Raw genomic sequence first — 56,940 nt, 5'->3', positions numbered from 1 at the left:
GCGGTCATCGACATCCGTCGTCACAACGCCAACTTCTGCGCCGAGCACTTCCTGCGCCTGTGCCGCGACCAGGTCGAGAAGGCCGTCTCCCGCTTCGCCATGCTGCAGCGGGGCGACCGTGTGCTCGTGGCCGTGTCGGGCGGCAAGGACTCCCTGGCCCTGTGGGACCTGCTCACCGAGATGGGCTACGAGGTCGACGGCCTCTACCTCGGCCTCGGCATCGGCGACTACAGCGACTCGTCAGGCACCTACGTCCGGGCCTTCGCCGAGGCGAGGGGCCTGCACCTGATCGAGGTCGACCTCCGTGCCGATGAGGGCTTCGACGTCCCGACCGCGGCGGCCGCCACCCGCCGGGTGCCGTGCTCGGCCTGCGGGCTGTCCAAGCGCCACCTCTTCGACCGGGCCGCCCTCGAAGGCGGCTACGACGCTCTGGCCACCGGTCACAACCTCGACGACGAGGCGGCGGTGCTGCTCGGCAACGTCGTGAAGTGGCAGACCGACTACCTGGGCCGCCAGCGCCCGGTCCTGCCCGCCGGCGACGGGTTCCCCCGGAAGATCAAGCCCCTCGTTCGCCTGACCGAGCGGGAGATGGCCGCGTACTGCGTGCTGCGGGGCATCGACTACCAGGTCGAGGAGTGCCCGATGGCCGCCGGCAACCGGCACCTCGGCCACAAGGAGACGCTCAACGACATGGAGGTGCGCTCTCCGGGGGCCAAGCACGACCTCTACTTCGGGTTCCTGGACCGGGCCGTCGACCGCTTCGGCTCGGCGACCGACGACGAGGACCCCGTCGCCCTTGCGCCGTGCGCCGAGTGCGGCGCGCCGACCACCGGTGACACCTGTGCGTTCTGCCGACTGGCCGGCCAGGCCCGCGCCGCCGAGCCGGTGACGTTGCGCCCCCGGCGGAGGTCCCGTTGAGCGACGAGCCCGCCGCGGATCTCGGCCCCGAACCCGACGCGACGCGGGCTCCGGAGCCCGCCACTGGACCCGACACCGCGGGTGCTCCCGGGCCCGCCCCTCGGCCCGAGGCGCCGCGGGCGCCCGTCCGGCCCCTGCAGGAGGGGGAGATGGTGCTGCTCGTCGACGCCAAGCACCGGCGCTACCTCGTCACCCTCATCGCCGGCGGGGAGTTCCACTCCCACGCCGGCTTCATCGCCCACGATCACCTCATCGGCACCGACGCCGGTCGGGAGGTGCGCTCCACCCGCAGCTCGCGCTACGTGGTGCTACGCCCCACGCTCAGCGACTTCGTGCTCAAGATGCCCCGCGGTGCCCAGGTCATCTACCCCAAGGACATCGGCCCGCTGCTGATGATCGCGGACGTCCACCCCGGGGTCCGGGTGCTCGAGTCGGGGGTGGGCTCCGGCGCGCTGTCCATGGGCCTGCTGCGCAGCGGCGCCGACATCGTCGGCTACGAGATCCGGGAGGACTTCGCGCTCCGGGCTCAGCGCAACGTGCACGGCTTCCTCGGCGCCGAGGTGGCCGACCGGTACCGGGTCGAGGTGCGTGACTGCTACGAGGGCATCGACGAGCGCGAGCTCGACCGGGTCGTGCTCGACCTGCCCGAGCCGTGGCGCGTGGTGGAGCCGGCCACCGAGGCGCTGCTGCCGGGCGGGATCCTCGTGGCCTACACCCCGCAGATCACCCAGGCCGTCCAGCTGCGCCAGGAGCTCGACCGCCACGGCTTCACGATGGCCGACACCGTCGAGGTCATGAACAGGGGTTGGCACATCGAGGGTCAGGCGGTGCGGCCCAACCACCGGATGGTGGGCCACACCGGCTTCCTGACCAGCGCCCGGCTGCTCGGCCGATAGCGGTCCCCGGTGCTCGACCTGTTCCTCATCGTCGCCCTGGTCCTCGCGGCCGTCGGCGGGTACCGGCTGGGCTTCGTGGCCCGCGCCGCGTCGTGGGCCGGGATGCTGCTCGGCGTCGTGGTCGCCGCCCGGTTGCTGCCCCGGGTCATCGAGTCGGTCGGTGATCCGGGCAACCGCCCGCAGCTGCTGCTCGTCGCCGTCGGGCTGCTCCTCGGCGGAGCCGCGCTGGGCCAGGCGCTCGGGGTGTTCGTCGGCAACCGGGCTCAGCTGGGCATCACCAGCCCGGCCGGCAAGCGGGCCGATTCCGTCGGTGGGGCCGCCGCCGGCGTCGTGGGCCTCCTCGTCCTCGTGTGGCTGCTCGTCCCTGCGCTGGCCGACGTGTCGGGGTGGCAGGCACGGGAGGTCCGGCGGTCGCGGGTCGTGGCGACGCTCACCGACACCCTGCCCGCGGCGCCGGACGCGACCCGCACCCTGCGGCGGCTCCTCGGAGAGGGCTACCCGCAGGCGTTCGAGGGCGTCGACCGCAGCCCTGACGTGGGCCCGGTACCGGCCGGGACCGGCTTCGACGAGGCCCGAGCCACCGAGGTCGCCCGGTCGATCGTCAAGGTCGAAGGGGAGGCATGCGGCCGCATCCAGGAGGGCACCGGTTTCGTCGTGGGCCCCGACCTGGTCGTGACGAACGCCCACGTGGTGGCGGGCGAGCCGGCCACGACGCTCCAACGCCAGGACGGCAACCGGGTGGAGGCCACCTTGGTGGCCTTCGACCCCGAGCGCGACCTCGCTGTGCTGCGGGCGCCGGGGCTGAACGCACCCGCATTGGCGGTCGTGGACTCCGCCGTCGACCAGCGCGGCGCCACCTTCGGGCACCCCGGCGGCGGTGGGCTCGAGCTGTCGCCGTTCGTGGTGCGCCAGCGGCTGAACGCGGTCGGCACCGACATCTACGGCCAGCCGGGGACCTCGCGCGACGTGCTCATCCTGGCCGCGGAGCTGGCCCCCGGCGACTCGGGGTCGCCGCTGGTCGACACCTCCGGCCAGGTCGTGGGCGTGGCCTTCGCCATCGCCCCCGACCGCGGTGGGGTCGCCTACGCGGTATCGACCGACGAGCTGCGTGCCGTGCTCGAACAGGTCGCCGCCGACCCCGTCTCCGCCGGCCGCTGCGCCGCCTGAGCCGCGCCGCCGTCCCCTGGGTTGTCTGAGCCGTCTCAGCCGGGCGGCCGGGCCTGCGCCGTCTGTCCTCCTCGCCGGCCTCTGCGCGTCAGTTCTTGGTACAGGATCCCGTGGATGTCACCGGATCTCGTACCGAGGACGGACGTCGCCTGGCCGTGTCGGTCGCCGGCGCGGGCTCGCGCCGAGCCGCTCGCGCCCACAGCCCGGCAACGGTGACCCATCCAGACCCGCTCGCCTCGGCCTGCCGCAGGACGCGAGTCGGAGGGCCCGCATCGGGCCCTCGGTCGGCGTCGTTGGGTCGGGGGGCGGCGTCAGCGACGCCGCGGCATCACTCCGGCGGCTCGATGTAGATGCACTCGCCGGGGCACTCCTCGGCGGATTCGATGGTCGCCTCGAGCTGGCCGTCGGGGATGACGGCGAGGCCCTCGGCGCCGCCCGGATCGGAGAAGACCTTGTCGCCTTCCTTGACGTAGGCCAAGCCGTCGTCGAGGAGCGTGAAGACATCGGGGGCGATCTCCTCGCAGAGGCCGTCACCGGTGCACAGATCCTGGTCGATCCAGACCTTCATCGTTCCCTTCGCCTCCTGAGCAGAGCGCTCGTCGTCCGTGGCCGGGAGCGTCCCGGCGGGTCTGCGTCCCAGGGTAGCCGACGGCCCAATAAACCCGGCACCATCCGCGCAAAGGTCATGGGGCACAGGGTCGCCACCGACGGTCCGGTGCTCGTGTCGGGGTCGTGGGTACCCGGCGTTGCCGCCCGTCGGATCGCCCGGAGGCCGGTATAGGGTGCCGCCGAGGCCCCAAAGCCGCAGGCGAGGGGGCGACGACGAACGGCCCGGGAGGTGGTTCCCGTCGAGGAGCACCGAGACAGCGACGCTGAGGACGCAGCGAGCCTGGAGGAGCTGCGCGACCAGGCCGCCGCCCTCGAAGAGGAGGTCTTGGTCCTCCGGCGCCGCCTCCAGGACGCGCCCAAGCGGGTCCGCACCCTCGAGGAGCGCCTGCTCGAGACCAAGGGCCAGCTGGCCCACGCCGTCAGCCAGAACGAGAAGCTCGCCTACACCCTGCGCGAGGCGCGCGACCAGATCGCCGCGCTGCGAGACGAGGTCGACAAGCTCACCCAGCCTCCCTCGGCCTACGGCTCGGTGGCGGGCGTCAACGACGACGGCACCGTCGACGTGTTCTCCGGCGGCCGCAAGATGCGCGTGGCGGTGCTGCCCGAGGTCGGCGACGACCTCGAGCGCGGGGCCGAGGTGGTGCTCAACGAGTCGTTCACCATCGTGTTGTCCCGGGCCCCCGACGGCACCGGTGAGCTGGTCACGCTGAAGGAGGTCATCGACGGCGGCACCCGAGCAATCGTCGTCGGCCGCGCCGATGACGAGCGGGTCTGTGAGGTCGCGCCGTCGCTGCGGGACGAGCCGCTGCGCTCGGGCGACGCCATCCGCATGGATCCCCGCTCCGGGCTGCTCCTCGAGCGACTGCCCCGGGCCGAGGTCGAGCAGCTCGTGCTCGAAGAGGTGCCCGACATCTCCTACTCCGACGTCGGTGGGCTCGACTCCCAGATCGAGGCCATCGCCGACGCCGTCGAGCTGCCGTTCCTCCACGCCGGCCTCTTCGCCGAGCACAAGCTCCCGGCCCCCAAGGGCATCTTGCTCTACGGGCCCCCGGGCTGCGGCAAGACCCTCATCGCCAAGGCGGTCGCCAACTCCCTCGCCAAGAAGGTGGCCGACGTCGCCGGCGACGCCGAGGCCAAGAGCTACTTCCTCAACATCAAGGGCCCCGAGCTGCTCAACAAGTACGTGGGCGAGACCGAGCGCCAGATCCGACTGGTGTTCCAGCGGGCGCGGGAGAAGTCCGAGGAGGGCTGGCCCGTCATCGTCTTCTTCGACGAGATGGACTCGATGTTCCGCACCCGGGGCACCGGCATCAGCTCGGACATGGAGTCGACTATCGTCCCCCAGCTCCTCGCCGAGATCGACGGCGTCGAGACCCTGCGCAACGTCATCGTGATCGGCGCGTCCAACCGCGAGGACCTCATCGACCCGGCCATCTTGCGCCCCGGCCGCCTCGACGTGAAGATCAAGATCGAGCGTCCCGATGAGGCCGCTGCGACCCAGATCTACGGCCGCTACCTGACCACCGACCTCCCCCTCGACGAGGGCGAGGTCGAGAGCCTGGGCGGCGGCGACCGCCACAAGTGCACCCAGGCGATGATCGAGACCACGGTGGCCGAGATGTACCGGGTCGACGAGGCCAACCAGTTCCTCGAGATCACCTACCAGAACGGCGACAAGGAGGTCATGTACTTCAAGGACTTCTCGTCGGGAGCCATGATCGAGAACATCGTCCGGCGGGCCAAGAAGCTGGCCATCAAGCGCCACCTGGCCGGGTCGCCCAAGGGCATCCGCACCGACGACCTCCTCGCCTCCATCCACCAGGAGTACAAGGAGCACGAGGACCTGCCCAACACGACCAACCCCGACGACTGGGCCAAGATCTCGGGCAAGAAGGGTGAGCGCATCGTCTACGTGCGCACCATCGTCACCCACGACGACACCGACGGCGAGGGCGAGGTGGCCGGCGGTCGCTCCATCGAGCGGGTCGCGACGGGCCAGTACCTCTAGCCCCCGGGCACCACCACCATGGCCATCACCAAGATCTGCGGCATCGAGACCGAGTACGGCATCGTCCACCGTGGCGTGGCCGAGTCGAACCCGGTCTCGGCCTCGAGCTTGCTGATCAACGCATACGTGTCGGAGCTGGCGGTCACCGCGGCCGCCAGCAGCCCATCGGTGGGCTGGGACTTCGAGGATGAGTCGCCCGGGCGCGATGCACGGGGCAGTGCGCCGGCCGACGCCGCTCCGCCAGAGGTGGAGACCCACCTCGTGAACGCGGTGCTCACCAACGGCGCTCGCTTCTACGTCGATCACGCCCACCCCGAGATCTCCAGCCCCGAGTGCGCCGATGCCCGTTCAGTGGTGATCTTCGACCGGGCCGCCGAGGTCATCATCGGTCGGGCCATGGCCGCCGCCGGCCGGATGCTGCCGTCGGGCCAGGAGCTCGTCGTCCACAAGAACAACTCCGACGGCAAGGGCAACTCCTACGGCTGCCACGAGAACTACCTGATGGACCGGGCGGTGCCCTTCGGGCGCATCGTCACCGCCGCGACCACCCACTTCGTGACCCGCCAGATCTTCACCGGGGCCGGCAAGGTCGGGGTCGAGGCATCGGGCCAGGGTGGCGACGACGACGTCACCTACCAGCTGAGCCAGCGAGCCGACTTCTTCGAGGCCGAGGTGGGGCTGGAGACGACCCTCAAGCGGCCCATCGTCAACACCCGCGACGAGCCCCACGCCGATGCCCAGCGCTACCGGCGACTCCACGTCATCGCCGGCGACGCCAACCTGGCCGAGGTGGCCACCTTCTTGAAGGTCGGCACCACCGCGATCATCCTGGCCATGGTCGAAGACGAGGTGCTCGATCGCACCCTGGCCATCCGCAACCCGGTCGCTGCGATCCGCGCCGTGTCCCACGACCCGGGCCTGGCCCGGACCATCGAGACCGTCGACGGCGTCGCCATGACCGCCCTCGAGGTGCAGTTCGAGCTGCTCGATCGGGCCAAGAAGTGGGCCGAGGACCGGGGCATGGAGTCCGTCGGCCCCGACGTCGGGGCCGAGGTCCTGCGCCGCTGGGAACAGGTGCTCACCGGCCTCGAGACCGACCCTGACTCCGTCGCCGGTCAGGTCGACTGGGTCGCCAAGCGGCGCCTCATCGACGGGTGGACCGAGCGCCACGACACCAGCTGGTCCGACCACCGGGTCGCAGCCCTGGCCCTGCAGTACCACGATCTGCGCCCCGAGCGGAGCCTCGCCGGGCGCCTCGGGCTCGAGCGCATCACCACCGACGCGGAGGTCGCTCGAGGCGTCACCGAGCCGCCCACCGACACGCGGGCCTACTTCCGCGGCCGCTGCCTGGCGAAGTTCGCCTCGAGCATCGTCGCCGCCAACTGGGATTCCCTGGTCTTCGACGTGGGGTCCGAGCCCCTGCGCCGGGTGCCGATGATGGAACCCTCCCGTGGGACCGAGGCCCACGTCGGTAGGTTGTTGGATGAGTGCTCCACCCCGGCCGAGCTGGTCGCCCGGCTCTCGTCATGACCGAGGTGGGCCGACCAGACGGAGAACGACATGGCTGAACGGGAGCAGAAGAGGCGCACCGCACCTGAGCGGAAGACCGACGAGGTCGCGGAGGAGGCGCCGCAGACCAGCGAGCGCGGCGAGGAGATCAAGGCCGACATCGACGACCTCCTCGACGAGATCGACGACGTGCTCGAGACCAACGCCGAGGACTTCGTGCGCTCCTACGTGCAGAAGGGCGGCCAGTAGGGCTGACATCGGCGACGTCCCATGGGGAGCGGTGTGGGCGGTCGGCCGTGCGGTCCGAGACTCGGGACCTCCTGCGACGTGCCGTCGCGGCGACGGCGTTCTTGGTCGGGTGCGTGGTCGTGGCCTATGTCGCCTTCTTCGTCCTCCTCCCGCAGGGCGGTGACGGCCCGGGGTGACGTCACAGCCCGCCATCGCGCACCGCTGGCAAGGTTCGACCAGGCATCCCCGCCGACCTCGGGGCACCGGTGGCCCCGCCGATGACGGGGAACGTGTCGAGGCAGACCGTCGCGTGGGGTGGGGGCCCGACGGCATTGGGGCGCTGTGCTTGCTCGTTCGTTCTGGTTCAGGGCGCCGGTGGGGCTCGTGATCCGTCAGGGGTCGCGGCGTCGGTCCGGCCGGTGGTGCGGCAGTGGGTGTGGCGGTGTCGGCCGGGTGGGCCGCCCTCGGAGGTGGGCCCCACGTCGGCTGCGGCGTCGTCGGCTGGGGTCGGGGTGCGGTTGAAGTGGACGGCGGAGCGGTCGAGGCGTTCGCCGGTGGGGCACTTGTAGGCGCCCACGGTCGGCATGTCGGTGACCTTGGGGGGTCGGGCCCGGGTGGCGCCGTTGAGGTGGTTGCCGTACCGGTCGGTGAAGGTGACCCCGTTCGGGTCATCGGCGTGACCGACGATGCCCAACAGCCCTTGGTGGTGCATCCGGTGATGCGCCGAGCAGAGGCAGATGAGGTTGGCGGTGATGGTCTCACCGTCGTCCTCCCAGTGGACGATGTGATGGACCTGCAACCAGTAGGACTGGTCACAGCCCGGGACCCGGCAGCCGCGGTCGCGGTGCTCGATGAGGCGGCGGATGCGGCGGGGCACGATGCGATGGGCACGGCCCACGTTCACCGGGGTGCCGTTGGTGTGCCAGATGATCTGGGCGTCGCCGTCGCAGGACAGGTACCGGCGCAGCTCATCAGGCAACACACCCCCCAGGTGCAGCGACCCCATCCACCGCCCGCGGCCCCGCTCACCCTCGGGGGTCTCGAGGTGCAACAGGATCCGACTGCGGGCGGCCATCTCCGCGCCGCCGGCGCCGCCGGCGAGGATCGAGTGGGCCACCCCGACCGCGGCATCGGCCCACGACGGGGGCCGCACGTCGAGATCCTTCGTCGACCGGCCCTCCGCCCGGGCGGCGGCCTTGGCCGCCGCACGGGCCTCGGAGTGCAGCCGCTCCCGCGCCGCGGTCAGCGCTCCCTCCATGGCCAGGCCCTCATCAGCAGGGAGGCGCATCCGGGCCCACCACAGCCCCGACTCCTCGGTCCCGAACGCCACCTCGCGGTCGACCTCGGGCTCGGGCGGTGGGAGGACCGGCTCGTCAGGGGTCGGCTCGGGGGCATCAGCGGGTCGGGCTTCGGTGTCAAAACCGTAGGACCGGGTTGCGGTGGTGATCTGGGCCACGGTGGCGAACTGGGCCATCTCAGCCACCGACGCCTCGAACTCTCCCGGGGTGAACCTCGCCACGGTGGCGGCCTGATCGAACGACAACCGCCCCCCGGTGAACATGGTCATCGTCACCGGCAACACCGGAGCCCGCCGAGCCAGAGCCACCACTCGCCGGGCCACCGTCCGCGACACCCCGGCCCGCCACATCAGCCACTGCACCGGGGTGTGGATCCGGTGCCCCTGCCACAGACCCTCGGCGAGGGCCCGCACCACCAGATCCACGAGGCGGGCGTCAGCCGCGTTGCGCACCCCGGCCACCCCGGCGAGCTCGTCGTCGAAGGCGCGCCGGACCCGGTCGGTCTCCTGTGCCGCTTCGAGTGACAGGTCCGTCGTCATGGGAACAACTGTACCCTGAGGGTACGACAGTGAGATCAGCCGACGGAAGGAACCCACGGGGACCCATCCGCCGCCGTGCGCGCTGTCCCATCCAGAGACGGAAGGTGAACGCCGCCCATCTCTGGGGGCAGGACGACCACAGCACCGTGGATGGTCACCCGGGCGTGGTCGTGGCCGACCTCCGGCAGACAGCGTGGCGGTGGTCGGTTCAGTCGGCGGACCCGCTCCGGATGACCCAGTCGTCGCGCTGGCCGGTCACGTGGGCGATGCGCTCGAGGACCCGGTCATGGTGCCGCACTGACAGACCGGCCCGCTCGGCTGCGGCGGCCATCAATCCGTCGACGAGAACTCGACGCGCGACATCTATGCGTCTCCGCCCCACGCCTGCTCGGCGGCGGCGAAGTCGAACCGGCCCTCCTGGCGGAGGACCTCGATCAGCTCGACGCGGCGTCGTGCATCGACGACGTCACGCAACGCGGCATCGACCGTCTCCCGCAGGTTCTTCGTCCCCAAGACGGCCTGTGCGGTCCTGGCCAGCTCACGGTCGATGACGACCGACGTCTTCGTCATGGGTATCTCGGTACAGAGAGGAGAAAGCGGTGAACCCCGGCGGCGCGCCACTGTACCGACCGGGGGTGCAGCCCCGTTAGGGTCGCCACCGTGACGCTGCCCCTGTTCAGCACCCATGATGACCCGGGCCCCGACTTCGCGGGACTGGTCCGTCGGGTCGGCCATGCCCCCGACACTCCCGGTGCGACCCTCGCCGAGGACCTTCGGGTGCCCCACGGCACCACGGTGGTGGCGGTCCGTTACGCCGGGGGCGTGCTCATGGCCGGTGACCGGCGGGCCACCTCGGGGCACCTCATCAGCCACCGCTCGATCAAGAAGGTGTTCCCCGCCGACCGGTTCTCCGGCGTCGCCATCGCCGGGGCAGCGGGGCCCGCAGTCGAGATGGTGACCCTCTTCCAGCTGCAACTCGAGCACTACGAGAAGGTCGAGGGCTCGCACCTGTCGATCGAGGGCAAGGCCAACCAGCTCAGCCAGATGGTCCGCAACCACCTCCCGGCCGCCATGCAGGGGCTCGCCGTGGTGCCGGTGTTCGCGGGCTACGACCTGACCCGCCGGGTCGGGCGCTTGTTCCAGTACGACGTCACCGGCGGCCGCTACGAGGAGCAGGACTTCGCCACCTCGGGCTCGGGCATGCTCCACGCCGGCACGGTCGTCAAGCTCGGGTACCGCCCCGACCTGGATCGTGGTGCGGTGGTCGACCTGGCGCTCAAGGCCCTGTGGACCGCGTCCGACGAGGACAGCGCGACCGGTGGGCCCGACGTGCTGCGCAACATCTGGCCGGTGGTCGCCACGATCAGCGACGAGGGCTACCAGCGGGTGCCCGACGCGGAGATGGCGGAGCGCTTCGAGGTGCTGCTCGAGACCGAACGGGTCAACCGGGGCACCGCCGCCCCCGCCGGAGGCCAGATCTGATGGGAATGCCGTTCTACGTCGCGCCTGAGCAGGTCATGAAGGACCGGGCCGACTACGCCCGCAAGGGCATCGCCCGGGGCCGCAGCCTGATCGCCGCGATCTGCGCGGATGGCATCCTGCTCTGCGCCGAGAACCCCTCGGCCACCCTCCGCAAGATCAGCGAGATCTACGACCGCATCGCCTTCGCCGGCGTCGGCCGCTACAACGAGTTCGACCAGCTGCGCGTGGCTGGCGTCCGCCACGCGGACCTGAAGGGCTACTCCTACAGCCGCGAGGACGTCGATGCCCGGAGTCTGGCCAACGCCTACGCCCAGGCCCTCGGCCAGGTGTTCACCCACGAGATGAAGCCGCTCGAGGTGGAGATCCTGGTGGCCGAGGTCGCCGAGGACGGTGGTCGCGACCAGCTGTTCCACATCCTCTACGACGGCACCGTCATCGACGAACCGGACCGGGCCGTGCTGGGAGGCGACGCCGAGGTGATCGCCCACCGCTTCGAGGCGACCCACTCACCCGACGCGCCCGTGGCCGATGCCTTGGCGGCAGCCGTCGCCGCGCTGGCCGGACCGGAGCGTGCCCTCACGGCCGGCGAGCTCGAGGCCGCGGTGCTCGACCGGGCCAACGGCCGCCGCACCTTCCGCCGCCTCACCGACGCCGAGATCACCGCGGTCCTCGGCGGCGGGACCGGTGCCGCCGAGGACATCGGTGCGTCCGAGGGTGCCGCAGGCTCCGAAAGCAGTGACGGCTCCGCGGGCGACGATGGCGACGAGCCCGAGACCCACGACCGCGATGGGGCCGCCCCGGCCGGCGGCGCGCCGGGCCCGGACGCGGCCGGGGCTCCCGCCGACGAGCCCTCCTCGGAGGCCGACGGCACCGCCGACCCCTGACCACCGACGAGCGCCGGGCGGTGCTGCGGGCGGCGGCCGGCATCGGCGCGGTGACCGGGGCCTATGGCGTCTCGTTCGGCGCGGTGGCGGTGGCCGCCGGGTTGGGCCCGCTGCAGGCCTGTGCCCTCAGCCTCCTCATGTTCACCGGGGGCTCCCAGTTCGCCATGGTCGGCGCCATCGCCGGGGGAGCCCAACCCCTCGCCGGGGCGGCCACCGCAGTCCTGCTGGGGGTGCGCAACGCCTTCTACGGGCTCCGCCTGTCGCCGGTCCTGGGGGTCCGGGGTGGACGCCGACTGGCCGCCGCGCACCTGGTCATCGACGAGAGCGCGGCCATGGGCGGGGCCCAGTCCACCGTTGCGGCGGGCCGTCTGGCCTTCTGGGCGACCGGCAGCGCGGTGTTCGTGGGCTGGAACGCCATGACCCTGGTCGGGGCCCTCGGGGCGGCCGCGTTGTCCGATCCCGCCGTCCTCGGCCTCGACGTGGCCGGCCCGGCCGCCTTCGTCGCCCTGTTGGCCCCGCGCCTGCGCGACGTCGGGACGTGGGCCGTGGCCCTGACCGCCGCAACGGTGGGCGTCGCCGCGGCCCCGCTGGTGCCGAGCGGCGTGCCGGTGCTGCTGGCCGCCGGGGTGGCCGTGGCGGCCGGCCTCATCCGGCGGGGGCCGGTGGCCGGCGACGACCTCGACCCTCACCCGGTCGGCGACGACCCCGACCCCGGGCGGGGGCCGCGCTGATGTGGACCGCCGTGCTCGTCGGCTCGGCCGCCTGCTACGGCCTCAAGCTGGTCGGGCTCTCGGTACCCGAACGGGTGCTGGCCGACCGTCGGGTGCAACGCGTCGCCGGGCTGCTCCCGGTCGCCCTGCTCGCCGCCCTGATCGGCCTCCAGGGCCTGACGACCGGCGACCGGATCGTGCCCGACGCCCGCCTGGTCGGCCTGGCCGTGGCCGTGGTGGCTCAGTGGCGTCGCGCTCCGTTCCTCGTCGTGGTGGCATCCGCCTGCGCGACCACGGCCCTCGTCCGGGTGCTGGCGTGAGCCTCGCTGGCGCCACACCGTCGTGGGCGGGGTTTGGCTCTTGCCGCGCGCAGGGTAGCGCGGGCTGGTGGCGCGTGACATTGATCGGTTCGCCCGGTTCGGGTCATTGGGCGTTGCGATCCTGGGTGCGGTCGTCGGGAGCGCGGTGGCCCAGGTCGCCTTCGACGGTTCGACCCTGGCGGTCGCCGTCTGCACCGGGGTGGCTGTCGCCATTGCCCTGTTCGTCTTCTTCGTGTGGTCGGCCCGTCAGCCCGAGCGTCGGTAGGCCCCTCATGGTCACCTCCACGTTCCCGTCCCGGGCGGGCCGGTCCCTCGCCGTCGCCGCCGTGCTCGTCGTCTGCGCCCCGTGGGTCGCCTGCGGGGGTGATGACGGCCTGGGCTCGCTCGGGCCGTCCGGAGCAGACCCGGGTTCGGTCCAGGCGTTCGTGGCCCGCGCCGCACATGACCCCGACGGCCCGCCCTTCGCCTCCTACTTCAGCCTGGACCGCTACCGGGCGAGGGCCGACCTGCCCGAGGACGTGGCGGAGGAGGACCTCCTCGCGGCGGTGTTCGTCGACGGGGAGGCCGATCCCACCATTGCCTCACCCTTCGTCGAGATGCTCCGCCTGTTCCAGTTCGAGCCCGTGGTCCTCCCCCTGAGCACCTTCCACGCCAGCTACGCCGATGAGAGCGTCCCCGGCGACCTGCTCCTGGCCGACGTGGAACCCGACGCCCTGGTCGCGGCCCTGGAGGACGACGTCGGTCCCGTCGAGGAGTCCGAGGTGGGCGACGTGACCGTCTACCGCGCCGCTCAAGAACGCGAGCCGGGCGGTGACGACCCCGTGGCGGCGAATGTGTTCGCGGGGACTGCCATCGCCGTCGACGGAGACGCCGGCGAGGTGGTCTTCGGGGCCGACGGTGACGGCACCGAGGCCGTGGCCGATGACGAAGACGACACGGCGCGGGTTCGGCCGGGGGTCACCGAGGTCGCCCGGGCCCTCGACCAGGCCGGCGTCTACGCCGCGTCCCTCCTGTTCGACGCAGCCGACGCCGGTGGCGGCGACGGTCCCCTCGAGTCAGCCTGGGCGCGCGGGGCGGCCGGCACCGCCCTCGACGAGGACGGCCGGAACGTCGCCGTCACGGTGCTGTGGCACGACGCGGAGGGCGATGCCGCGGACAACGCCGGGCCGCTCGCCGAGATCATGGACGAGAGCCCCCGGTGCACCGGTGGCGCAGAGGTCGAGACCGACGGCGGCCTGCTCGTGGCGTCGTGCCCCTACGACGGTCAGTGGGCGAGCGACGTTCTGACCCGGTACCCACTCGGACCCCTGTTTGCCTGACGCCGCGGAATGCCACGGCGGAGCCGTGGCGCTCCGCCCGGCGGGCGCGCCGGTAGGGTGCGCGGCGTGGAGAAGCGCATCTACGGACTCGAGAACGAGTACGGGGTCACGTGCGTCTCTCGCGGCCAGCGCCGGCTCAGCCCCGACGAGGTGGCCCGCTACCTGTTTCGTCGGGTGGTGTCGTGGGGGCGCTCGTCGAACGTGTTCCTGGCCAACGGGGCCCGCCTCTACCTCGATGTGGGCAGCCACCCCGAGTACGCGACGCCCGAGTGCGACTCGGTCCACGAGGTCGTCGTCCACGACAAGGCGGGGGAGCGGATCCTCGAGCAGCTGCTCTCCAGCGCCGAGGCCCGGCTCCGCGACGAGGGCATCCGGGGCGACATCTACTTGTTCAAGAACAACACCGACTCGGCCGGCAACTCCTACGGCTGCCACGAGAACTACCTGACGAGCCGGCGCGACGACCTCGGGCACTACGCCGAGGTGCTCATCCCGTTCCTCGTCTCCCGCCAGATCTACGCCGGCGCCGGCAAGGTGATGCACACCTCGCGCGGGGCGCAGTACTCGATCAGCCAACGAGCCGAGCACATCTGGGAGGGCGTCTCCTCGGCGACCACCCGCAGCCGCCCGATCATCAACACCCGCGACGAGCCCCACGCCGATGCCGAGCGCTACCGGCGCCTGCACGTCATCGTGGGCGACTCCAACATGAGCGAGTACACCACCTTCTTGAAGGTCGGCACCACGAGCATCATGCTGCGGATGCTCGAGGACCCGAGCGTGGTCCTGCGCGACATGACCCTCGAGAACCCGATCCGGGCCATCCGGGAGATCAGCCACGACCTGACCTGCCGGGCCCTGGTCAAGCTGGCCAACGGCCGGGAGGTGAGCGCCCTCGAGATCCAGTCGGAGTACCTCGACCGGGCGCTCCGCTACGCCCAGACCAACTCGCTGCAGCCCAACGAGGCCAAGGCCCTCGAGATGTGGGAGCACTGCCTCAAGGGCATCGAGTCGGACCCCTTCGGCCTCGACCGCGAGTGTGACTGGGTGATCAAGCACCGTCTGATCGAGGCCTACCGCGCCCGCCACGACTTGGCGCTCTCGAGCCCCCGGGTGGCGCTCCTCGACCTTTCGTACCACGACATCAGCCGCGACCGCGGCCTCTTCTACCGCATGGAGAACAAGGGACTCGTCGAGCGGACGTGCACCGATGAGGAGATCGCCGAGGCCATCGACGTGCCGCCGCAGACCACCCGGGCCCGCCTACGGGGCGAGTTCATCCGCACGGCCAAGGAGAAGCGTCGGGACTACACGGTCGACTGGGTGCACCTGAAGCTGAACGACCAGGCCCAGCGCACCGTTCTGTGCAAGGACCCGTTCAAGGCCCACGACGATCGCGTCGAGCGCCTCATAGCGTCGCTCTGAGCCGACCGCCCCCGCCGTTCCGATGCCCGCCTACCAGACCGCGACGGTCACCGAGACGCTCTCTGAGCGCGCCGGGCTCCAGCGTGTTCGGGTGCGCGCCGCAACGGACACCGAGGTCGAGCAGGCCTATGTCCTCACCGACCTCACCGGCTCGGTCGCGGTGGGCGACGACGTGGTGATCAACACCACCGCGGTCGACCACGGGCTCGGGACCGGTGGCTGGCACGTCGTGCACTGGAACCTGAGCCGGCGGGACTGGTCGGGCGGCTCCGGGGGCCACGTCATGAAGGTCCGCTACACCAGCCTCCAGGCCGACGTCGGGGTGAGCGAGGAGCACGAGCCCGACGCCCCGACCGGCCTGCCGGCCACGCCGGTGGTGGCCTGCAGCGTCCACAGCCAGCTGGGCGTGGTCGCCGCGATCGTGGCCGCAGTCCGCCCCGGCACCCGGGTGGCCTACGTGATGACCGACGGCGGCGCTCTGCCCCTGGCGTTGTCGGACCTCGTGCACCGGCTCATCGAGACCGGCCTGCTCGTCGGCACCGTGACCACCGGCCACGCCTTCGGCGGTGACCGGGAGGCGGTCGGAATCCCGTCAGGGCTGGCGGTGGCCCGCCACGCCTTCGCCGCGGAGGTGATAGTGGCCGGGATGGGCCTCGGTGGCGTCGGCACCGGTTCACGGCTCGGCTTCAGCGGCCTCGACCAGGCCACGGTCCTCGACTCCGCGGCCTGGCTGGGGGGCCGGGCCGTGGCGTGCCTGCGGGCGTCGTCGGCCGACCTCCGCCCCCGACACCGGGGCGTGAGCCACCACAGCACGACCGTGCTCGACGCCACCCGGTCGGGGGTCGACGTCCCCGTGCCGGTCGGTCTCGAGCTCGATGGGCCTCCGGCCCGGCACCGGGTGATCCCCGTCGCGCCGCCCGATGTCGCCGCGGTCCTCGCCGCCATCGGGGTGCCGGTCACGACCATGGGACGGGGACCGGCCGATGACCCGCTCTTCTTCGCGGCCGCGGCGGCGGCCGGGGTCCACTCGGCATCGCTGCTCGATGGCCCCGGCCATCCCTAGCATCGCCGCCGTGTCGAGCCAGAAGGTCGAGCGACTGCTGACCCTGCTGCAGGTCCTCCTCGACGCGCCCACGCCGCTCACCGCCCAGGAGATCCGCGCCCGGGTGCCGGGCTACAGCGGTGACGCCGTGGCCTTCCGCCGGGCCTTCGAGCGCGACAAGGTCGAGCTGGCCGACATCCTCGGTCACCCCGTGCGGCCCGAGCCGATCCCCGGCGTCGACCCACCGGTCGACGGGTACCGGGTGCGGCCCGAGGAGGCCTACCTGCGCGACCTGGGCCTCTCCACCGAGGAGCGGCGGGCGTTGGCCGTGGCCGCCTCGGCCGTGCGCCTCGCCGGCATCGACCCCGGCCGGGGCGTGGCCAAGCTGGGGGTGGGCACTGGAGGCCAGCCGGTGGCCGCGGCGCCGACCGAGCTGCCTGCGGGGGAGGCGGTGGTCGCTCTGTTCCAGGCCGTGGCCGAGCGTCGCACCGCCGAGTTCACCTACCGCGCCGTGCCCCGCACCGTTCACCCTCTGCGGCTGCGCTTCACCAAGGGGCGCTGGTACCTGACCGCGTTCGACACCGGGCGCGGCGCCGAGCGCCAGTTCCGGCTCGATCGCTTCGAGAGCGCGGTGCGGACCGGGCCCCGCGAGGGGTTCGCCCCCCGGCCGGTCGTCGCCGACGACGTCCTCGACGAGCCCTGGGCGATGGGCGACGGTCCGATGCGCGAGGTGCGGGTGCGCGTCGACGCCGATCGGGCCGAAGCGGCTCAGCGAGCTGCGCCCCGTGCCGGGGCCACGGAGGCCGACGACGGCACGGTTGTGCTCACGATGGGGGTGCGCAACGTCGCCGCTCTGGGCAGCTTCGTGCTCGGCTACGTCGAGGCCGCCGAGGTGCTCTCGCCTGCGGATGTGCGCGACGAGGTGGTGGAGCGGCTCACCGCGCTGGTGGGTCGGCCCCCGACGGGGGATGGTGGCGCCCGATGAACGAGCGCCGCGGGCCCGGCTCGGCACCGAGGGAGACCGCCGTCGGGCGGATGCAGCGCGTCCTGGCGGCGATCCTCTGGATCGCCGAGCACGACGGGCCGCTGGTCAGCGAGGCGGCCGAGCACTTCGGGGTGACCGACGCCGTGCTGCTGGCCGATCTCGAGCTGGCCTGCATGATCGGCGCCGACAGCGACGACTTCCTCGAGATGCCGGTCGAGATGTACCTCGAGGGCGACCGCGTGTTCGTCCACCTCCACGCCTTCGACCGGCCGTTGCAGCTCACGCCCCCCGAGGCGCTGTCGCTCGTCGTGGCCGGCTCCGCGCTGAGCGGCATCGGCACCGCCGAGGAGAACGGCCACGACCGGGCTCCGGCCCTGCAACGGGCGCTGGAGAAGGTGGCGGCCGCCCTCGGCATCGAGGTCGGCGAGCAGGTCGACATCGACCTCGGCGTGCGCGACGCCGCGGTGTTCGCCACGGTGCAGTCCGCGGTCGACGAGCACCGGGCCGTTCAGATCGTCCACCTGAACGTCGAGCGCGACACCCGTACCCAACGGGTCGTCGAGCCGTGGAGCCTTTTCCGCGAGCGCGGGTCGTGGTATCTCCTGGGCCACTGCCGTCGGGCGGTCGGCGAACGGCAGTTCCGCGTCGATCGCATCGTGGCGGCCGATCTGCTCGCAGAGACCACGACCGTGCCCGCCGACCTCCCGCCGCCGTCGGCCCTGCGGGTCGACGCCGATGCTCCGCGCATGGTGGTCGACCTGGGGCCCGACGCCTACTGGGTGGTGGAGAGCTACCCGGTCGAGTCGGTCGACCCGCAGCCCGACGGGACGTTCCGGACCACCCTGGTGGTGGTGTCGCGCCACTGGGCCGAACGCCTGCTGCTCCGCCTCGGGCTCTCGGCGCGCCTCGTCCACCTCGATCCCGCCCTCGGGCCCGGCGACCCCGGCGTGGAGGCCGCCCGGCGGGTGCTCGCCCGCTACGGAACTGAGCCCGCCCAGCACTAGCGTCGCCCCGGTGAGCCTCGATGACGACCCGGCCGTCCCCGTTCGGCCCGAGGACGTTGGCCGTGGCCCCTCGGCCGTCGGCGCCGCCCGCGGCGATGGGGCCGAGGACGAAGCTCACGTTCCCGCCGCCGACCAGTCTCACGACTCCGGTGACGACCGGCGGGATGACTCGGTCGGCGAGTCGATGGACGGCAGGCCGGGCGACGGTTCCGGCGACGGCGACGGTTCCGACGACGAGCGGCCCCCGACCGCCGAGGAGCGACGTCACCAGCGGGTGCGATCGACCGTCGAGTGGATCGCCGTGCTCGCCGGCGCGGTCGTCGTCGCCCTCGTGGTGCGGACCTTCCTGTTCACGACGTTCTGGATCCCGTCAGGCTCGATGGAGCCGACCCTGATGGGCGCCAGCCGCCGTGATCGGGTCATCGTCAACCGGCTCAGCTACAAGCTCCACGACGTCAACCGGGGCGACATCATCGTGTTCAAGGTGCCCCCGGGCGAGCCCACCATGGAGGTCGACGGCCAGGCGGTGGAGGACCTGATCAAGCGTGTCGTCGGGTTGCCGGGCGAGACCGTGTCGCTCCGCGACGGCGACGTCTACATCGACGGCGAGCTCCGCGACGAGCCCTACCTCCCCGAGGGGGTGGCGACCGAGGCCATCTGCGGCGGCGAGCCGCGGTGGGTCGTCCCCGACGACGCCGTCTTCGTGATGGGCGACAACCGGCCCATGTCCCAGGACGCCCGCTGCTGGACCTCGCACTCCGTCGAGGAGTCGGACATCGTGGGTCGGGCCTTCGTCCGGATCTGGCCCCTCACCGAGTTCTCCGGGCTCTGACCGACCGACGGTGACCAGTCCGCCCTGACCGTCTAGGCGACGGGAGGCGAGCGGGTGTCCGGTCGGGGCGCCCGGGCGCGCCCCAGGGCGTCGACCATGCGGTCGACGTGGTCGCAGAACAGCCCGTCGATGCCGATGTCGAAGAGACCGTCGAGGATCCGCGGGTGCTGGGCGTCCCAGCCCCAGGTCCGCACGCCGAAGCGGTGGTAGAGCGTCACCAGGCCCGCGGTCCAGTCCGAGTGGTGCAGGTTGACCACGTCGATCCCCCGGGCCCGCAGCTGGGCGGCGTGACGTTCGGGGCCCTGGCCCAGGGCCCGCAGGCGCGTCGAGTCGACGAGGCGGACCTGGGGGGCGAGCTCCCGCCACGACACCAGCAGGTCGTGGTCGTCGTGGCACAGCCAGACCCGGCTGAGCCGGGTGGGGTCATCGGCCCCCAGGGCGCCCAGCAGGGGAGCAGCGGCGGCCGGGTCCTTGACGTCGACCGACAGATCGACCTCGTCGGTCAGGAGGGGGGCCAGCTCGGCGGCGGAGGGGATGTGCGCCGGGAGGTCGGATCGTGCCTCGCCGGCGATGGGGCGTCGCCGGGGCCGGCGGCCGACCACGCCGTCGTGGTCGAGGACGGCCACGCCGTCGGCGGTCACCCAGGCGTCGGTCTCGAGACCCGTGGCCCCCAGCCGCAGGGCCAGCTCGAAGGCCTCCAGGGTGTTCTCGGGGGCGTGGGCCCGGGCGCCGCGATGGGCGAATGCAAGGGGGGGCCGTTGGAGCGACGGGTGACGGGTCGGCACCGGTCCATCCTCGCGCCCGGCGCCCGGCGCCCGGCGCAGGCCCGGATCCGATCGCCGCCGGCTCTCAAGTGGGCGACGGGGCGGCCGATCAGTGACAGGTCAGACGAGACGGGGATCGCCCTGTCCTCGAAGGAGACGAATGGCCACCATCCGTGCGACGTGCAGCGACTGCGGCGATGTGGAGATGACCAGTGAGGACGTCGAGGTGCGCGTGTGCGCCGACAACGGCGTCGGCTCCTACACCTTTCGGTGCCCACGGTGCGCGATGGCGGTGGCCAAGGCGGCCGAGCCGCGCATCGTGGAGCTGCTGATCGCCTCGGGCGTCCGCCTGCACCGCTGGCGGCTGCCCGCCGAGCTCGACGAGCGGCGCGTCGGCGAGCCCATCGACCACGACGACCTGCTCGACTTCCACCGTCTCCTCGGTGACGACGGTCGCCTCAGCACTGAGCTGGGCCGGCTCGTCGACGGGTGAGGGGCTGATATCCCGATGACCTACGCTCACGCCGTGTTCTGGCTGTGGTGCATCGCCCTGCTGGCCACCCTGGTGGCCTTCGCCCTGGCCGGGCGAGCCCTGTTCCGCGTCGATGCCGCCGTGGTCGCCCTGCGTTCGGCCACCGACGGGCTGAACGAGCTCGGCACCGCCACCGAGATGTTGCGGGAGGCATCTCGGGACACGGAGCGCCGACGCTCGACCCTCCACGCCCGGGCGGCCGACGTCTCGGTGTGAACCCGACGCCGACCGCGCCGGGGTGCCGACGGAGCGGTTCGGTAGGGTTGGATCATGTTCAACATCGGCGGTGGCGAGATGTTCGCCATCTTGCTGCTGGCCCTTCTCGTGCTCGGTCCCGAGCGGCTGCCCAAGGCCATGGGCCAGGTGGGCCACTACGTCGCCCAGCTGCGGCGCATGTCATCGGGCTTCCAGGAGGAGATCAAGAGGGCCATGGACCCCGGTGACGCCCCGTTCCGACCCGGTGAGGAGCGCCTCAGCGGTCCACCGGGCGCGATCGACGACGAGGTGCGCGTGGTCGGTGGCGAGCCCGCCGAGGACGGCATCATCGACACGTCGGCCACCGACGACCACCGGATCGACGCCTCCTCGGACCCCGGCACCGACTCCGTCGATGGCGCGCCCGACGACCCCGCCACCGACCCCGACCGCCCGGCCCCGGATCCCGTGGACGAGGCGGCCTCTGACCCCGGGGGTGACGGCGCCAACGTGACCCCGTTGCGGCCTCGGGACGACGACGGCGACGCGCGGGCCACCGGATGAGCCCCGTCGGGCTCGAGCCCCGATGAGCGCCGAGACCACCACCCGGATGGACTCCGGCCCCGGGCACATGTCGCTCGTCGAGCACCTCGGCGAGCTGCGCACCCGGATCATGCGGTCGGTCTACGCCGTGGCCCTCGGCGCGTTGGTCGCCTGGTTCCTCTACCAGCCGATCTTCGACCTGCTGCTGGGCCCGCTGCGCGAGACCGCTCCCAACGAGCAGCTCCGCCAGACGCTGCTGGCCACCGATCCGCTCACCGGCTTCCAGATCCGGATCCGGCTCACCACCTACACCGGGATCATGTTCGCGATGCCGATGATCCTGTGGCAGATCTGGAAGTTCGTGGCCCCGGGCCTCTACGACAACGAGAAGCGCTACGGGGTCGTGTTCATCACCATCGGCACCGCCCTGTTCGCCGCCGGGGCCGCCATTGCGTTCTGGACGATGCCGGCGGCCCTCACGTTCCTCCAGGAGATCGGGGGCGAGGGCAACTTCACGGAGTTCTACACACCCGAGAAGTACCTGCGGCTCATCGTCTACATGATGTTGGCCTTCGGCCTCGGCTTCGAGTTCCCTCTCATCGTCACCACCTTGAACTTCGTCGGTGCGGTGTCCACCGACACCCTGCGCCGCATCCGCCGCTACGTCATCGTCATCGTGGCCGTGTTCGTGGCCGTGGCCACCCCCTCCGGCGACCCGATCAGCATGCTCGCCCTCACGGTGCCGATGATCGGGCTCTACGAGGTGGCCATCGTCATCGGGCGGGTGCGCGACAAACGCAAGAGGAAGGCCGAGAAGGAGGACGTGTGACCCCTCGGGCCCGGGGCGGTCGTTCAGACCTCGGCTTCGTGCTCGACCGCTTCCAGGTCGAGGCCCTGGCCGCCGTGGACGAGGACGTCTCGGTGCTGGTGGCGGCCCCGACCGGCTCGGGCAAGACGGTCGTCGCCGACCACGGCGTCGACCGGGTCCTGGCCCGGGGTCTGAAGGCGTTCTACACGACGCCGATCAAGGCGCTGTCGAACCAGAAGTTCGCCGACCTCCGGGCCCGCCTCGGGGCCGAGCGGGTGGGCCTGCTCACCGGCGACACGGCGGTCAACAGCGGGGCCCAGGCGGTGGTCATGACCACCGAGGTGCTCCGCAACATGCTCTATGCCCGCTCCCCGGCGCTGGAGGGTCTGGGGCTGGTCGTCCTCGACGAGGTCCACTACCTGCAGGACCGCTACCGCGGCCCGGTGTGGGAGGAGGTCATCATCCACCTGCCACGGTCGGTGCAGATCGTCGCCCTCTCGGCGACGGTGTCCAACGCCGAGGAGCTCGCCGGGTGGATGGACGCCGTGCGGGGGCGCACGGTGACGGTGGTCGAACACGAGCGGCCCGTCGAGCTGATCAGCCTCTACGCCGCCCGCGACCGCTCGACCCACGATCTGGTCGTGATGCCGGTCGTGGTCGACGGCGAGCCCAACCCCGTCGGTGAGCGCCTCGACGCTCCGCCCCTCACGCCCCGCCACGACCGCCGGGGCAGGTCTCGTCCCCGGTACGCCACGCCCCGTCGCCTCGAGGTGGTCGAGCACCTCGCCGACGAGGACCTCCTGCCCGCCATCTGCTTCGTGTTCAGCCGCAAGGGCTGCGACGAGGCGGCCCGCAGCCTGCTCGAGGCGGGCGTGCGGCTGACCGACCCGGCCGAGCGGGCCCGCATCCGCGCCGTCGCCGAGGCCCACACCTCGGCCCTCTCCGACAGCGACCTCGACGTCCTCGACTACGACCTGTGGTTGGCGGCCCTCGAGCAGGGCGTGGCCGCGCACCACGCCGGCATGGTCCCGCCGTTCAAGGAGGCGGTCGAGGCCTGCTTCGTCCAGGGCCTGGTCAAGGTGGTCTTCGCCACCGAGACCCTGGCCCTCGGCATCAACATGCCGGCCCGGTCGGTGGTCATCGAGGCGCTCTCCAAGTTCACCGGTGAGCAGCACGAGGCGCTCAAGCCCGGCGAGTACACCCAGCTCACCGGGCGCGCCGGGCGGCGGGGCATCGACGAGGTCGGGCGGGCGGTGGTGCTGTGGAGTCCCTTCACCCCCTTCCAGCAGGTCGCCGACCTGGTGCTCAGCCGCCGCTTCGAGCTGCGATCGGCCTTCCGGCCCACCTACAACATGGCCGCCAACCTCGTCCGGCGCCACGACCGCGACGAGGCCCGCCGCCTGCTCGACCGCTCCTTCGCCCAGTTCCAGGCCGATCAGGGCATCGTGCGCCTGCGGTCACGGCGCGACGCACGCGGCGAGACCCTCGAACGGCTCATCACCGAGGCCCACTGCGACCGGGGGGACACCGAGGAGTACCGGCTGCTGCTGCGCCACGACGAGGAGGCCCGTCGGGGCTCGAGCACCCGCCACGACGTGCTGACCGCCCTGGCTCGACTCCGACCGGGCGACGTGGTGTGGCTGGGGGGCGTGCGCATGGGCGTGCTCTCGATCGGGTGGCGGGGTCCGGAGCGGGGACGCCTTCACGTCATCGACGAGCGGGGTCGGGCCCGCACCATCAGCAGCACCGACATCGACGAGGTGCTGGTCCGCGCCGGGGAGATCGACATGCCCCGGCCCTACGCCCCCAACAACCGGGCCTTCCAGCACGAGGTGGCGCGCAGCCTGGCTCGCGTGCGAGGGGCCCGGCGCCGTCGCTCGGGGGCGAGTCCGGCCCCGACCTCGACCGCCGCCGAGCACCCGGTGGACGGATGCCCCGACGCCGCCCGCCACGTCCGCTCCGCCGTGCAGGCGGACCGGGTGCGGCGCGAGCTGGCCGACATCGACCGCCGGATCGACGGCACCACGGGCTCGGTGGCCCGCGAGCTCGACGCCGTGCTGGGGGTGCTGCGGGCCCGCGACATGATCGGCGACTGGGAGCTCACCGCTCGCGGCGCGCTGCTGGTCCGGGTCTTCCACGAGTGCGACCTGCTGATCGCCGACTGCCTGGCGGCGGGGCTCCTCGACGGCCTCGACGCGGCGTCGCTCGCCGCGCTCGTCTCGTGCTTCACCTACGAGCATCGCAGCAAGACACCTCCGCCCCCGCCGTGGTTCCCCGACCGCCGCACCCGCCAGCGCTTCGAGGCCGTCTCCCAGCGCTCCGATCGGCTCCGCGCCGAGGAGGACGCGGCCCGCCTGCCGACCACCCGGGCCCCGGACCCGACCTTCGTGCCCATCGCCCACGCCTGGGCGTCGGGACGCGACCTCACCTCGGTGCTGGGTCGCGAGGAGATGACCGGCGGCGACTTCGTGCGCAACGTGCGCCAGCTCGTCGACCTGCTCCGCCAGATCGGCGAGGCCGCCGTCGACCCCACCACCGCCCACGCCGCCCGCTCGGCGGCCGAGGCGCTGCACCGGGGCGTCGTCGCGGCATCGTCGCTGGCCACCACCGGGGGCGGCAGCTCGTCGGCGACTGCTGCGGCCGTCCCTGCGGCCGAGGTCCGGTGACCGTCGAGAAGGGACGGGACTGGGGCGAGGTGGGTCCTGCGCCGCCGGACACCGTGTTCGTCCGCTCCGACGCCGAGGCCCGCGACGTGATCGAGACGTCTCGGCGCGGCGATGGTCCGCCGCCCGTGCTGGGGCTTCTCGGCGGCGACCTGTGCCGCACGCTCGGAGGGCGGGGTGGCGAGGCCCGGGTGCGCGAGGCCGCCTCGCGGGCCACCGTCGACCTCGGCGTCGCCCTGCTCGATGGTCGCCGGCACCTCTTCGTCGCCCACCTCGTGGCCCGTGGCTCGTGGTGGCGAGGACGGGTCGTAGCGGTGATGAACGCCCAGTTCCTCGGTCGGTGGGATGTCGCGCCGCGCGCCCACCCCGGCGACGGTCGTCTCGACGTGCTCGACGGCGACCTCGGCCTAGGGGACCGGTGGAAGGCGCGTCGCCGGCTGGTTGCCGGCACCCACGTGCCGCACCCCGGCATCGCCCAGCTCCGCACCGCGGCCTGGACCGTCGAGCTCGAGCGGGCCACCCCGGTGTGGCTCGACGGTGGGCGGATGACCGAAGCCCGCACGCTGGCGATCCGCCTCGAGCCCGACGCGGTGCGCGTCGTGGTGTAGGGATCGCAGTTCTTGCGCCCGATCGGGGCGCCCACACACCGTCAACTCGGCGCAAGAAGCGCTGATGGGCCGAGGGCGACGCCGACCGGGTCGTCGGGCTCTATCCGGGTCATCGAGCGTGTCGGGGGCCCGTCGACTGGTCGGGCGACCGGGAGGTGGGCTCCGGGGCGATCGCTACGGTCGGTGCATGGACGCGTGGCTGCTCGACGACGCCCCCGGCGGCTACCGCTTCGGCGCCGTGGCCGACCCCGAGCCGGAGGTGGGCGAGGTGCGGGTGCGCGTCGTGGCCAGCGCCCTCAACCACATGGACCACTGGCTGACGCAGGGCCGTCCTCGACCCCCGGCGTTCCCGCACGTTCCGGGCTGCGACGCGGCCGGCGTGGTCGACGCCACCGGTGGGGGTGTGGAGGGCTGGTCGGAGGGCGACGAGGTGGTGGTCAACCCGACGGTGACCTCAGTCGAGGCACTGGCCCGCCACGGCGTGGATGCCCCGGCGGCGCCGGGGATGCGCCTGGTGGGGGAGAACCGGTGGGGGGCCCACGGCACCTACGTCGTGGTCCCGGCCCGGAACCTGGTGGCGCGGCCGGCGGGTCGGTCGTGGGCCGAGAGCGCGGCCTACCCGGTGGCGTTCTCGACCGCCTGGCGGATGCTGCGCCGGGCCCGGCTGCGGGCGGGGGAGACCCTGTTGGTGGTGGGAATCGGCGGGGGCGTCGCGAATGCCCTGCTGACCCTCGGGCTCGCCGCTGGCGCTCGGGTCGTCGTCACCTCCCGGGATCCCGACAAGCGCGAGGCCGCCCTGGCCCTGGGGGCGTCGGAGGCTCTCGACTCGGCGGCCGAGCGCTGGGACGTGGACGCGGAGGTGGTGGCCGAGAGCGTGGGCGCCGCCACCTGGGACCGCTCGATGGCGGCGCTGGTTCCCGCCGGGCGCCTCGTGGTCTGCGGCGCCACGTCGGGCGGAAAGGTGGAGCTGACCTTGCCCCGCCTATGGTTCAAGCAGATCGAGGTCATCGGCTCGACGATGGCATCGTACGAGGAGTTCGCCGAGGTCACCCGCCTGGTGGCCGCCGGCCTCCCCGTGGCGGTCGACGGTGAGCACGACCTCGACGACTACCCGGCCGCGCTCGAGCGCCTGCGGGCCGGGGCCGTGGTGGGCAAGATCGTCCTCCGCCACTGACGCCCGCCCGGAGCCAGGGCCAATCTGGGGCGCGGGGGCACGGATCGGCTGCCCTCACGGCCATCTCGTGCCCCAGTTCGCCGGAACACTGGCCCGGGGCCGGACCATGACGAGCATCGAGGTCGGCGACCGGGGGCTCGCCCTACCCCGCTCCACCGCCGTTCGACGGACCCTTCCGGTGGTCCTTCGGCACCTCGTTAGCCTCGTACCATGAGCGACGCCCACGACTTGGTCAAGGAGCGCATCGAAGCCGAGGTCGAGCGGCTCGCGCCCGTGCTGCTCGACGTGTCACATCGCATCCACGAGCGGCCTGAGCTGGCCTTCGAGGAGCACCACGCCCACGACGTGCTCACCGAGGTGCTCGAGGCCGAGGGCCTCACCGTCGAGCGCTCCGCCTACGGCCTGGCCACCGCCTTTTCGTCACGGGGGGGCCGCGACGGGCCCACCGTCGTCGTGTGCTGCGAGTACGACGCCCTGCCCGGCCTCGGCCACGCCTGTGGCCACAACGTCATCGCCGCTGCCGGGCTGGGGGCCGGGCTGGCCGCCGCGTCGGTGGCGGCCGAGGCCGGCGGCCGGGTGTTGATCCTCGGCACGCCGGGGGAGGAGGGCGGGGGCGGCAAGCAGCTGATGATCGACGCCGGTGCCCTGGACGGGGTCGACGCCGCGGTGATGGTGCACCCGGCCGGGCTCGACCTGCGCACCATGGACTCTCTCGCCATCCAGCGGGTCACCGTCACCTATCAGGGGCACGCCGCCCACGCCGCCGCGGCCCCGGAGAAGGGCCGCAACGCCCTCGACGCCGCCGTGCTCGGCTACGTGAACGTCGCGGCCCTGCGCCAGCACATCCGCCCCGACGAGCGGGTGCACGGCATCTTCCTGCAGGCCGGTGACGCGGCCAACATCGTGCCGGCGCTGACCCAGGCGCAGTGGTACGTCCGGTCACCGTCGGCCGCCGGGCTGGCCGCGCTGCGGGCCCGGGTCGAGAGCTGCCTCGCGGCCGGCGCCGACGCCGCGGGCTGCACCATGGAGCTCGACTGGTACCAGCCCGCCTACGACGAGCTGATGGCCCTCGACTCCTTCGACGACCTCTACGCCGCCAACGCGGCGCGGGTCGGGCGCACCCCGCTCCGACCCGGCTCCGACGGTGTGGCCGGCGTCGTCGGCTCGACCGACATGGGCAACGTCAGCCAGCACGTCCCCTCCATCCACCCCATGATCAAGGTGGCCCCCGACGACGTCGCCATCCACACCGAGGCGTTCGTCGGCTACGCCCGGGGCCCCGAGGGCGACGCCGCCGTCCTCGACGGAGCCACGGCCCTCGCCTGCACCGTCGCCGACCTGTGGCTCGACCCCGATGCCCTGACCCGGGTCCGCGACGAGTTCGCCGCCCGCCGAGCCTGAGGGCGGGCGGTCGCCGCCGTGGCCTCACGGGGGTGCGGCCGGGGCGCAGCTCCCCCGGTCACCGACGAGTGGTCGATCCTCGACCGTCGGGGTGGTGGATCGACCTTTCGGCGGCGGCGCGGGTTGGGGTGGTCCGGAATCACCGATCCTCGCGTACGGTCGTCATCGTGTTCGACGTGCCGCCTGTCCGGTACCGCTCCACGGAGGAGGACAGCGCCCGGTGGCTGGGCTTCGCCTTCCGGCCGGGTGACATCGTCATCAGCACCCGATCCAAGAGCGGCACGACCTGGGTGCAGATGATCTGCGCCCTGCTCGTCTTCCAGACCACCGAGCTCCCAGCCCCGCTGGCCCAGCTGTCGCCGTGGCTGGACTGGTTGGTGACGCCCCGCGACGAGGTGTGGGCGCAGTTGGCGGCCCAGGAGCACCGGCGGTTCATCAAGACCCACACGCCGCTCGACGGGATCCCCCGGGACCGGCGCGTCACCTACGTCGTGGTGGCCCGGCACCCGCTCGACATGGCGGTGTCGCTCTACCACCAGGGTGACAACCTCGACCGCGCCCGGATCGGCGAGCTCACCGGCCAGGCTCGCCCCGCCGGGCCCCCGGCGCCCCGTCCGCGCCTCCACGAGTGGCTGCTCGCCTGGATCGACAGCGACGCCAGCTTGCGGGAGGAGCTCGACTCGCTGCCGGGCGTGTTGTGGCACCTCTCCGACGCGTGGGACCGTCGGGCCGAGCCCAACGTCGTGATCGTGCACTACGACGACCTCGTGGCCGACCTCGAGGGGGAGATGCGCCGCCTCGCCGCAGAGCTCGGGATCACCGTCGCCGAGGCGACCTGGGCGGAGCTCGTGGGTGCGGCGCGCTTCGACCGGATGCGGGCCAACGCGGATGAGCTCGCCCCCGATCCGGCGGGGGTGCTGACCGATCGCGCCCGGTTCTTCCGCCGAGGGACCTCCGGCGCGGGACGGGAGCTGCTGTCGAACGACGAGCTCGCCCGGTACCGCGACCGCGCGCCGCGGCTGGCGCCTCCGGATCTCCTGACCTGGCTCCACCGCGACGACCGACAGCCCTGACCCCCACCTCCGGCGCCGCCCGACCACGACGGCTATCCAAGTCGCCCCGATGGGATATCCTTCCGGTCGTGACGAAGCGACTGATCGACGTCGACGACGAGAAGCTCGATGCCGTCCGCGCCCTGCTCGGCACTCGCACCCTCAAGGCGACCGTCGATGGTGCCCTCGACGAGGTCATCGCCCTGGATCAGCGGCGTCGTGCCCTCCTCGCCGAGCGAGGCGCCGACGTCGCGATGCTGGGTGATCCCGATGCCCGTGGGGCTGCGTGGGGCTGAGGCCCTACTACCTGGGCGATACGTCCGCGCTCGCTCGGATCGGGCAGCCCGTGATCGCCGAGCGGCTCGGTCCGCTCCTCGAGGGTGGGTTGGTGGCCCGTTGCACGCCGACGGATCTGGAGGCCGGCTTCTCCTCCACCGGTCCGGCCTCGCACGTCACGATGCGGCGGCAGCGGTCCGCGTGGCCGCGGGTGGCGATGGACCAGGTCGTGCTCGACCGAGCGGTCGATGTGCAGGACGACCTCGCGTCGCGAAGTCAACAACGGGGAGCGAAGATCGCTGACCTGTTGATCGCGGCCGCCGCGGAAGCTGCGGGCCTCGTGGTGCTCCACTACGACCACGACTTCGCTCTGATCGCCGAGGTCACCGGGCAGCCGGCGGAGTGGATCGTCCCCGCCGGCACCGTGTCCTGACGATCACCCGGGTCGAAGACCGACGGGCATCGTGACCTTTGGACCGACGTCCACCGTGGTGGCGGACATGAGGTCCAAAGCTGCGGGGGAGGGGCACTCTCTGCGGTCCCCGGCGGGCTGAGCGGCACCCCCTAAGGTCGGCAGCCGTGTCGGTGTACGTCCCCGAGGAGTTCACACCCGATGAGGGTGACGTGCTCCGGCGCTACTTCACGAACCTCGACGGGCCGGTCTTCGCCCTGGTGAACCTGCCCGAGGTCGTGAAGGGAGCGCTCTTCGCCCGGTACTCGCGGTCGTCGAAGAGCCTGCGCCGGCTCTTCCTCGACGAGTTCGTGGGCGACCTCGACATCAGCGGCGACCACACCATCGACGCCACCGTCGGCCTGCGTCGGGCCGAGGAGCTCTACGACCGGGTCTTCTTCGAGTACGGCGACGACTCGGTCGCCCAGCTGGGCGGGGTGCACCTGGCCTGCGAGCAGGCCTCGAACCTGCTGACCAAGGTGCTCGAGTGGGGCCGGCTGATGTCGTACCTCGAGCAGTCGACCCGCTACATCGCGTACGACAGCCGCCTCGGCGGCCGCTTCCGCTACCTGCGCGACCCCGGCATCCTCGGCTCACCGCTCGGCACCCGCTACGTGGGCGACATGGACCGCCTCTTCGACACCTACGCCGGGCTCGTGCCCCGCCTGCAGGACTTCTTCCGCGAGCGCTTCCCCAAGGAGGCCGGGGACTCGGACATCGTCTACCGCCAGGCCGTGCGGGCCAAGGCGTTCGACGCGCTCCGCGGAATCCTTCCGGCGGCCTCGCTGTCGAACGTGGGCATCTACGGCACCGGGCAGGGCTACGAGCAGCTGCTGCTGCGCATGCGCGCCCACCCGCTGCCCGAGGCCCGCAGCTACGCGGATCTCATGCTCACCGAGCTGCGCAAGGTGATTCCCTCGTTCCTGAAGCGCGTCGACCTCGACGACCGTGGCGTGGCGTGGAGCACCTACCTGGCGAGCACCCGCACCGCCACCGAGGAGATGGCCGCCCGCTTCTTCCCGGCCGACGAGCCCGCCGATGTGGTCCCGGGGGTCACGCTCACCAGCTTCGACCCCGACGCCGAGGTCAAGCTGGTGACCGCGATCCTCTACCCCTCGACCCACGTGCCCGAGGCTCAGGTCGAGCGGCGGGTGCAGGCCATGACGACCGACGAGCGCCTGGCGGTCGTGCGGGCCTACGTCGGTGACCGCACCAACCGGCGCCACAAGCCCGGCCGCGGCCTCGAGCGGCTGTTCTACCGCTTCGACGTGCTGGCCGACTACGGCGCGTTCCGCGACCTCCAGCGCCACCGCATGCTCACCGTGGAGTGGCAGGACCTCAGCCCCCGCCACGGGTACACCCGGCCCGAGGCGGTCGACCGGGCCGGCCATGCCCCCGAGTTCGACGAGGCCATGGGCCGCTCGGCCGAGCTGCACGACGCGCTGGTCGACCGGTTCCCGGCCCAGGCGCCCTACGCGGTGTGCCTGGCCTACAAGGTCCGCTTCGCCATGGGTCTCAACGCCCGGGAGGCGACCCACATGCTCGAGCTGCGCTCCACTCCCCAGGGCCACCCTGCGTATCGGGAGGTCGCCCAGTCGATGCACCGGCTCATCGCCGAGGAGGCTGGCCACACCGCGGTGGCTGAGCTCATGCGCTACGTCGATCACACCCCCGAGCCGGCCCTGGAGCGCCTCGACGCCGAACGTCGGGCCGAGGTTCGGCGCCAGTCCCGCTGACGGCGCGCGGGTGTTCTGACCAGGGCCGTTACCTCCCGTAGGGCAGATCGCGCGGTGCGTGACGGCATCTCGTCGCCTGTGGTTGAACCCAGTGGCTTCACACGGCGCGCGCGGCCGTGTATCCTCTCCGCCCTCTTCGGGGGGGATGACCCGGAGGTGCCCCTGTGACCCACCCATCGACGCGCCGAGTCCGACCGAACCCACCATCGACGACCACGCAGAGCGAGGCGCCCCCCGGGCGGTCCCGGCGGCGACCGCTCGTCGCCCTGATCGCCCTGGGCACGGCCGCCGCCGCCCTGACCGTCGTCGTGGCGGTCGGACCCGCACCGGCGATCGCGAACCGGGGGGCCACCCCGCCCCTCGCCGCCCCCTCGGCACCAGTCGAGGCTCGTGGCACGGGAGGCCTCCGCGACCACCCGGTCGCGACGCAGGGGTCCTACACCGTCCGGCCCGGTGAGACCCTCTCGGGCATCGCCCTGCAGCACGGCACCTCCGTCGCCGCCCTCGCTGCCGCCAACGGCCTGGCCGACCCCGACCGGGTGCGGCACGGAACCACGCTCACCATCCCCGCCGCCGGCACCGCCACGGCTGGGGGAGTGACGGCCGACCTGCCGGCCCGCCTGCGCGAGTCGCCGGCCCGCCAGGCCCACATCGCCACCTTCGACCGGTGGGCGGCCGCCAACGGCGTGCCCGCCGACCTGCTGAAGGCCATGACCTGGTTGGAGTCGGGCTGGCAGAACGACGTCGTCTCGTCCACCGGAGCGGTCGGCATCGGTCAGCTCATGCCCGACACGGTCGACTTCATGGAGCTGCTGATCGGCGCCGACCTCGACCCCGATGTCGTCGAGGACAACATCCGCATGTCGGCGCGCTACCTCCGCTGGCTGCTGGACCGCTTCAGCACTACTTCTGACGCCCTCGCCGGGTACTACCAGGGCCCGACCTCGGTCGAGCGCCAGGGTCTCCTGGCCGAGACCGAGACCTACGTCGCCGACGTGCTCGCGCTCCGCCGCCGCTTCTGACCGACCGGCCCGGGGACGCCGCCGCCGATGTGCCGTCCTCGCGCCTCGCGAGCCCGGCCTCGAGCTCTTCACCAGCACGGCTCCGACCCCCGTGACCAGCACTCCGACGCGGGAGACCAATGGCACACTCCAGGCCCTCGCCGCTGCGTTGCATCCCGCGGGACGGCGCCTATGCTCCGCCGCGACCGCCGAAGCACGACGGCTCCTGAAGGATCTCATGGCTGACGAAGATACAATCGCCTCCGACGACGTCACGGACGACGCCGCCGACCTCGACGAGGAGTTCGAGGACGACGACGCCGACATCGAGGAGGACGAGGTTGACGTCGTCGATGACGCGGTCGGCGACGATGTCGTGGCCGTGGTCCACGACGATGACGTCGTCGCCCCGGCTGACGTGGACGGCGCCACCGCAGCAGCCGAGGATGACGAGGACGAGGCTCCGGTCAAGGACAAGGCCAAGGCCGGCGACGACGAGGAGGGCGGGGACGACGACGACGAGCCCGACCCCGACGACGTCGAAGAGGACCTCGACACCATCCTCAAGGACCGCATCGCGGCCAACGACGACGAGGAGGAAGAGGACGAGGACACCCCTCCGGTCGAGACCACCACGGCCGAGAGCGGCGGACGGGTCCAGCCCAAGCGTCCTGGTGAGTTCACGTGCCAGTCCTGCTTCCTCGTGAAGCACCCGAGCCAGCTCGCGGATGACGACGCGATGCTCTGTGCGGACTGCGTGTGAGCGGCATCATCGAGATTTCCGGGCTCGGCGCCAGGTGGGCAACCATGGGTCGGGTGAAGGTGCACCGATGACCGACCGAGAGCACAAGCCGTCCGCCGAGGCCGCCCTCGAGGTCCTGCTCTACGCCCCTCTCGGGTTCGCCCTCGAGGCCCGCGCCCTGCTCCCGACGTTCGTGGAGCGGGGTCGCAACCAGGTCACCATGGCCAAGATGATCGGGCGCTTCGCCGTCCAGCAGGGCCAGGTCGAGGCCAACAAGCGCTTCGGTCCCGTCCAGGAACAGGTCGAGACCGTCCTGGCCGACCTGGGCCTCGCCACCCGGCCCGGCTCCGGGCCATCGGCTTCGCCCACCGCGGCGTCCACGCCGGCCACGCCCGCTTCGCCGCCGGCACCGGCGGTGGCCGTCGTGCCCGACCTCGAGACCCTCGACCCCGATGAGCTGGCCATCCCCGACTACGACAGCCTCGCCGCCTCGCAGGTCGTGCCCCGGCTCCGGGCCCTGTCGGAACCCGACCTGGAGGCCGTGCGCGCCTATGAGACCGCCGGTCGGGCCCGCAAGACGATCCTGAACCGGATCGCCCAGCTGCAGAGCGCCTGACCCCCGTGGAGGGGGTGCGGGTCGCCACCGACGCCGACCTCGACGAGCTGGTGCGCCTGGCCGAGATCGCCCGCCGCGAGCTCGGCGGGGAGCGGGGGGGACCGATGTGGCAGCTGCTCCACGGCCGCCCCGATCCGCTTCCGGCGACCCTCCTGGCCGATCTCTCCGAGGTCGAGAGCGACCACGGCGTGGTCCTCCTCGGCACCTTCGCCGCCGTTGCCGGCGGCTATGCCGCGGCCCACCGGGAGACCCTGGGCGACGGCACGTCGATCGCGGTGGTGAGCGACGTGTTCGTCGAGGCCGGGTTCCGGGGCATCGGCCTCGGGGGCGCGTTGATGGACGAGCTCATCGCCTGGGCCCGGACCCACGACTGTCGCGGCATCGACGCCCTGGCCCTGCCGGGCATGCGCCACAGCAAGAACTTCTTCGAGCGCTTCGGGCTCACCGCCCGCGCCATCCTCGTCCACAAGGACCTTCGGCCCGCCGAGCCGATCTCGGACGAGCGGTGATCTTGGAGGACCTCGAGGACGAGCGGTCCCGGGACCGTCCCACCGTGGCCGTCGGAGCCATCGTGATCGAGGGCGATGACCTGCTGGTGGTGCGACGGGCCCGGCCGCCGGCGGTCGGCACGTGGTCGATCCCCGGCGGACGCGTCGAGCGGGGCGAGACCCTGGCCGAGGCGATCGTGCGGGAGCTTCACGAGGAGACGGGCCTGGAGGGCGCCTGCGGTGAGATGGTCGGCTGGAGCGAGGTGATCGACCGCGGGCACCACGCCGTGATCCTCGACTTCCGGGTCCACCTGTTCGAGCGAGTCGAGCCGATCGCCGGCGACGACGCCTCGGCCGCCCGCTGGGTGCCCCTCGGCGACGTGACCGAGCTCCACCTGGCCCCCGGGCTGGCCGAGTTCCTTCACGACCACGGCATCATCCCCACCATCACCTGACGGTGCGGTGGGAGCCGGTCAGCGACCCTTCCACACCGGGGAACGCTTCTCGGCGAAGGCGGTGAGGCCCTCGGAGAAGTCCTCGGTGCCGAACATCTTGACGATGCCCTCACCGGACATCCTCCAGCCGACCTCGTCGGGCTGGTCGGTGGCCTCGATGACGATCTTGCGGCTCTCGGCGACGGCCAGGGGCGCCGCCGTGCAGATCTGTTCAGCCAGCTCCTGGGCCCGATCGAGGGCCTGGCCCTCCTCGGCGAGGTGGTTGACCAGGCCGAAGTGGTGGGCCTGCTCGGCCGGGAAGTCGAGACGGCCGGTGAGGGCCAGCTCCATGGCGATGTTGCGGGGGATCTTGCGGGGCAGGCGGAACAAGCCACCCCCGGCGGCGACCAGGTTGCGCTTCACCTCGGGGATGCCGAACACCGCCGTGCGCGAGGCCACGACCATGTCGCAGGCCAGCACGATCTCGGTGCCGCCGGCGAGGGCGGGACCGTCGACCGCGGCGATGACGGGCTTGGTCCGCTCGCGCTGGACGAAGCCACCGAAGCCGCCCCGAGCGGTGGACATGCCGCCGGGGTCGGTGGCCATCTGCTTGAGGTCGGCCCCCGCGCAGAAGATCCAGCCCTTCTCGGTCTGGCCGCCCGTGATGATGCCGACCCAGGCCTCGGGGTCGTCCTCGAGGCGGTCGATCGCCGCTTCCATGCCCTCGGCGACGGCGGTGTTGACCGCGTTGCGGGCCTCGGGGCGTTGGATCGTGATGACGGCGACGTGGCCGCTCAGCTCATAGGTAACCATCGCCCGACCCTAGGCGACCGGCGGCCGCCCACCTGACCGACCGGTCAAGAGCGTCCGACGCACCTCGACCTCGCGGTGGCGTCCTGCGGTCCTCGCCCTCAGGGCTCGGGCGCAGCCGACCGATCGTCTGGAGCCTCTTCAGCATCGGTGGCATCCTCAGCATCGGTGGCCTCGGCCGAGAGGCCCTCGGAGGTCAGAGCGACCTCGGCGGAGGCGGCGGTGATCGGCGCGTCTGCCTCACCGGCGGGCGCCGGTGGTGCTTCGGGGGCGTCTGACGAGGGCGTCGTCGTCTCCGCTGCGGCCGACGTCTGAGCGACCTCGGCGGAGGCGGCGGTGACGAGGGTCTCTTCCTCGCCGGCGGGCGCTTCGGGAGCGTTCGACGAGGGCGTCGTCGTCTCCGCTGTAGCCGACGTCACAGCGACCTCCGGGGCCGCGGCGGTGATCGGGGTGTCCGTCTCGCCGGAGGGCGCGGGTGGTGCTTCGGGGGCGTCTGACGACGGCGTCGTCGTCTCCGCTGCGGCCGAGGTCACAGCGACCTCGGGGGATGCCGCGCTCACCGGAGCGTCGCCCGCCGCGGGAGGGGACGGGGTCTCCGCCGTCGGGGTGGCCGCCTGGGGGTCGGCCGGCGGGGGAGGGGGCACAGGGCGGCTGTCGCTACCGCCGCTGCCGGGCCCGCCCCGGCCGGGACCCCGGCGCGGGGGACGGCGAGCCTTGCCCGAGGCGGGCTCCACGCCCATGGCCTGGGCGACCAGCGGCACGCGCGAACCGGCCGCGGCGACGGCCGCCTTCAGCTCGTCGGACGGCTCGGCCGGGATCGACTGGGGGACGACCCGGGCGTGGACGGGTGACAGGGAGAGGGCGTCGAGCACGGTGGCCCAGCGGTCGGTGGGCGTCTCGGCGGTGAGCGACGCGTTGGCACCGTCGGTCAACCGGGTGGCCAGGTCGGTCGGCAACGGCGACCCCGCCTTGGGGGGGCGGGAGCTGACCCGCAGGGCGCGGACCACCCGTCCGTCGCCGAGGAGCTGGGCCAGCTCGGCCAGCCAGGCGGCCTGATCGGCCTCGATCCGGCGGTCGAGCCCGGCGCGCAGCTGGGTGGCCAGCGCACGGGTCTCGGCGTCCTTGGCGCCGCTGTCGGCCGCGACGACGACGGTGCGCAGGTCGCGCAGGTCGAGCTCGTCGATGTCGGCGAGGGCCGCGTCGGCCCGATCGCGCCACTCAGCGGTGCGGAGGCGGGGGAGCAGGCGCTCGGCCAGCGCTTCGAGCTGGGCCGGGTCGACCTCGGGCCGACCCTCGGCGCGGGCCTGGGCGTTCTGCTTCTCGACGGCCTGGCGGACAGCGGGGATGCCGCCCTTGAGGACCTCATCGGCGATGGGTCGCTCGTGGACCTCGAGGGAGTCGAGGACGGCCCGGCGGTGGGTGCGCTGGGGTCGCAACCGCTTGGGTTTGGGACGGTCATCGGTCGGCGGGCGGCGCCGAGCCCGGTCCCCGCCGCCAGGACGGCCGCGCGACGACTCGTCGCGCCGGGCGTCGTCGTGAGACCCGCGCGCCTCGCCGGGTCGGCTGCGGGTCTCGCCGCCGGGGCGCCCGTCTCGGCTTCCCCGTCCCGGACCTCCGGGCCCTCCGGGCCCGCTGCCCCCCCGGCCCCCGCCCGGCCCTCCCGCCCCGCCGGGTCCGCCCCGTCCGCCGCCGCGTCGACCGCCACCGTCGCGATCGCCGCCACCGTCGCGGGCACGGCCGCCGCGGCGGCCCGCCAGCTTGCTGGTGACCAGCTCGTCGTCGGTGAGCTCGCGGGCGTTCAGCTCGATGCGGGCGGGTTCGACCCGCTCGACCTTCCTCGCAGGCAACACGGCGGTGATCTCGGTGCCGTCGAGACCGATCTCGACCTCGACCCGAAGCGTGTCGCCCACCGAGGACGATCCGGGCAACACCGTCGCCGGGACCACCCCCTTCGGTTCGCGCGCGCCCGCGGCCCGCCACGTCCAGGACCCGTCGTCGCGGGCACTCGTCAGCTCGATGTCGATCCGGCGGGCCATAGGCCGGCCACCGTACTCGGCCCCTGTGTCGCCACCCCTAGTTCATCGGTGAGAGGTCGGACCCGGTCAGCCGGACGCCGCCCATAATCGTAGTTCTGTAAAGTTACCGTAGGACCGAGGAAGAGGGGTCGGGGGCCGGGCGCGGCTCGACCCACAGGGCCGCCAAAGGTCGGGCGTTGTCGAGCAACCAGCTGAGGGCCCGTGCCACCTCGACCGGGTCCTCCCCGGCCTCGGCCAGGTCCGCGTCGACGTCCTCGATGGCGGCCTGCAGGCAGTACACCGCACCCTGGAGCTCCTCGAGCGTGGATCGGGAGACGATCACATCCGCGTCACCCAGCCCGTGGGCCGCCGCCAGCTTGCGAGCCAGGTGGGCCTGCTGGCGACAGCCCTGACGGCAGTACTGCCGAGGCCGGCCGGGTCCCTGGCGGAGCGGCATCGGTCGCCCGCACCACCGGCAACGGGCACCGGCCGCCTCCTCGCCCTCTCGGGTCCCTCGTGCGCCGGTCCCCCGGTAGCCGGCCAGTTTCGTCACATGACAAAACCTACAGCGAACGCACCCGCGGGCCGCGGATCATGCGCTCGACCGGCGTGAGCTCACGACCGGCGCCCGGCGCCCGGGGCCCCGACCAAGGCGGCCTCGGCGGCCGGGACCTTCGCCCCGTCGGTCTCCGCATCGGTGTCTGAGCCGGCGTCGGGCTCGGGGCCGACCTCCGGTCGGGTCGCGGGATCGACCGCCGGCTCGGTCTCGACCCCGGGTGGCGGCGCGACGACGAGCGGTCTCGCCCGCTGCGGAACCGTGCTGGTGGCGGCGACGGCGCGGGCGACGCCGTGACGGTCACGTGCCTCGCTCCGGGTCGGGAGCGGTGACTCGGCCCGGGTCGGCGTCGGCTCGCGGCGGCCTTCGACGGCGGGGGCCGGGTGCCACGGTCGGGGGCACCGGGGCGGCCGTGGCAGCCGTCCCCATCGGTCGACCCGGCCCCACCGACCCGACGGGAGCGGCGGGCTCGCACGCAGGTGCCGCCGCGACCACCGAGGGGGCCGGATCGGCGATCGACCGTCGCGATCCAGCACTGGGCGCGCACTTTCCCGCGCCCATCTTGACGATTGCCGTTGGATGGGCCGAGAGGCGCTATGATTCCCTTCCGCGGGCCGGTGACGGTCACCTTTCGCAGGAGCCGACGCCAGCGGAGTCCGGGGCCAGGAGGTCAGGATCCACCGGCCGGACGGGTCGGTGGGCCCGTGGAGCGAGGCCATCGGCCTCCATCCTGCGGTGACGGTGAGCGAGCTGGGCACCAGCTACGTCGAGGCCCGCACCCTCGACCTCAACGGCAACCTGAGCGCCAGCAAGATCCTCCCTGTCAACGTCGAGCACACCGCGCCCGGCGCGCCCGGTCGGCCCGACGTCTCGGCCCGTGACGCCGGGCTCGCCTCGACCTGGGCCCCGCCCGGCGACGACGGCGGCAGCGCCGTCACCGGCTACGACGTCGAGGTCGCAACGCCCGGCTCCGCCCCCTCGGTGACCCGGGTCGGCCCGTCCGGCGCGGCCGACGTCGCGGCCCGCAACGGCCGCGTCCACGAGCTGCGGGTGCGCGCCGTCAACACGGTCGCCCCCGGGGCGTGGAGCGAGAGCGCCGGCCCGGCCCTGCCGCCCTTCAGCGGACCCGCCGCCTACGTGGCGCGGATCTACCAGGACCTCCTGGGGCGAGAACCCACGTCAGGTGAGCTGACCGACGGGGTCGCCCAGATCACCACCGGTGGGATGCGGCCCGCTGACCTGGCCTCCTTGCTGATGTCGAGCCCGCCCTGGAGCGGCACCCTCAGCCCGGTCATCCGCCTCTACCGGGCCTCCTTCCTACGCCTGCCCGATGCGTCCGGGCTCGCCTACTGGGAGGACCGGGCGCGGACGGGCACCACCCACCGTTACATGTCGGACCACTTCACCCAATCGGAGGAGTTCAAGGGTCGCTACGGCACCGTGTCCAACCGTGAGTTCGTGCGTCAGGTGTACCAGAACATCTTCGAGCGGAACCCCGAGGCGCCGGGCTGGGACTTCTGGACCGACGAGCTCGACAGCGGCCGCTGGAGCCGTGGCCGCGTGATGGCGTACTACTCCGAGTCCAAGGAGTACCGGGACAGGACGACCAACGTGGTGCTGCCCGTCGTCGGCTACTGGGGCGCCCTCGACCGGGTGCCGACCCGGGTCGAGCAGGACCTCGCGGTGACCGCCCTCGACGAGGGCGGGTCGCTCGGCGACCTGGTCGACGGCATCTACGACCGTCCCGAGTGGGCCGCTCACGTCACCTGACGGCCCGTAGACTGCCTGTTACATCCAGCCTCGGGAGTCCCCTCATGTCCCAGCTCGTGCCCGCCAACCCGTTCGTCGAGCGCACCCCCGACGAGGAACGGACGCATCGCAAGCGCCGCCTCGCCGCCGCGTTCCGCATCTTCGGGCGCTTCGGCTTCGACGAGGGCGTCGCCGGTCACATCACCGCCCGTGACCCCGAGCGCACCGATCACTTCTGGGTGAACCCCTTCGGCATGAGCTTCAAGCAGATCAAGGCCTCCGACCTGCTGCTCGTGAGCCACGACGGCGACGTGGTGGAGGGCTCCTGGCCGGTCAACCGGGCCGCCTTCGCCATCCACTCCCAGATCCACGCGGCACGTCCGGACGTGGTGGCCGCCGCCCACTCGCACTCCAAGTTCGGCCGGGCCTTCTCCACCCTGGGCCGCACCCTCGAGCCCCTCACCCAGGACTCGTGCATCTTCCACGACGACCACGTCCTCTTCGACGACTACACCGGCGTGGTCGACGACCCGGCCGAGGGCAAGCGCATCGCCCACAGCCTCGGTGGGGCGAAGGCGGCCATCCTCGTGAACCACGGCCTGCTCACCGTCGGGAAGTCGGTCGACGAGGCGCTCTTCTGGTTCGTGACCATGGAGCGAACCTGTGAGGTCGAGCTCCTGGCCCGCGCCGCGGGCGAGCCCCGGATCATCACCCCCGAGGTGGCCCGCGCCACCCACGATCAGGTTGGCAGTGACCTGGCCGGGTGGTTCAGCGCCCAGCCCCTCTTCGACTGGATCGAGGTAGCTGAGCCCGACCTGGTCGACTGACCCGACTCGACATCGGGGTTACCACGGGGCCGACCCCCACGAGCGGCCCGGACGCGACCCGTAGGCGGGGCGGGTCCGCGGCCGGGGGCTGGTAGCGTCGTCGGTGCCGTCGACCCCACACGGGAGAGGCCCACCGTCGGGCCGCCGAAGGAGCAACTCCTCCCCGGAATCTCTCAGGCCCCCGGACCGTGTGGGTGAGGCGACGCTGGAAAGCGACCGGGGCGACCCGGTCCACCGACGGTGCAAGCCGGTCCCCCGGGCCCGGTGAACCTCTCAGGTGCCGATGACAGCGTGGGGAGGACGATCCGAGGTGCGCCCCTTGGCGCCCCCGACCCGACCGTCCGCCCGGAGGGCCCATGTCCGATCGCACCCACCTCGCCACCGCCGGCTCCGGCGTGCCCTTCTCGGCGCGCCACATCGGCCCGACGGATGACGACCAGGACGCCATGTTGGCGACCCTCGGCTACGGCTCGCTGGAGGAGCTGGTCGACGACGCCGTCCCTGGGGGCATCCGAGAGGCGGCGTCGCTCGATCTGCCGGCACCGGTCGGTGAGCCCGAGGCCCTGGCCGAGCTGAGGGTGCTCGCCGGGCGCAACCGGGTGCTGACCTCGATGATCGGCCTCGGGTACCACGACACCGTCACCCCGCCGGTGATCCGGCGCGGAATCCTGGAGAACCCGGCCTGGTACACCGCCTACACGCCGTACCAGCCCGAGATCTCCCAGGGCCGGCTGGAGGCGCTGTTGAACTTCCAGACCGTCATCGCCGATCTGACCGGCCTCGCCCTCGCCAACGCCTCGCTGCTCGACGAGGCCACCGCCGCGGCCGAGGCCATGACCCTGGCCCGCCGGGCCTCGAAGGCCGCCGCGGAGGCCGCCTTCGTCGTCGACTCCGGCTGCCACCCCCAGACCCTCGCCGTGGTCCGCACCCGAGCCGCGCCGCTCGGGCTCCGCGTCGTCGAGGCCGACCTGGCCGCCGGGCTGCCCGATGGCGACACCTTCGGCGTCCTGGTCCAGTACCCCACCACCACGGGCCTGGTGCGCGACGACGCCGCCCTCGTTGCCCGGGCCCACGACCGCGGTGCGGTCGTCGCCGTGGCCGCCGACCCGCTCGCCCTGTGCCTGCTGCGGCCCCCGGGGGAGATCGGCGCCGACGTGGTGGTGGGCTCGGCCCAGCGCTTCGGCGTCCCCATGGGCTTCGGCGGCCCCCACGCCGGCTACATGGCCGTCCGCGAGGGCCTCCAGCGCTCGCTGCCGGGCCGCCTCGTCGGCGTCTCAGTCGACGTCGACGGCGCCCCCGCCCTGCGCCTGGCGCTGCAGACCCGCGAGCAGCACATCCGCCGCGAGAGGGCCACCAGCAACATCTGCACCGCGCAGGTGCTCCTCGCCGTGATCGCCTCGTCCTACGCCGTGTACCACGGGCCCGACGGCCTGGCGGCCATCGCCGAACGGGTGCACCGCGTGGCGCGCACCCTCGACGCCGGTCTGCGCGCCGCGGGCGTCGAGGTCGTCCACGACGCCTTCTTCGACACCGTGTGCGCCCGCGTCCCCGGTCGGGCCGATGAGGTGCTCACCGCTGCGGTCGAACGGGGGGTCAACCTGCGCCGGGTCGACGACGACTGCGTCGCCGCATCGGTCGATGAGACCACCACCCTCGCCCACCTCGACGCCGTGCTGGGTGCCTTCGGTGCCGAGGTCCGGGCCGAGCAGCTGAGCGGTGAGCTGGGTGACACCCCGCCCGCCGTGGCCCCGGAGCTGGTGCGCACCTCGGCGTTCTGCTCTCACCCGGTCTTCTCGTCGCATCGGTCGGAGACCTCGCTGATGCGCTACCTGCGGCGCCTCTCGGACCGCGACATCGCCCTCGACCGGGCCATGATCCCGCTCGGCTCGTGCACCATGAAGCTCAACGCGGCGGCGGAGATGGAGCCCATCACCTGGCCCGGCTTCGCTGCGATGCACCCCTTCGCCCCGCTCAACCAGGCCCAGGGCTACCTGGCCCTGATCGACGACCTCGAGCGCTGGCTGGTCGAGGTGACCGGCTACGACGCGATCTCGCTGCAGCCCAACGCCGGCAGCCAGGGCGAGCTGGCCGGCCTGCTGGCCATCCGCGGCTACCACCGGGCCCGGGGCGACGAGGGCCGCGACGTGTGCCTGATCCCCTCGTCCGCCCACGGCACCAACGCGGCGAGCGCGGTCATGGCCGGCATGCGCGTGGTCGTCGTGGCCTGCGACGACGACGGCAACGTCGACCTGGCCGACCTTCGGGCCAGGATCACCGCCGCCGCCGGCGCCGTCGCCGCGCTGATGGTCACCTACCCCTCGACCCACGGCGTGTTCGAGGAGGCCATCGGCGAGATCTGTGCCGCGGTCCACGACGCCGGCGGGCAGGTGTACCTCGACGGCGCCAACCTCAACGCCATGGTCGGCCTGGCCCGCCCCGGACGCTTCGGCGCCGATGTCAGCCACCTCAACCTCCACAAGACCTTCTGCATCCCCCACGGCGGCGGGGGGCCCGGGGTCGGTCCCGTCGGCGTCGGCTCCCACCTCGCCCCCTACCTGCCGACCCACCCGCTGGTGCCCGAGTGCGGCCCGGTGGGCACCGGTGCCGGACCGGTGGCCGCCGCGCCGTGGGGATCGGCGGGCATCCTGCCGATACCGTGGGCCTACGTGCGGATGATGGGCGGTGAGGGCCTGCGGCGCGCCACCCAGGTCGCCATCCTCAACGCCAACTACACCGCCGCGCGCCTGGCCGACCACTACCCGGTGCTCTACGCCGGGCGCAACGGCCTGGTGGCCCACGAGTGCATCCTCGACATCCGGCCCCTCACCAGGGCGACCGGCATCACCGTCGACGACATCGCCAAGCGGCTCATCGACCACGGCTTCCACGCTCCCACCATGAGCTTCCCGGTCGCCGGCACGTTGATGGTCGAGCCCACCGAGAGCGAGGACCGGCGCGAGCTCGACCGCTTCTGCGACGCCCTCATCGCCATCCGGGCCGAGGTCGACGACCAGCCCGGACTGCTGCAGGGCGCGCCGTGGACCGCGGAGTCGGTGCTCGCCGACGGGTGGCAGCACCCCTTCACCCGGGCCGAGGCGGCCTTCCCCGGCTCGGTCTCCCGGGCCGACAAGTACTGGCCGCCGGTGCGGCGCATCGACGGCGGCCACGGCGACCGCAACCTGGTCTGCTCCTGCCCCCCGGTCGAGGACCTCGCCTGATCGGGCGGAACGGTCGCGCCGCCGCCGGCAGCTCAGCCTCCGCCCTGCGGCTGCTGGGACCGGATGAACGCCTCGAGGGCCTCGGCCATGGGCCGGAACACGGGGGTGACCTCGGTCGCGCACCCGTCATCCACCTCGGCGCTGGGATCGGTGAGGAACTCGATCAGGATCATCTGACCGCACTCGGGTTCGGGGGTGGTCGACAGCGGGTCGTGGCCGGCGGCACCCACCTCGACCAGGGTGGCCTCCGAGAGGTCCTCCTCGACGGCCTCGCCGTACGACGTCGGTGTGATGGGGTCGAAGGCGCCGGTGACGATCAGCGTGGGCACGTCGGTGGACACCGGCTCGAACGCCGCGTCGGGGGCGGCCTCGACGTCCCACACCGCGCACTGCTCCACGATCTTGGCCAAAGACACGGCCTGGGTGGCGGCGTAGGACGACACGTCGGCCGCGTCGTCCTCCACCTCGTCGATGTCGACGAGGGAGATCCCCTCGGCGCAGACGTTGGACAGGAACATGCCCGTGCTGGTCCCGCCCGGGTTGATCGTCAACGCGGCGGCCTGGAACAGCGGCGCGAAGTCCCCCGCCCCCGCGGCGGTGATCGCTTGGGGCAAGCCTCCGAGCAAGGGACCGATGTACATCGTGTTGAACAAGGCGTAGCTGACGAAGGCCGTCGTGGCCCGCACGGTGACCGTCTCACCCGAGGCGGGATCCTCGATCGCGACCTCGGGCGCCTGCTCTGAGCGCTGCAGGGCTTCCTCGACGCTCCCGTTCAGGTCAGGGTTGTCCCTGGCGCACTCGACCTCGGCCTCGCACGCCGCGATCAGGGCTGACAGGGCGTCATCGCCGTTCTGCGGCACGTCCTCGAAGTAGCTGACATCGGTCGGCACCGGGCTGTTGAGGACGAGCGACCGCAGCGAGTCGGAGTGGTCGCGGGCGTACTCCAGAGCGAGCCGGGAGCCGTACGACGTCCCCATCAGGTTGATCTGCTCGTAGTCGAGCGCCTGGCGGACCAGGTCGATGTCGGCCGCGTTGGCCGGGGTGCCGTAGGCCGACAGGTCGGTCCCCTCGGCCAGTGCGGTGTGACACTCCTCGGTCGCCGCCAGCACGACCTCGTCCTCGGCGCCCGGGTCGACGGTCACCTCATCGAGCTCCGGGCAGTCCAGGGCCGGATCGCTCTCCCCGATCCCTCGCTGATCCATGATGACGACCTCCCTCTCGAGGAGGGCGGGGGCGATGGATGCGAGCAGCTGGACCTGGGCCACCGCCTTCTGGCCCGGTCCGCCGGCCAGGAAGAACAACGGGTCCGACGCCGCGCCGCTCTCCTCGGTTGCTCCCGCCTCGGTCGTCGTCGTCGAGGAGCCAGACCCGCCCTCGGGCGCCGGCTGCACCGGGTAGACGGCCACCGCGATGTCGATCATGTCGCCGCTGGGGTCGTCGTGGTCGACGGGGACGGCCACTGTCCCGCAACGGATCTCACCTTGGAGCTCAGTGGGAGCCTCGAAGGGACACTCCCCCGCGGTGAGCTCGGGCGTCGGGAGCATCGACGTCGTCGCCGGCGGTCGTCGAACCCGAACCGGCCGTCGTGGTGGGGTCATCGGCGCCGTCGTCGTCGTCGCCGCCGTCATCGGAGCTGCACGCTCCCACGAGCAGGGTGAGCACGGCGATCAGAACCGCGCCGGTGCGCTTGGTCAACATCTCGGTCTCCTCCGCGCCCGGTCACCCCCGGCGCCTCGCATGGGCCCCGGATCTCCGGAACGGCCTCAACCTAGCCCTACGTCGTTCTAGGGAAACTGGGAAGCCCAGCGCCGGCTCCGAACCCCCTCGGGTGTGGGCGGAGGCGGCCCCGCGCCGACGGTCGCGGATCAACCCCGGGTGACGAAGGGGGTGGGGACGACCAGCGCGGGTACCGCCGTGCCCCGCACATCGATGGCGAGGCTGTCACCCTCGGCCGCGTCGGGGGGCAGGAAGGCCAGGGCGATGCCGTGGCCGAGCGTCGGTGAGAAGTTGCCGCTGGTGACCTCACCCACCACCTCACCGTCACGGAGGACGGCCTGACCCTCCCGTGGAGGTCGACGGCCCTCGATGCTGAGCCCACGGAGGCAGCGGGCCACACCCCGCTCCTTCTCCACGGCGAGCGCCTCACGTCCGATGAAGTCGCCCTTGTCCCAACGCACCACCCAGCCGAGTCCGGCCTGCAGTGGTGTGATGCCCGGACCCAGCTCGTGGCCGTGCAGCGGCAGGCCGGCTTCGAGGCGCAGGGTGTCACGGGCGCCCAACCCGGCGGGGATGAACCCGGAGCCGAGCACTGCGTCCCACAGGGCGGGCGCAGCCTCGGTCGGCACCGCCACCTCGACGCCGTCCTCGCCGGTGTAGCCGGTGCCGGCGACCACGCAGTCCACCCCGGACCAGGCGAAGCGGGCCACGCCGAAGCGCGGCACCGCGGCCGCCTCGGGGGCCACGGCGGCCAGGCGCGTGCGGGCCTCGGGGCCCTGGAGGGCCAGGATCGCCCGGGTGGCGGTGACGTCGACCGCCTCGGCGCCCAGGGCGCCGGTCACCCGGTCGGTGTTCGACGCGTTGGGCATCACGTCGAAGCGCTCGTCGTCGACCCACCAGACGATGATGTCGTCGAGCACGGATCCGTCGGAGGGGTGCAGCAGGTGGGTGTACTGGGCCCGTCCCGGCCCGATGCGGCCGAGGTCGTTGGTGAAGGCCCGCTGGAGCGCCTCGAGCGCATCAGGGCTCTCGACCCGCACGGTGCCGAGGTGGCTGACGTCGAACACGACGGCCCCCGTGCGACAGGTCTGGTGCTCGGCCAGGGTGCCGCCGGGGTAGCTGACCGGCATGTCCCACCCGCCGAAGGGCACCAGGCGCGCCCCGAGGGATCGGTGGGCGGCGTCGAGCGGGGAGGCGCGGGGGGTCACGGGCGGCGATGGTACCGGCCGCGAGACGACCCCCGGTCAGCGGGCCGGGCTCACCCTCCAGTGGCGATCCGTGGCCCGGTGGGGTGCACCGGTGCCGGTGCCGCCGGTTGCGAGAGGTCGAGCACGGCCGTGGGCCGCAGCTCGAGCACGGCAGCGTCGAGCTGGCCCTTGAGCCCGTCGAGGGTGACTAGGTTCAGGTTGAGCACGCCCTGGCCGTGCAGGCCGTTGACGACCTCGATCATCTCGGCGTCGTCGCGCACCAGCACCGCAGAGGTGCCGGCGATGACGAGGCGGGCGGCCGAGATGTCCTCACCCAGGTTGGTGCGCAGGTACTCGAAGGCGTCGCGCACCGACTCGAGCTTGATGCCTGAGTCGAGCATGGTCTTGATGAGCTTGAGCTCGAGCAGGTCGCGGTAGGAGTAGCTGCGGCGCGACCCGCTGCCCCTGGCATCCGCGAGGGTGGGGCGCACCAGGTCGGTGCGGGCCCAGTAGTCGAGCTGGCGGTAGGTGATGCCGACGATCTCCGCCGTGGCCTTGCCGCTGAAGCCCTCCATCGCACACGCCTTCCCTGCTGTCGGAGTATCACAGGGGCGTAGTTACGTGCCTGTGGGTTGCCCAACCTACGGGGCGGGGACCGATCGGTCAACGGGCACGCCCGGAGGATTGCGAGACCTCCCCCCCACCGCCTCGATCTCAGGAACCGAAGTCGTCGGGGGTGACGTTGTCGATGAACTCTCGGAACTGCTCGACCACCTCCTCGGCCTGCTCTTCGGGCTCGGCGTCGGCGTCGGCTTCGTCCTCCGCCTCGAAGCCAGCCTCGTCGAGCACCGACTCGGCCGCGTAGATGGGGATACCGACCCGGACGGCCAGGGCGATGGCGTCGGAGGGCCGGCTCGACACGCGGTGCACGCCGTCGGAGGCGTGCAGCTCGATCTCGGCGTAGAAGGTCCGGTCGCGCAGCTCGGTGACGACGATCGACTCCATGCTGACCCCGAGCTCATCGAGGAGGTTCCGGATGAGGTCGTGGGTCATGGGCCGGGGCGTCACGACCTCCTCGAGGGCGAACGCGATGGCGGTCGCCTCCGGTCCCCCGATGAAGATCGGTAGCACGCGCCTGGCACCCGAGCGCTCGCGGAGCAGGGCGATCGGGGTGTTCGACGGGAGCTCGACCCGTACGCCGACCAGATCCATCTCGACCATCGGAGCCACCCTACCGCCGGCCGCGGTCGTCGGCGGGGCGGACCCGTCGGCCGGGCTGTGCTACGCGAGGTGCGGGGCGAGGGCGGCGCGGAGGAGCGCAGCCCGGAGGCCCTGGCCGAGGCTGGCCAGCTCGGCCACGGTGGCCTGGGCCTCGTCGCGGGTGTCGCGGCTGCGCTGCTTCACCAGAGGCAGGACGAGCTGTTCGAGGAGGGCCGCCTCGCGCTCGGCCGCAGTCTTGAACATCCGCAGGTGTCGGGCCTCGACGCCGTGGGTCAGGAAACCGGCCGACTTCTGGGCGATGACGAGGTCCTCGCCGTCGTAGTAGGTGTCGGCCCCGACGGTGTGGCCGGCGACGAGGCCGTAGTCCACCAGGGAGACCAGCTGGGAGGGCTCGAGCCCGCTCGCCGCCAGCAGCTCGTCAGTGGTCAGGCTCACGGTGGTCGGGCTCTGGGCGAGGGGATCGGGCCCGTCGCCGACCTCGGATGACCGACCGGACCGGCCCCGGTCGGCCTTGGCCCGGGCCGCATCGGCCATCCAGATCGGCAGCGACGCGGTGTGCGGCACCGGGTCCTCGGGCGGGACCGGGTCGGGGGCAGAGGGGGCCTCGGCCGCCGACGCGAGCGCCTCCTGGGTGCTGGCGCCGGGCGCCCCACCGGCACCGGCACCGGACGCCCTCGTCGCCGGGAGGGGGCTGTCGGTCTCGACCTCCGCGCCCGCGTCGCCCTGCGGGTCGGCACCGCCCTCCTCGCGGCGCGGCACGGCGGCGGCGGCGCCGTTCCCGGAGCGGTCCGGCGCCGCCCGCTCGGCGTCGACGCCCTCGTCGAGACGGTCCTTGATCACCTTGAGGGGCAGGAACTTGTCGCGCTGCTCAGTGAGGATCCAGCGCAGGCGGCGGACGTCGCCCTCGTAGAACTTGCGGTACCCAGAGGGGGTGCGCTCGGGGTCGAGGAGCCCCTGGCTCTCGAGGAAGCGGATCTTGGAGATGGTGACGTCGGGGAACTCGTCCTGGAGCAGGCTCAGGACCTCACCGATCGACAGGTGGGCCCGCTCAGCCACGCGAGGCGCTCACGGCTCGGCGGTCTCGGGGCCGGCGACGAACACGAGCTTGAACTTGCCCACCTGAACGGTGTCGCCGTCGTTCAGGTCGCCCTGCTCGATGCGCTCGCGGTTGAGGTAGGTGCCGTTGAGCGACCCCACGTCGCGCACGACCAGGCGACCCTCCTCGCGCCGGACCTCGGCATGGCGCCGGGAGACGGTGATGTCGTCGAGGAAGATGTCGCTCTCGGGGTGACGTCCGGCGGTGATGAGGTCCTTGTCGACCGCAAAGGTCGACCCCGCGTTGGGCCCGGCCCGCACGACGAGCAGGCCCAGGGCGGGCAGGTCATCGAGGTCGATGCTGATCTCGTCGGCCGTTCCCGCGGGTGACTCCAGCGACAGCTGGATGGTGGCGCTGTCCTCGTCGTCGTGCGCGATGGGCGCGCCGCACGACGAGCAGAAGTTGGCCTCCGGTGTGTTCCGGTTCCCACAGCGATCGCACTCCACATCAGCCACTCGACTACTCCTCGATCAGGCTCCGGTAGCCGGCGTCGTCCAACAGGCCGTCCAGCTGGCCCGGGTCGCTCACCTGGATGACGCAGATCCACCCCTCGCCGTAGGGGTCCTCGTTGAGGCGCTCGGGCGCATCGCCGAGCTCGGCGTTGACCTCGACCACCTGGCCACTGACCGGTGCGTAGATCTCCGAGACCGACTTGGTCGACTCGACCTCGCTCACCGTGGCGCCCAGGTCGATGCTGCTGCCGGACTCCGGGACCTGGACGAACACGACATCGCCCAGCGCGTCCTGCGCGTAGTCGGTGATGCCGATGCGCACGAGCGGACCATCGACGACCCGCACCCACTCGTGGTCCTTCGTGTACCGGAGGTCCTCGGGGACGTTCATGGCCGCAACCTACCCCACAACAAGCCTCGACCTCTGCGGGAGGTTTGCCCTGCGGCGCCGGCGACGCCTCACCGGACCAGCTGGCGCAACCGGCGACCGTACTCCTGAGCTCGCGACCGGGCGGCGGCCTCGGTGGCGGCCTCGGCCCAGATGTGGGTCAGGGGCTCGGCCGGGTCGGGCAGGGCGAGGGCCCAACCGTCGTCGTAGAGCACCTTGACGCCATCGACGAGCACCAGGCGGTCGGGTTCGGCCCGCTCGACGAGCGAGCGCATGACCATGCCCTTCTGATCCCACGGGGTCACCACCGTCTCGCGGGCGATGTGGGGGCGGGGGAGGTCGTCGACGACGCTCGAGAGGCGGACGTCGTGGCGGGCGAGCAGCTCGAGCAGCTTCAGCAGGGCGGCGGCGGCGTCGAACGCGGGCAGGAAACCGGGGACGATGAACCCACCGTCGGTGCTGGCGGCGAAGCCCACGCCGGGCTCGTCCGCCGCGGCCATCAGGGCGGAGTAGGAGGTCTTGGCCTGCCGGACCGTCACGCCCGTGCCCTCGACCATGCGCTCGATGTGGATGCTGGCGGTGACGGGCACGACGATCGTGTCGCCGTCGACGTGCTCGGCGACCAGCCGCACCAGGGCCAGCAGCGCCTGGGTGTCGGTGAGCACCCGACCTTCGTCGTCGACGAGGGTCAGGCGCTCCCCGTCGGGGTCGAGGACGGCACCCAGGTGGGCCCCGGCGGCAGTGACGAGCGACGCGGTCCGCTCGGCGCTGCGCTGGCCGGCGAAGGCCATGGCGCCCTGGGTCGAGGCGTAGGGATTCACCGCCAACACGTCGGCGCCGAGCTGGGCGAGCACCGTCGGCATGGTGAAGGACGTCGAGCCGAAGCCGTAGTCGGTGACGATCTTGAAGCCGCCGTCGCGCACGACGTCGAGGTCGACGGTGGCTCCCAGCGCGGTCGTGTAGTGCTCGAGGACCCGGGGTGGGAAGTCGATGTCGCCGATCTCCTCGGCCGGCACCCGCCGAAAGTCCTCCCGGGTGAACTGCCGCTCGATCTTGCGCTGGGAGGCCTCGGATATGTCGAGGCCCGAGCCGTCGACGAAGCGGAAGACGACCGAGTCGGGATCGTCCGCGTCGAGGCGCACGGTGATGCCGCCGGAGGCGACCGGTTGGCGGACCGCGAAGCGCGTCACCGGCACCGATGCCACCTCGAGGTCGAACACGTTGACCCCGGCTGCGTTCAGGCCCGCCATCAGGGCCCGCTTCAACATGCGCGCCGCCCGGCTCGAGTCCCGCGAGGTGACGACGGTGGTGCCCTTGGGCAGCGTGGTGGCCCACGCCATGGCGATCCGCGTCGCCAGCTCGGGGGTCATGTCGACGTTGGCCAGCCCCGACACACCCGAGCCGCTGAAGAGGCTCCGGGCCCCGCGCGTCTCGAGGATGATCGAGGAGTTGACGGTGGCCCGGGCCTCGATGGTCTTGAACGGGTACACCTTGACCCCGGCGCCCACGACGGCCTCGTCGCCCACGAAGCACTCGTCGCCGAGCACCGAGCCCTCGTCGAGGCGGGCCCCCCGGCGCACCTCGCTGGAGCGGCCGACCACCGAGCCCCGGAGGCGGGCGCTCTCGCCCACGTAGACGTTCTCGTGGATGACGGAGCGCTCGACGATGGCGTCGCCGCGGACGCGCGAGTTGCGGCCGAGCACGGCGTAGGGGCCGATGCGGGCTCCGGCGCCGACCCGGCAGCCGGGCCCGATGACCGCGGTGCCGACGATCGTGGCCTCGGGATGGACCTCGGCCCCCTCATCCAGCCAGACGCCGTCGCGCAGGGCGAAGCCGGGTACGTCGAGCTTCACCGTGCCGTCGAGCACGTCGCGGTGGGCTCGCACGTAGGCCTCGAGCGTGCCCACGTCCTCCCAGTACCCCTCGGCGACGGCGCCGACCATCGTGCGCCCCTCGGCGAGGAGCTGGGGGAACACCTCGCCGGAGAAGTCGACGGGGCGGTCGGGCGCGATGTGGTCGAAGATCTCGGGCTCGAGGACGAAGATGCCGGTGTTGATCGTGTCGCTGAAGACCTGGCCCCAGGTCGGCTTCTCGAGGAACCGTTCGATGGTGCCATCGTCGCGGGTGATCACGATGCCGAACTCGAGGGGGTCATCGACGGCGATCAATCCGATGGTGGCCAGGGCGCCCTTGGCCTCGTGGGCGGCGACGACGGCCCCGAGGTCGATGTCGGTGAGCACGTCGCCGGAGATCACCAGGAAGCGCTCGTCGAGCACGTCCTTGGCGTTGCGCACCGAGCCCGCCGTGCCGAGGGGCTGCTCCTCGGTGGCGTAGGTGATCTCGACGTCGAAGTCGGATCCGTCGCCGAAGTAGTTGCGGATCTGGTTGGCCAGGAAGGCCACCGTCACCACGATCTCATCGTAGCCGTGGCTCCGCAGGAGCCCGACGATGTGCTCCATCATCGGCCGGTTGGCGATCGGCAGCATCGGCTTGGGCGTGTGGGAGGTGAGGGGCCGGAGACGAGATCCCTCGCCGCCGGCCATGATGACGGCCTTCACGGAGCCGAACCTATCGGGCCGTCGCGGTGCCCTGGTCCGGCGGGCCGGTGATCCTCTCGGCCCGTCCTTCTCGCACGGCGCGTAGCCCGAGCGGCACGTAGAGCGCGAGGGCGATGTAGGCCAGGACCAGCCCGGGGACCGTCGTCGCCCAGGCGATCCACAGGGCTTGGTCGCGCCAGAACAGCTCACCGTTCGAGGCCAGGAACATCGGGAAGGCCCACATCAAGAAGAAGGTGCCCGCCTTGCCGCACCAGGTGACGTCGATGCGCCGAGCGCCCGCCGCGGCGAGGCCGAGCGTGGCCAGGGTGACGACGACCTCGCGTCCGAGCACCAACCCCGCCACCCACAGCGGGATGCTCCCGTCGATGATGATGGCCACGCCGCCGACGAAGAACAGCAGGCGGTCGGCGACCGGGTCGAAGACCTTGCCGACGGTGGAGACCTGGTCCCAGCGCCGGGCGATGAAGCCGTCGACCCAGTCGGTGGCGCCGAGGGCGCCGAGCAGGCTCGCCGCCCACACCCGGTCCTCCTGACCGAAGAGCAACCACAGGAACACCGGCAGGCACGAGAGCCGCACGAGGGTGATGAGGTTCGGCAGGGTGAGGACGCGGTCCTCGGCCTCGCTCGGCGCGTCGGGCTCGGACTCGGTCGTGACGGACGGCACCCCGCCAGCCTACGGGGACCGGCCGTCCGCCGGAGCGGCCGGGCGTTCCCCCCCGACGACTGCCGTCCCCTCCGACCGTCGCTGCCGTTCTCCTACTGTTCGGGCCATGAGCACGCTCTTCAGCCGCATCATCGCCGGTGAGATCCCGGGCCGCTTCGTCTGGCGGGACGACCGCTGCGCGGCGTTCCTCACCATCGCCCCCCTGGCGCCCGGCCACGTGCTCGTGGTGCCGGTCACCGAGATCGACCACTGGATCGACCTGCCGCCCGATCTCCTCGGCCACGTGATGGACGTGGCCCGCACCATCGCCCGCGTGCAGCAGGAGGCCTTCGGGCCCACCAAGGTCGCGGTGCTGGTCGTCGGCGAGGAGGTGCCCCACGCCCACGTGCACCTGGTGCCCTTCACCCGGCTCGACCAGCTCGACTTCGCCAACGCGGAGGTGGACCCCTCACCCGAGGACCTCGACGCCGCGGCCGAGCGCATCCGTGAGGGACTCCGGGCCGCCGGCGCGTCGGGCGTCGCCGGATGAGGGCCCCGGGCGGTGCGTCTACTCGGCGGGCCCGACCAACAAGATGATGCCGGCACCTCGGTACTCGACGTCATAGGAGCGCGCCTCCAGGCCCGCCACCGCCTCGTCCTCGTCGCGCCTCTCCCAGAGGGCCACGCCGTCGTCGCCGGCGGCGGTGGTGTCGAGCAGCACCGCCCGGGTCTGAGGCCTCCACTCCCTTCTCGGCGGTCCGGCGGTGATCTCATGGACGCTCCTGCGCTCGGCCACGAGCGACGCCAGCTGGGGCGACACGGTGACCCCGCCACCCGCGTCGATCTCGTCGAGTCGCTCGACGGCCTCCATGCGGGCCCCGTCGGCGGCATCCTGGCTGCCCCAGCTCCAGGGCTCGTTGAACGGTGAGGCCGGCGCGACCTGCACGAAGGTGGCGGCGCTGGCGAGCACCATGGCGCCCACGACGCGGTGATCGACCCGGATGCGACTCACGCTGGGTTGACCGATGCGGGCCAGGGCGACGATGGCCGCCAACACCATGGGCACCAACGCCAGCAGGAGCACGGTGGGGAGCCGATCGGCGCCCGGTGTCGGACCCTGGGCCTGGCGCACCGCCTCCTCCCCCACCAGCCCGAGCCAGAGCGGAGGGAGGGCGGGCAGGGCAAAGCGGGGCACGACCAGGGGGAGGAAGAGCAACGGCCCGACCAGCACGACCAGGGCGCCGACGTTGGGCTGGAGGATCAGGTCGGTGACGAGGCGGAGCGGGTCGCGGAGCACTGCCAGGGGTGCCTGGCCGCGGGCCAAGACGGCCTCGGTGGCGGTCAGCGGCCCTCGGGGCACGACGGGGCTCACGATGAGGAGGAAGGCTGCGGTCCAGACCGCTCCGACGAGCGCGGTCAGCCCCCCGGAGCGGCGATCACCCGAGCTGATGGCCAGGATGCCCGAGGCCACGAGCACCAGGCCGACGTCCGCGCGCGAGAGCAGGGCGACGGCGACGCACGCGCCGTAGGCGACCCACCGACGCCGCTGGCCGAACCAGGCCGCCCAGGCAATGGCCGGGACCGCCGGCACCACGGCGCTCCAACCCGAGAGGTTGGCGGTGTAGAGCACCGGGGCGGCGCCGTAGGCGAGCATGAGCCCCATCGTCACGCCGAGGCGCAGGCGGGCCACCTGGCGAGCCATGCGCCAAAGCGGCACCACCGCCAGGCCGAGGGAGGCGGCCTGGGCCACGGCCAGCACCCCGCCGATGGGCAGCCACCGCCCGATCCAGAGGAGGGGCAGGGAGGCGAACGCCCACTGGTCGGTGACCATGTTCCCTCCGGCCAGGGACGAGACGCTTCCCCGGCCGCGGTCGAGGTTCCAGGCCGCCTGGGTCCACGCCGCCAGGTTCGGGCCCCCGTCGAGCTGGCGCTGGACGGCCAGGCCGATGGCCAGCAGGATCAGCGAGAGCAGCCCCGCCGTCAGCCAGGGCAGGGTGCGGTCGACCCATGGGGTGTCGAGGCGGGCCCGCCAGCGCAGAGCGGAGGCATCGAGGCGGCGGCGCAGGCCGAGCCGTCGCTGTCCCCCCGTCACCCGGCGAACCCGGGGAGCGCACGATCCCCGATCGCTGCGGTGGGATCGACCCGCTCGATGAGGCCGGGGCCCTCGTTGCGCACGTTGCCCACGTCAGAGCCGATCGGGCGCAGCACCGTGATCGCGTCCGGCGCGGGGACGAGCAGGCGCTCCAGGGCCTCGATGTCGTCGTGGCCAGGATCGAGCCACTCGTCCCACGCCGAGGCCGGGAGCACGACCGGCATCCGGTCGTGGATCGCGGCCATCGGTCTGTTGGCGGTGGTGGTGATGATCGTCGTCGAGCGCAGCGCCTCGGAGCCGTCGCGCACCGGGCCCCGCCAGCGCTCCCACAACCCGGCGAAGGCGAAGGGCTCATCGTCGGGCCGGTGGACGAAGTAGGGCTGCTTGAGGCGCCCGCCCGGCACCTCGGCCCACTCGTAGAAGCCGTCGGCCGGCACCAGGCAACGTCGCGACCCGAACGCGGCCTTGAACGCCCCCTTGATCGCCAGGGTCTCAGCGCGGGCGTTGATCATGCGGCTGCCCACCTTCGGGTCATCGGCCCAGCCCGGCACCAGCCCCCAGTGGAAGGCATCGACGCGCCGTGGTCCACCGTCGGCGTGGACCACGAGGACGTCGTCGGTGGGGGCCACGTTGTAGCGGGACCCCGGGTCGTCGGGCACGTCCCCGCCGGCGCCGAAGTAGGCCGCCATGTCTGCCGGTGAGCTCGTTGAGACGAAGCGGCCGCACACGGGCGGGACGCTACCCGGGTCCGCGCGGGCCACGGTCGTCGCCATCGACACGTCCGGGCGTGCCGTCGTGTTCGCCGGCACCACGGTCGTCATCTCGCTTCTCGGCATGATGGTGATGAACATCAGCTTCGTCACCGGCCTGGCCGTCGGGGGGGGCCAGCGTGGTGGCCCGAGGGCACCGACCCGGCCGAGCTGGCGACCATCACCACCGTCCTCGAGGACGACCGGATCATCAAGCTCTTCGGCACCGGGTTGGCCACCGCCGTGCTGCTCGACGCCACGGTGGTCCGCATGCTCCTGGTGCCGGCCACCATGGAGCTCCTCGGCGACCGCAACTGGTGGCTGCCGCGCTGGCTCGATCGGATCCTGCCCAAGGTCGACGTGGAAGGCCACGTCGCGGAGCCGTCGAGCGGACCCGAGGACCCCGATCCGAGCGAGGACCCTCCGCCCCGCGAGCTCGAGCCGGCCTGACCGCTCGTCCGGCCCGCGTTCTCGCCCGCGGGCGTCGGGCGAATCGTGGGCCGGCCGACGTCGAGGGTTGCGGACGGACCGGCGGGGTGGGTCAGTCCGTCCGCAGGACGACGTTGTCGACCACGCCGTTCAGCTGGTCGGTCGACGTGACCGACTCGCCGCTGGCGGACAGCTTGCCCCCGATCGACAGCGGCACGGTCGGGCGGGACGGCGCCATGTCGCCGGTCGGGCCCGTCGCGGAACGGGTGACCACAGTGGGCGTGCCGTCGTCGGCCCAGGTCGTGACCGCGATCGACACCGTCGAGCCGTCGCGGACACACCGGACGCGGTACCACCGACCGGGCTGCACGCTCATCGAGGCGGTCACGAACACCGCGCCGACGGAGCCCTTCACCCGGCAGCTGGGCCGACGAGCGTCGAGCTGGAGCTTGTACTGGCTGAGATCGTCGAAGAGGCCCCGCTGCACCAGGTTGTCCCCGTTGTCGGTGCTGCCCACCGCTCCGCTCTCGGAGGTCGCGTCAAGCACCACGTCGGCGCCGAACTCGAAGCGACCG

At 72.5% G+C, this 56,940-nt stretch carries 61 protein-coding genes and 1 riboswitch (1 of these 62 only partly in view); of the genes, 40 read left to right on the top strand and 21 right to left on the bottom strand.

The features are described from left to right. The 3 genes in view from VNL12_RS08185 to VNL12_RS08175 are tightly spaced (at most 9 nt apart) and all read left to right on the top strand, a layout consistent with a single transcriptional unit that may run on beyond the window. Positions 1-918: the 3' portion of an ATP-binding protein gene (locus tag VNL12_RS08185; protein WP_325593400.1), read on the top strand. It extends 27 nt beyond the left edge of the window; the window shows 918 of its 945 coding nt (coding positions 28-945); its start codon lies off the left edge, out of view; it ends in the stop codon at positions 916-918. Next, positions 915-1,814, top strand: coding sequence for a tRNA (adenine-N1)-methyltransferase (locus VNL12_RS08180; RefSeq protein WP_325593398.1), 900 nt, complete (start codon positions 915-917; stop codon positions 1,812-1,814). Before VNL12_RS08185 ends, VNL12_RS08180 begins: the two co-directional genes overlap by 4 nt. A gap of 9 nt (positions 1,815-1,823) precedes the next feature. Further along, positions 1,824-2,981 carry a MarP family serine protease gene (locus tag VNL12_RS08175; RefSeq protein WP_325593397.1) on the top strand — a complete coding sequence of 386 codons (1,158 nt, stop codon included), beginning with the start codon at positions 1,824-1,826 and terminating at the stop codon, positions 2,979-2,981. Between the two features lie 328 nt (positions 2,982-3,309). On the opposite strand, the gene VNL12_RS08170 is transcribed toward VNL12_RS08175, so the two are convergent. Further along, a complete protein-coding gene (locus VNL12_RS08170) occupies positions 3,310-3,549 on the bottom strand; it encodes a ferredoxin (protein ID WP_325593396.1) in 240 nt (79 codons plus the stop codon). Positions 3,550-3,819: 270 nt separating this feature from the next. On the opposite strand from VNL12_RS08170, the gene arc reads away from it, so the two are divergent. Genes arc through VNL12_RS08150 form a run of 4 tightly spaced genes read left to right on the top strand, consistent with a single transcriptional unit; the run spans position 3,820 to position 7,532 of the window. After that, positions 3,820-5,598, top strand: a complete 1,779-nt coding sequence (gene arc, locus VNL12_RS08165) for a proteasome ATPase (RefSeq protein ID WP_325593394.1) — start codon at positions 3,820-3,822, stop codon at positions 5,596-5,598. Between the two features lie 18 nt (positions 5,599-5,616). Beyond that, the gene (gene dop, locus VNL12_RS08160; protein ID WP_325593391.1) at positions 5,617-7,128 is read left to right on the top strand and encodes a depupylase/deamidase Dop; all 1,512 of its coding nucleotides are present in this window, start codon (positions 5,617-5,619) and stop codon (positions 7,126-7,128) included. Between the two features lie 30 nt (positions 7,129-7,158). After that, complete coding sequence (locus VNL12_RS08155; protein WP_325593388.1) at positions 7,159-7,356, top strand: ubiquitin-like protein Pup; 198 nt, start codon at positions 7,159-7,161, stop codon at positions 7,354-7,356. A gap of 47 nt (positions 7,357-7,403) precedes the next feature. Further along, positions 7,404-7,532 (top strand): hypothetical protein, encoded by a 129-nt coding sequence (locus tag VNL12_RS08150; protein ID WP_325593386.1) that lies wholly within the window; start codon positions 7,404-7,406, stop codon positions 7,530-7,532. A 167-nt stretch (positions 7,533-7,699) separates the two neighbouring features. On the opposite strand, the gene VNL12_RS08145 is transcribed toward VNL12_RS08150, so the two are convergent. The 3 genes from VNL12_RS08145 to VNL12_RS08135 form a co-directional block, all read right to left on the bottom strand. After that, complete coding sequence (locus VNL12_RS08145) at positions 7,700-9,172, bottom strand: HNH endonuclease signature motif containing protein (protein WP_325593384.1); 1,473 nt, start codon at positions 9,170-9,172, stop codon at positions 7,700-7,702. A gap of 208 nt (positions 9,173-9,380) precedes the next feature. Continuing rightward, positions 9,381-9,503 (bottom strand): hypothetical protein, encoded by a 123-nt coding sequence (locus tag VNL12_RS08140; RefSeq protein ID WP_325593382.1) that lies wholly within the window; start codon positions 9,501-9,503, stop codon positions 9,381-9,383. A gap of 32 nt (positions 9,504-9,535) precedes the next feature. Further along, complete coding sequence (locus tag VNL12_RS08135) at positions 9,536-9,742, bottom strand: hypothetical protein (protein ID WP_325593380.1); 207 nt, start codon at positions 9,740-9,742, stop codon at positions 9,536-9,538. Positions 9,743-9,832: 90 nt separating this feature from the next. Between VNL12_RS08135 and prcB the strand changes: the two genes are divergently transcribed. From prcB to lepB, 11 genes are all read left to right on the top strand, one after another. After that, positions 9,833-10,654: a proteasome subunit beta gene (gene prcB, locus VNL12_RS08130; protein WP_325593378.1), complete on the top strand. Its 822-nt coding sequence runs from the start codon at positions 9,833-9,835 to the stop codon at positions 10,652-10,654. Beyond that, the gene (gene prcA / locus VNL12_RS08125; RefSeq protein ID WP_325593376.1) at positions 10,654-11,538 is read left to right on the top strand and encodes a proteasome subunit alpha; all 885 of its coding nucleotides are present in this window, start codon (positions 10,654-10,656) and stop codon (positions 11,536-11,538) included. Before prcB ends, prcA begins: the two co-directional genes overlap by 1 nt. Positions 11,539-11,558: 20 nt before the next feature. After that, complete coding sequence (locus VNL12_RS08120) at positions 11,559-12,269, top strand: AzlC family ABC transporter permease (protein WP_325593374.1); 711 nt, start codon at positions 11,559-11,561, stop codon at positions 12,267-12,269. A gap of 11 nt (positions 12,270-12,280) precedes the next feature. Beyond that, positions 12,281-12,568 carry an AzlD domain-containing protein gene (locus VNL12_RS08115; protein ID WP_325593372.1) on the top strand — a complete coding sequence of 96 codons (288 nt, stop codon included), beginning with the start codon at positions 12,281-12,283 and terminating at the stop codon, positions 12,566-12,568. A 67-nt stretch (positions 12,569-12,635) separates the two neighbouring features. Next, positions 12,636-12,833: a hypothetical protein gene (locus tag VNL12_RS08110; protein ID WP_325593370.1), complete on the top strand. Its 198-nt coding sequence runs from the start codon at positions 12,636-12,638 to the stop codon at positions 12,831-12,833. A gap of 7 nt (positions 12,834-12,840) precedes the next feature. Then, complete coding sequence (locus VNL12_RS08105; protein WP_325593368.1) at positions 12,841-13,887, top strand: hypothetical protein; 1,047 nt, start codon at positions 12,841-12,843, stop codon at positions 13,885-13,887. Between the two features lie 66 nt (positions 13,888-13,953). Further along, a complete protein-coding gene (gene pafA, locus VNL12_RS08100; RefSeq protein WP_325593366.1) occupies positions 13,954-15,312 on the top strand; it encodes a Pup--protein ligase in 1,359 nt (452 codons plus the stop codon). Positions 15,313-15,403: 91 nt separating this feature from the next. Continuing rightward, complete coding sequence (locus VNL12_RS08095) at positions 15,404-16,375, top strand: DUF3866 family protein (protein WP_325593364.1); 972 nt, start codon at positions 15,404-15,406, stop codon at positions 16,373-16,375. Positions 16,376-16,385: 10 nt separating this feature from the next. Then, positions 16,386-17,339, top strand: coding sequence for a WYL domain-containing protein (locus tag VNL12_RS08090; protein ID WP_325593362.1), 954 nt, complete (start codon positions 16,386-16,388; stop codon positions 17,337-17,339). Beyond that, the gene (locus VNL12_RS08085; RefSeq protein WP_325593360.1) at positions 17,336-18,343 is read left to right on the top strand and encodes a helix-turn-helix transcriptional regulator; all 1,008 of its coding nucleotides are present in this window, start codon (positions 17,336-17,338) and stop codon (positions 18,341-18,343) included. The genes VNL12_RS08090 and VNL12_RS08085 overlap by 4 nt, the downstream gene beginning before the upstream one ends. Before the next feature lie 10 nt (positions 18,344-18,353). Next, entirely contained in the window at positions 18,354-19,175 is an 822-nt protein-coding gene (gene lepB / locus VNL12_RS08080) for a signal peptidase I (protein WP_325593358.1), read from the top strand. A 32-nt stretch (positions 19,176-19,207) separates the two neighbouring features. On the opposite strand, the gene VNL12_RS08075 is transcribed toward lepB, so the two are convergent. Further along, the gene (locus VNL12_RS08075; RefSeq protein WP_325593356.1) at positions 19,208-19,960 is read right to left on the bottom strand and encodes a glycerophosphodiester phosphodiesterase; all 753 of its coding nucleotides are present in this window, start codon (positions 19,958-19,960) and stop codon (positions 19,208-19,210) included. Between the two features lie 139 nt (positions 19,961-20,099). Between VNL12_RS08075 and VNL12_RS08070 the strand changes: the two genes are divergently transcribed. From VNL12_RS08070 to VNL12_RS07990, 17 genes are all read left to right on the top strand, one after another. Next, a complete protein-coding gene (locus tag VNL12_RS08070) occupies positions 20,100-20,432 on the top strand; it encodes a hypothetical protein (RefSeq protein ID WP_325593354.1) in 333 nt (110 codons plus the stop codon). 15 nt (positions 20,433-20,447) lie between these two features. Continuing rightward, a complete protein-coding gene (locus VNL12_RS08065) occupies positions 20,448-20,687 on the top strand; it encodes a hypothetical protein (RefSeq protein WP_325593352.1) in 240 nt (79 codons plus the stop codon). Between the two features lie 54 nt (positions 20,688-20,741). Next, positions 20,742-21,230: a hypothetical protein gene (locus VNL12_RS08060; protein ID WP_325593350.1), complete on the top strand. Its 489-nt coding sequence runs from the start codon at positions 20,742-20,744 to the stop codon at positions 21,228-21,230. Positions 21,231-21,252: 22 nt separating this feature from the next. After that, complete coding sequence (gene tatC, locus VNL12_RS08055) at positions 21,253-22,038, top strand: twin-arginine translocase subunit TatC (RefSeq protein WP_325593348.1); 786 nt, start codon at positions 21,253-21,255, stop codon at positions 22,036-22,038. After that, positions 22,035-24,683: a DEAD/DEAH box helicase gene (locus VNL12_RS08050; RefSeq protein ID WP_325593346.1), complete on the top strand. Its 2,649-nt coding sequence runs from the start codon at positions 22,035-22,037 to the stop codon at positions 24,681-24,683. Before tatC ends, VNL12_RS08050 begins: the two co-directional genes overlap by 4 nt. After that, a complete protein-coding gene (locus VNL12_RS08045) occupies positions 24,680-25,288 on the top strand; it encodes a hypothetical protein (RefSeq protein ID WP_325593344.1) in 609 nt (202 codons plus the stop codon). Before VNL12_RS08050 ends, VNL12_RS08045 begins: the two co-directional genes overlap by 4 nt. A 187-nt stretch (positions 25,289-25,475) precedes the next feature. Further along, positions 25,476-26,462, top strand: a complete 987-nt coding sequence (locus VNL12_RS08040; protein WP_325593343.1) for a zinc-binding dehydrogenase — start codon at positions 25,476-25,478, stop codon at positions 26,460-26,462. A 210-nt stretch (positions 26,463-26,672) separates the two neighbouring features. Then, positions 26,673-27,863 carry an amidohydrolase gene (locus VNL12_RS08035; RefSeq protein ID WP_325593341.1) on the top strand — a complete coding sequence of 397 codons (1,191 nt, stop codon included), beginning with the start codon at positions 26,673-26,675 and terminating at the stop codon, positions 27,861-27,863. 167 nt (positions 27,864-28,030) lie between these two features. Continuing rightward, complete coding sequence (locus tag VNL12_RS08030) at positions 28,031-28,936, top strand: sulfotransferase domain-containing protein (protein WP_325593339.1); 906 nt, start codon at positions 28,031-28,033, stop codon at positions 28,934-28,936. Between the two features lie 68 nt (positions 28,937-29,004). Further along, positions 29,005-29,211, top strand: a complete 207-nt coding sequence (locus VNL12_RS08025; RefSeq protein WP_325593337.1) for a type II toxin-antitoxin system VapB family antitoxin — start codon at positions 29,005-29,007, stop codon at positions 29,209-29,211. Further along, positions 29,202-29,624, top strand: coding sequence for a PIN domain-containing protein (locus tag VNL12_RS08020; protein ID WP_325593334.1), 423 nt, complete (start codon positions 29,202-29,204; stop codon positions 29,622-29,624). The genes VNL12_RS08025 and VNL12_RS08020 overlap by 10 nt, the downstream gene beginning before the upstream one ends. Before the next feature lie 146 nt (positions 29,625-29,770). Then, on the top strand, positions 29,771-31,378 hold the full coding sequence (locus tag VNL12_RS08015; protein WP_325593332.1) for an FAD-dependent thymidylate synthase: 1,608 nt from the start codon (positions 29,771-29,773) through the stop codon (positions 31,376-31,378). Positions 31,379-31,542: 164 nt separating this feature from the next. Next, on the top strand, positions 31,543-32,400 hold the full coding sequence (locus tag VNL12_RS08010) for a transglycosylase SLT domain-containing protein (RefSeq protein WP_325593330.1): 858 nt from the start codon (positions 31,543-31,545) through the stop codon (positions 32,398-32,400). 217 nt (positions 32,401-32,617) lie between these two features. After that, positions 32,618-33,142: a DUF4193 family protein gene (locus VNL12_RS08005; RefSeq protein WP_325593327.1), complete on the top strand. Its 525-nt coding sequence runs from the start codon at positions 32,618-32,620 to the stop codon at positions 33,140-33,142. A 67-nt stretch (positions 33,143-33,209) separates the two neighbouring features. After that, the gene (locus VNL12_RS08000) at positions 33,210-33,737 is read left to right on the top strand and encodes a hypothetical protein (protein WP_325593325.1); all 528 of its coding nucleotides are present in this window, start codon (positions 33,210-33,212) and stop codon (positions 33,735-33,737) included. 5 nt (positions 33,738-33,742) lie between these two features. Then, positions 33,743-34,246, top strand: coding sequence for a GNAT family N-acetyltransferase (locus VNL12_RS07995; RefSeq protein WP_325593323.1), 504 nt, complete (start codon positions 33,743-33,745; stop codon positions 34,244-34,246). Positions 34,247-34,248: 2 nt separating this feature from the next. Then, a complete protein-coding gene (locus VNL12_RS07990) occupies positions 34,249-34,680 on the top strand; it encodes an NUDIX hydrolase (RefSeq protein WP_325593321.1) in 432 nt (143 codons plus the stop codon). A gap of 18 nt (positions 34,681-34,698) precedes the next feature. Here the strand turns inward: VNL12_RS07990 and VNL12_RS07985 are convergent, their stop codons facing one another. The 3 genes from VNL12_RS07985 to VNL12_RS07975 form a co-directional block, all read right to left on the bottom strand. Then, positions 34,699-35,472, bottom strand: a complete 774-nt coding sequence (locus VNL12_RS07985) for a crotonase/enoyl-CoA hydratase family protein (RefSeq protein WP_325593319.1) — start codon at positions 35,470-35,472, stop codon at positions 34,699-34,701. 98 nt (positions 35,473-35,570) lie between these two features. Beyond that, positions 35,571-37,505, bottom strand: a complete 1,935-nt coding sequence (locus tag VNL12_RS07980) for a hypothetical protein (protein WP_325593317.1) — start codon at positions 37,503-37,505, stop codon at positions 35,571-35,573. A 103-nt stretch (positions 37,506-37,608) separates the two neighbouring features. After that, on the bottom strand, positions 37,609-38,037 hold the full coding sequence (locus VNL12_RS07975; protein ID WP_325593315.1) for a hypothetical protein: 429 nt from the start codon (positions 38,035-38,037) through the stop codon (positions 37,609-37,611). A 699-nt stretch (positions 38,038-38,736) separates the two neighbouring features. Here VNL12_RS07975 and VNL12_RS07970 point away from each other — a divergent pair. From VNL12_RS07970 to gcvP, 3 genes are all read left to right on the top strand, one after another. Further along, positions 38,737-39,810: a DUF4214 domain-containing protein gene (locus VNL12_RS07970; RefSeq protein ID WP_325593313.1), complete on the top strand. Its 1,074-nt coding sequence runs from the start codon at positions 38,737-38,739 to the stop codon at positions 39,808-39,810. 44 nt (positions 39,811-39,854) lie between these two features. After that, positions 39,855-40,616 (top strand): class II aldolase/adducin family protein, encoded by a 762-nt coding sequence (locus VNL12_RS07965; protein ID WP_325593311.1) that lies wholly within the window; start codon positions 39,855-39,857, stop codon positions 40,614-40,616. Positions 40,617-40,726: 110 nt separating this feature from the next. Further along, a riboswitch (glycine riboswitch) is annotated at positions 40,727-40,815 on the top strand. 157 nt (positions 40,816-40,972) lie between these two features. Continuing rightward, positions 40,973-43,834 carry an aminomethyl-transferring glycine dehydrogenase gene (gcvP, locus tag VNL12_RS07960; RefSeq protein WP_325593308.1) on the top strand — a complete coding sequence of 954 codons (2,862 nt, stop codon included), beginning with the start codon at positions 40,973-40,975 and terminating at the stop codon, positions 43,832-43,834. A 32-nt stretch (positions 43,835-43,866) separates the two neighbouring features. Here the strand turns inward: gcvP and VNL12_RS07955 are convergent, their stop codons facing one another. From VNL12_RS07955 to VNL12_RS07910, 10 genes are all read right to left on the bottom strand, one after another. Continuing rightward, entirely contained in the window at positions 43,867-45,294 is a 1,428-nt protein-coding gene (locus tag VNL12_RS07955; RefSeq protein ID WP_325593305.1) for an alpha/beta fold hydrolase, read from the bottom strand. Positions 45,295-45,322: 28 nt separating this feature from the next. Continuing rightward, entirely contained in the window at positions 45,323-45,532 is a 210-nt protein-coding gene (locus VNL12_RS07950) for a hypothetical protein (RefSeq protein WP_325593303.1), read from the bottom strand. A 167-nt stretch (positions 45,533-45,699) separates the two neighbouring features. Beyond that, positions 45,700-46,758 carry a glycine cleavage system aminomethyltransferase GcvT gene (gcvT, locus tag VNL12_RS07945; protein WP_325593301.1) on the bottom strand — a complete coding sequence of 353 codons (1,059 nt, stop codon included), beginning with the start codon at positions 46,756-46,758 and terminating at the stop codon, positions 45,700-45,702. 50 nt (positions 46,759-46,808) lie between these two features. Further along, positions 46,809-47,312, bottom strand: a complete 504-nt coding sequence (locus VNL12_RS07940) for a MerR family transcriptional regulator (RefSeq protein WP_325593299.1) — start codon at positions 47,310-47,312, stop codon at positions 46,809-46,811. A 139-nt stretch (positions 47,313-47,451) separates the two neighbouring features. Next, positions 47,452-47,958, bottom strand: a complete 507-nt coding sequence (locus tag VNL12_RS07935; RefSeq protein WP_325593297.1) for a bifunctional nuclease family protein — start codon at positions 47,956-47,958, stop codon at positions 47,452-47,454. A gap of 60 nt (positions 47,959-48,018) precedes the next feature. Then, positions 48,019-49,014 (bottom strand): MerR family transcriptional regulator, encoded by a 996-nt coding sequence (locus VNL12_RS21215; RefSeq protein WP_325593295.1) that lies wholly within the window; start codon positions 49,012-49,014, stop codon positions 48,019-48,021. Between the two features lie 9 nt (positions 49,015-49,023). Next, positions 49,024-49,509 carry an FHA domain-containing protein gene (locus tag VNL12_RS07925; RefSeq protein WP_325593293.1) on the bottom strand — a complete coding sequence of 162 codons (486 nt, stop codon included), beginning with the start codon at positions 49,507-49,509 and terminating at the stop codon, positions 49,024-49,026. A gap of 4 nt (positions 49,510-49,513) precedes the next feature. Further along, entirely contained in the window at positions 49,514-49,897 is a 384-nt protein-coding gene (gcvH, locus tag VNL12_RS07920) for a glycine cleavage system protein GcvH (protein WP_325593290.1), read from the bottom strand. 68 nt (positions 49,898-49,965) lie between these two features. Beyond that, positions 49,966-52,452 carry a sugar phosphate nucleotidyltransferase gene (locus tag VNL12_RS07915; RefSeq protein ID WP_325593288.1) on the bottom strand — a complete coding sequence of 829 codons (2,487 nt, stop codon included), beginning with the start codon at positions 52,450-52,452 and terminating at the stop codon, positions 49,966-49,968. A gap of 10 nt (positions 52,453-52,462) precedes the next feature. Next, entirely contained in the window at positions 52,463-53,116 is a 654-nt protein-coding gene (locus VNL12_RS07910; protein WP_325593286.1) for a CDP-alcohol phosphatidyltransferase family protein, read from the bottom strand. 106 nt (positions 53,117-53,222) lie between these two features. On the opposite strand from VNL12_RS07910, the gene VNL12_RS07905 reads away from it, so the two are divergent. Further along, the gene (locus VNL12_RS07905; RefSeq protein WP_325593284.1) at positions 53,223-53,645 is read left to right on the top strand and encodes an HIT family protein; all 423 of its coding nucleotides are present in this window, start codon (positions 53,223-53,225) and stop codon (positions 53,643-53,645) included. Between the two features lie 18 nt (positions 53,646-53,663). Here VNL12_RS07905 and VNL12_RS07900 read toward each other — a convergent pair whose 3' ends face one another. Together VNL12_RS07900 and VNL12_RS07895 are read right to left on the bottom strand one after the other, a co-directional pair. Continuing rightward, positions 53,664-55,187: a DUF2079 domain-containing protein gene (locus VNL12_RS07900; protein ID WP_325593282.1), complete on the bottom strand. Its 1,524-nt coding sequence runs from the start codon at positions 55,185-55,187 to the stop codon at positions 53,664-53,666. Next, entirely contained in the window at positions 55,184-56,050 is an 867-nt protein-coding gene (locus VNL12_RS07895) for an SOS response-associated peptidase (RefSeq protein WP_325593280.1), read from the bottom strand. Before VNL12_RS07895 ends, VNL12_RS07900 begins: the two co-directional genes overlap by 4 nt. A 117-nt stretch (positions 56,051-56,167) precedes the next feature. Here VNL12_RS07895 and VNL12_RS07890 point away from each other — a divergent pair, with 117 nt between their 5' ends. Next, positions 56,168-56,386: a hypothetical protein gene (locus VNL12_RS07890; RefSeq protein WP_325593278.1), complete on the top strand. Its 219-nt coding sequence runs from the start codon at positions 56,168-56,170 to the stop codon at positions 56,384-56,386. 91 nt (positions 56,387-56,477) lie between these two features. On the opposite strand, the gene VNL12_RS07885 is transcribed toward VNL12_RS07890, so the two are convergent. Continuing rightward, positions 56,478-56,940: LamG domain-containing protein (locus VNL12_RS07885; RefSeq protein WP_325593276.1), on the bottom strand; the 463-nt coding region annotated here is incomplete at its 5' end.

The organism is Iamia sp. (assembly GCF_035575815.1).
Classification (GTDB): Bacteria; Actinomycetota; Acidimicrobiia; order Acidimicrobiales; family Iamiaceae; genus Iamia.
The sequence above is the reverse complement of the archived record's forward strand: the minus strand, read 5'-3'. Positions and strand labels throughout refer to the sequence as shown.

Excerpts from the sequence above, each read along its gene's own strand:
- VNL12_RS08170 (WP_325593396.1), bottom strand. The coding sequence starts at position 3,549 with ATGAAGGTCTGGATCGACCAGGATCTGTGCACCGGTGACGGCCTCTGC.
- dop (WP_325593391.1), top strand. The coding sequence starts at position 5,617 with ATGGCCATCACCAAGATCTGCGGCATCGAGACCGAGTACGGCATCGTC.
- VNL12_RS08155 (WP_325593388.1), top strand. The coding sequence starts at position 7,159 with ATGGCTGAACGGGAGCAGAAGAGGCGCACCGCACCTGAGCGGAAGACC.
- VNL12_RS08145 (WP_325593384.1), bottom strand. The coding sequence starts at position 9,172 with ATGACGACGGACCTGTCACTCGAAGCGGCACAGGAGACCGACCGGGTC.
- VNL12_RS08140 (WP_325593382.1), bottom strand. The coding sequence starts at position 9,503 with ATGGCCGCCGCAGCCGAGCGGGCCGGTCTGTCAGTGCGGCACCATGAC.
- VNL12_RS08135 (WP_325593380.1), bottom strand. The coding sequence starts at position 9,742 with ATGACGAAGACGTCGGTCGTCATCGACCGTGAGCTGGCCAGGACCGCA.
- prcA (WP_325593376.1), top strand. The coding sequence starts at position 10,654 with ATGGGAATGCCGTTCTACGTCGCGCCTGAGCAGGTCATGAAGGACCGG.
- VNL12_RS08105 (WP_325593368.1), top strand. The coding sequence starts at position 12,841 with ATGGTCACCTCCACGTTCCCGTCCCGGGCGGGCCGGTCCCTCGCCGTC.
- VNL12_RS08085 (WP_325593360.1), top strand. The coding sequence starts at position 17,336 with ATGAACGAGCGCCGCGGGCCCGGCTCGGCACCGAGGGAGACCGCCGTC.
- VNL12_RS08070 (WP_325593354.1), top strand. The coding sequence starts at position 20,100 with ATGGCCACCATCCGTGCGACGTGCAGCGACTGCGGCGATGTGGAGATG.
- VNL12_RS08065 (WP_325593352.1), top strand. The coding sequence starts at position 20,448 with ATGACCTACGCTCACGCCGTGTTCTGGCTGTGGTGCATCGCCCTGCTG.
- VNL12_RS08060 (WP_325593350.1), top strand. The coding sequence starts at position 20,742 with ATGTTCAACATCGGCGGTGGCGAGATGTTCGCCATCTTGCTGCTGGCC.
- tatC (WP_325593348.1), top strand. The coding sequence starts at position 21,253 with ATGAGCGCCGAGACCACCACCCGGATGGACTCCGGCCCCGGGCACATG.
- VNL12_RS08040 (WP_325593343.1), top strand. The coding sequence starts at position 25,476 with ATGGACGCGTGGCTGCTCGACGACGCCCCCGGCGGCTACCGCTTCGGC.
- VNL12_RS08035 (WP_325593341.1), top strand. The coding sequence starts at position 26,673 with ATGAGCGACGCCCACGACTTGGTCAAGGAGCGCATCGAAGCCGAGGTC.
- VNL12_RS08005 (WP_325593327.1), top strand. The coding sequence starts at position 32,618 with ATGGCTGACGAAGATACAATCGCCTCCGACGACGTCACGGACGACGCC.
- VNL12_RS08000 (WP_325593325.1), top strand. The coding sequence starts at position 33,210 with ATGACCGACCGAGAGCACAAGCCGTCCGCCGAGGCCGCCCTCGAGGTC.
- VNL12_RS07985 (WP_325593319.1), bottom strand. The coding sequence starts at position 35,472 with ATGGTTACCTATGAGCTGAGCGGCCACGTCGCCGTCATCACGATCCAA.
- VNL12_RS07980 (WP_325593317.1), bottom strand. The coding sequence starts at position 37,505 with ATGGCCCGCCGGATCGACATCGAGCTGACGAGTGCCCGCGACGACGGG.
- VNL12_RS07965 (WP_325593311.1), top strand. The coding sequence starts at position 39,855 with ATGTCCCAGCTCGTGCCCGCCAACCCGTTCGTCGAGCGCACCCCCGAC.
- gcvP (WP_325593308.1), top strand. The coding sequence starts at position 40,973 with ATGTCCGATCGCACCCACCTCGCCACCGCCGGCTCCGGCGTGCCCTTC.
- VNL12_RS07950 (WP_325593303.1), bottom strand. The coding sequence starts at position 45,532 with ATGTTGACCAAGCGCACCGGCGCGGTTCTGATCGCCGTGCTCACCCTG.
- VNL12_RS07940 (WP_325593299.1), bottom strand. The coding sequence starts at position 47,312 with ATGGAGGGCTTCAGCGGCAAGGCCACGGCGGAGATCGTCGGCATCACC.
- VNL12_RS07935 (WP_325593297.1), bottom strand. The coding sequence starts at position 47,958 with ATGGTCGAGATGGATCTGGTCGGCGTACGGGTCGAGCTCCCGTCGAAC.
- gcvH (WP_325593290.1), bottom strand. The coding sequence starts at position 49,897 with ATGAACGTCCCCGAGGACCTCCGGTACACGAAGGACCACGAGTGGGTG.
- VNL12_RS07905 (WP_325593284.1), top strand. The coding sequence starts at position 53,223 with ATGAGCACGCTCTTCAGCCGCATCATCGCCGGTGAGATCCCGGGCCGC.